At 70.8% G+C, this 56958-nt stretch carries 51 protein-coding genes (1 of these 51 only partly in view); 25 read left to right on the forward strand and 26 right to left on the reverse strand.

From position 1 onward, the window contains the following. Positions 1-99: 99 nt before the first annotated feature. The 8 genes from ACFQ9V_RS16430 to map form a co-directional block, all read right to left on the reverse strand. Positions 100-804, reverse strand: a complete 705-nt coding sequence (locus tag ACFQ9V_RS16430; protein ID WP_382460191.1) for a response regulator — start codon at positions 802-804, stop codon at positions 100-102. Next, positions 801-3353, reverse strand: coding sequence for a DUF4118 domain-containing protein (locus ACFQ9V_RS16435; protein ID WP_382460192.1), 2553 nt, complete (start codon positions 3351-3353; stop codon positions 801-803). The genes ACFQ9V_RS16430 and ACFQ9V_RS16435 overlap by 4 nt, the downstream gene beginning before the upstream one ends. 32 nt (positions 3354-3385) lie before the next feature. Next, positions 3386-4006: a potassium-transporting ATPase subunit KdpC gene (kdpC, locus tag ACFQ9V_RS16440; RefSeq protein WP_382460193.1), complete on the reverse strand. Its 621-nt coding sequence runs from the start codon at positions 4004-4006 to the stop codon at positions 3386-3388. Between the two features lie 26 nt (positions 4007-4032). Further along, entirely contained in the window at positions 4033-6162 is a 2130-nt protein-coding gene (gene kdpB / locus ACFQ9V_RS16445; RefSeq protein ID WP_382460194.1) for a potassium-transporting ATPase subunit KdpB, read from the reverse strand. Positions 6163-6164: 2 nt separating this feature from the next. Continuing rightward, positions 6165-7829, reverse strand: a complete 1665-nt coding sequence (gene kdpA, locus ACFQ9V_RS16450) for a potassium-transporting ATPase subunit KdpA (RefSeq protein WP_382460195.1) — start codon at positions 7827-7829, stop codon at positions 6165-6167. A gap of 1 nt (position 7830) precedes the next feature. Then, on the reverse strand, positions 7831-7920 hold the full coding sequence (locus ACFQ9V_RS16455; protein ID WP_370053922.1) for a potassium-transporting ATPase subunit F: 90 nt from the start codon (positions 7918-7920) through the stop codon (positions 7831-7833). 231 nt (positions 7921-8151) lie between these two features. Beyond that, entirely contained in the window at positions 8152-8967 is an 816-nt protein-coding gene (gene ppgK / locus ACFQ9V_RS16460) for a polyphosphate--glucose phosphotransferase (RefSeq protein ID WP_382460196.1), read from the reverse strand. Between the two features lie 59 nt (positions 8968-9026). Beyond that, positions 9027-9893, reverse strand: a complete 867-nt coding sequence (map, locus tag ACFQ9V_RS16465; RefSeq protein WP_382460197.1) for a type I methionyl aminopeptidase — start codon at positions 9891-9893, stop codon at positions 9027-9029. A gap of 12 nt (positions 9894-9905) precedes the next feature. Between map and ACFQ9V_RS16470 the strand changes: the two genes are divergently transcribed. Both ACFQ9V_RS16470 and ACFQ9V_RS16475 read left to right on the forward strand, forming a co-directional pair. After that, positions 9906-10118, forward strand: coding sequence for an SPOR domain-containing protein (locus ACFQ9V_RS16470; RefSeq protein ID WP_382460198.1), 213 nt, complete (start codon positions 9906-9908; stop codon positions 10116-10118). A 10-nt stretch (positions 10119-10128) separates the two neighbouring features. Then, positions 10129-10587 (forward strand): DUF6194 family protein, encoded by a 459-nt coding sequence (locus ACFQ9V_RS16475; RefSeq protein WP_382460199.1) that lies wholly within the window; start codon positions 10129-10131, stop codon positions 10585-10587. Here ACFQ9V_RS16475 and panB read toward each other — a convergent pair. After that, the gene (gene panB, locus ACFQ9V_RS16480; protein ID WP_382460200.1) at positions 10584-11435 is read right to left on the reverse strand and encodes a 3-methyl-2-oxobutanoate hydroxymethyltransferase; all 852 of its coding nucleotides are present in this window, start codon (positions 11433-11435) and stop codon (positions 10584-10586) included. The two genes, ACFQ9V_RS16475 and panB, sit on opposite strands and share 4 nt — an antisense overlap. A 92-nt stretch (positions 11436-11527) precedes the next feature. Here panB and glnA (ACFQ9V_RS16485) point away from each other — a divergent pair, with 92 nt between their 5' ends. Genes glnA (ACFQ9V_RS16485) through ACFQ9V_RS16500 form a run of 4 tightly spaced genes read left to right on the forward strand, consistent with a single transcriptional unit; the run spans position 11528 to position 16560 of the window. Continuing rightward, a complete protein-coding gene (gene glnA / locus ACFQ9V_RS16485; protein ID WP_382460201.1) occupies positions 11528-12865 on the forward strand; it encodes a type I glutamate--ammonia ligase in 1338 nt (445 codons plus the stop codon). 7 nt (positions 12866-12872) lie between these two features. Continuing rightward, entirely contained in the window at positions 12873-15896 is a 3024-nt protein-coding gene (locus tag ACFQ9V_RS16490; RefSeq protein ID WP_382460202.1) for a bifunctional [glutamine synthetase] adenylyltransferase/[glutamine synthetase]-adenylyl-L-tyrosine phosphorylase, read from the forward strand. A gap of 60 nt (positions 15897-15956) precedes the next feature. Next, entirely contained in the window at positions 15957-16238 is a 282-nt protein-coding gene (locus tag ACFQ9V_RS16495; protein WP_382460203.1) for a type II toxin-antitoxin system RelE/ParE family toxin, read from the forward strand. 25 nt (positions 16239-16263) lie between these two features. Next, entirely contained in the window at positions 16264-16560 is a 297-nt protein-coding gene (locus ACFQ9V_RS16500) for a HigA family addiction module antitoxin (protein ID WP_382460204.1), read from the forward strand. Positions 16561-16617: 57 nt separating this feature from the next. Here ACFQ9V_RS16500 and ACFQ9V_RS16505 read toward each other — a convergent pair whose 3' ends face one another. Then, positions 16618-16929: a hypothetical protein gene (locus ACFQ9V_RS16505; protein ID WP_382460205.1), complete on the reverse strand. Its 312-nt coding sequence runs from the start codon at positions 16927-16929 to the stop codon at positions 16618-16620. Positions 16930-17229: 300 nt separating this feature from the next. Between ACFQ9V_RS16505 and ACFQ9V_RS16510 the strand changes: the two genes are divergently transcribed. Continuing rightward, positions 17230-18564, forward strand: a complete 1335-nt coding sequence (locus ACFQ9V_RS16510) for an LCP family protein (protein ID WP_382460206.1) — start codon at positions 17230-17232, stop codon at positions 18562-18564. Positions 18565-18568: 4 nt separating this feature from the next. Here the strand turns inward: ACFQ9V_RS16510 and ACFQ9V_RS16515 are convergent, their stop codons facing one another. Beyond that, complete coding sequence (locus ACFQ9V_RS16515) at positions 18569-19078, reverse strand: hypothetical protein (RefSeq protein ID WP_382460207.1); 510 nt, start codon at positions 19076-19078, stop codon at positions 18569-18571. A gap of 388 nt (positions 19079-19466) precedes the next feature. Between ACFQ9V_RS16515 and ACFQ9V_RS16520 the strand changes: the two genes are divergently transcribed. Both ACFQ9V_RS16520 and ACFQ9V_RS16525 read left to right on the forward strand, forming a co-directional pair. Then, positions 19467-19706: a hypothetical protein gene (locus tag ACFQ9V_RS16520; protein WP_382460208.1), complete on the forward strand. Its 240-nt coding sequence runs from the start codon at positions 19467-19469 to the stop codon at positions 19704-19706. A 49-nt stretch (positions 19707-19755) separates the two neighbouring features. Continuing rightward, positions 19756-20391 carry a hypothetical protein gene (locus tag ACFQ9V_RS16525; RefSeq protein WP_382460209.1) on the forward strand — a complete coding sequence of 212 codons (636 nt, stop codon included), beginning with the start codon at positions 19756-19758 and terminating at the stop codon, positions 20389-20391. An 83-nt stretch (positions 20392-20474) separates the two neighbouring features. Here the strand turns inward: ACFQ9V_RS16525 and ACFQ9V_RS16530 are convergent, their stop codons facing one another. Together ACFQ9V_RS16530 and glnA (ACFQ9V_RS16535) are read right to left on the reverse strand one after the other, a co-directional pair. Further along, a complete protein-coding gene (locus ACFQ9V_RS16530; protein WP_382460210.1) occupies positions 20475-20870 on the reverse strand; it encodes a hypothetical protein in 396 nt (131 codons plus the stop codon). 152 nt (positions 20871-21022) lie between these two features. Further along, positions 21023-22447, reverse strand: a complete 1425-nt coding sequence (gene glnA / locus ACFQ9V_RS16535) for a type I glutamate--ammonia ligase (protein ID WP_370053898.1) — start codon at positions 22445-22447, stop codon at positions 21023-21025. 172 nt (positions 22448-22619) lie between these two features. Here glnA (ACFQ9V_RS16535) and ACFQ9V_RS16540 point away from each other — a divergent pair, with 172 nt between their 5' ends. Both ACFQ9V_RS16540 and ACFQ9V_RS16545 read left to right on the forward strand, forming a co-directional pair. Further along, complete coding sequence (locus ACFQ9V_RS16540) at positions 22620-23081, forward strand: RDD family protein (protein ID WP_382460211.1); 462 nt, start codon at positions 22620-22622, stop codon at positions 23079-23081. 39 nt (positions 23082-23120) lie between these two features. Then, on the forward strand, positions 23121-24305 hold the full coding sequence (locus tag ACFQ9V_RS16545) for a low temperature requirement protein A (RefSeq protein ID WP_382460212.1): 1185 nt from the start codon (positions 23121-23123) through the stop codon (positions 24303-24305). Between the two features lie 67 nt (positions 24306-24372). On the opposite strand, the gene ACFQ9V_RS16550 is transcribed toward ACFQ9V_RS16545, so the two are convergent. The 3 genes from ACFQ9V_RS16550 to lipB form a co-directional block, all read right to left on the reverse strand. Continuing rightward, a complete protein-coding gene (locus ACFQ9V_RS16550; RefSeq protein WP_382460213.1) occupies positions 24373-25071 on the reverse strand; it encodes a DUF4191 domain-containing protein in 699 nt (232 codons plus the stop codon). A gap of 120 nt (positions 25072-25191) precedes the next feature. Continuing rightward, positions 25192-26181 carry a lipoyl synthase gene (lipA, locus tag ACFQ9V_RS16555; protein WP_382460214.1) on the reverse strand — a complete coding sequence of 330 codons (990 nt, stop codon included), beginning with the start codon at positions 26179-26181 and terminating at the stop codon, positions 25192-25194. Beyond that, positions 26178-26891, reverse strand: a complete 714-nt coding sequence (gene lipB / locus ACFQ9V_RS16560) for a lipoyl(octanoyl) transferase LipB (RefSeq protein WP_382460215.1) — start codon at positions 26889-26891, stop codon at positions 26178-26180. Before lipB ends, lipA begins: the two co-directional genes overlap by 4 nt. A gap of 169 nt (positions 26892-27060) precedes the next feature. Here lipB and ACFQ9V_RS16565 point away from each other — a divergent pair, with 169 nt between their 5' ends. Beyond that, the gene (locus ACFQ9V_RS16565) at positions 27061-28002 is read left to right on the forward strand and encodes a hypothetical protein (protein WP_382460216.1); all 942 of its coding nucleotides are present in this window, start codon (positions 27061-27063) and stop codon (positions 28000-28002) included. An 86-nt stretch (positions 28003-28088) separates the two neighbouring features. Here ACFQ9V_RS16565 and sucB read toward each other — a convergent pair whose 3' ends face one another. The 3 genes from sucB to ACFQ9V_RS16580 all read right to left on the reverse strand — a co-directional run bounded on the left by sucB (position 28089) and on the right by ACFQ9V_RS16580 (position 32591). After that, positions 28089-29567, reverse strand: a complete 1479-nt coding sequence (gene sucB, locus ACFQ9V_RS16570; RefSeq protein WP_382460217.1) for a 2-oxoglutarate dehydrogenase, E2 component, dihydrolipoamide succinyltransferase — start codon at positions 29565-29567, stop codon at positions 28089-28091. Positions 29568-29632: 65 nt separating this feature from the next. Then, positions 29633-31006 (reverse strand): dihydrolipoyl dehydrogenase, encoded by a 1374-nt coding sequence (gene lpdA, locus ACFQ9V_RS16575; RefSeq protein ID WP_382460218.1) that lies wholly within the window; start codon positions 31004-31006, stop codon positions 29633-29635. Between the two features lie 103 nt (positions 31007-31109). Continuing rightward, positions 31110-32591, reverse strand: a complete 1482-nt coding sequence (locus ACFQ9V_RS16580; protein WP_382460219.1) for a leucyl aminopeptidase — start codon at positions 32589-32591, stop codon at positions 31110-31112. 118 nt (positions 32592-32709) lie between these two features. Here ACFQ9V_RS16580 and ACFQ9V_RS16585 point away from each other — a divergent pair, with 118 nt between their 5' ends. From ACFQ9V_RS16585 to ACFQ9V_RS16605, 5 genes are all read left to right on the forward strand, one after another. Next, complete coding sequence (locus ACFQ9V_RS16585; RefSeq protein WP_382460220.1) at positions 32710-33654, forward strand: proteasome assembly chaperone family protein; 945 nt, start codon at positions 32710-32712, stop codon at positions 33652-33654. 49 nt (positions 33655-33703) lie between these two features. Next, on the forward strand, positions 33704-35044 hold the full coding sequence (locus tag ACFQ9V_RS16590; protein ID WP_382460221.1) for a nitrate/nitrite transporter: 1341 nt from the start codon (positions 33704-33706) through the stop codon (positions 35042-35044). Positions 35045-35245: 201 nt separating this feature from the next. Further along, the gene (locus ACFQ9V_RS16595) at positions 35246-36571 is read left to right on the forward strand and encodes an RNA polymerase sigma factor (protein WP_382460222.1); all 1326 of its coding nucleotides are present in this window, start codon (positions 35246-35248) and stop codon (positions 36569-36571) included. Between the two features lie 3 nt (positions 36572-36574). Beyond that, positions 36575-37849: a MurT ligase domain-containing protein gene (locus tag ACFQ9V_RS16600; protein WP_382460223.1), complete on the forward strand. Its 1275-nt coding sequence runs from the start codon at positions 36575-36577 to the stop codon at positions 37847-37849. After that, complete coding sequence (locus tag ACFQ9V_RS16605) at positions 37846-38574, forward strand: type 1 glutamine amidotransferase (protein ID WP_382460224.1); 729 nt, start codon at positions 37846-37848, stop codon at positions 38572-38574. Before ACFQ9V_RS16600 ends, ACFQ9V_RS16605 begins: the two co-directional genes overlap by 4 nt. A gap of 19 nt (positions 38575-38593) precedes the next feature. On the opposite strand, the gene ACFQ9V_RS16610 is transcribed toward ACFQ9V_RS16605, so the two are convergent. The 3 genes from ACFQ9V_RS16610 to ACFQ9V_RS16620 are packed head-to-tail and all read right to left on the reverse strand — an operon-like array spanning position 38594 to position 40703. Further along, positions 38594-39670, reverse strand: coding sequence for an alanine racemase (locus ACFQ9V_RS16610; RefSeq protein WP_382460225.1), 1077 nt, complete (start codon positions 39668-39670; stop codon positions 38594-38596). Further along, entirely contained in the window at positions 39667-40416 is a 750-nt protein-coding gene (locus ACFQ9V_RS16615; RefSeq protein ID WP_382460226.1) for an alanine racemase C-terminal domain-containing protein, read from the reverse strand. The genes ACFQ9V_RS16610 and ACFQ9V_RS16615 overlap by 4 nt, the downstream gene beginning before the upstream one ends. A gap of 50 nt (positions 40417-40466) precedes the next feature. Beyond that, positions 40467-40703: a hypothetical protein gene (locus tag ACFQ9V_RS16620; protein ID WP_055915732.1), complete on the reverse strand. Its 237-nt coding sequence runs from the start codon at positions 40701-40703 to the stop codon at positions 40467-40469. Between the two features lie 222 nt (positions 40704-40925). On the opposite strand from ACFQ9V_RS16620, the gene ACFQ9V_RS16625 reads away from it, so the two are divergent. Continuing rightward, positions 40926-43010 carry a type IIA DNA topoisomerase subunit B gene (locus tag ACFQ9V_RS16625; protein WP_382460227.1) on the forward strand — a complete coding sequence of 695 codons (2085 nt, stop codon included), beginning with the start codon at positions 40926-40928 and terminating at the stop codon, positions 43008-43010. Positions 43011-43229: 219 nt separating this feature from the next. Here the strand turns inward: ACFQ9V_RS16625 and ACFQ9V_RS16630 are convergent, their stop codons facing one another. Further along, the gene (locus ACFQ9V_RS16630) at positions 43230-45704 is read right to left on the reverse strand and encodes a DNA topoisomerase (ATP-hydrolyzing) subunit A (protein ID WP_382460228.1); all 2475 of its coding nucleotides are present in this window, start codon (positions 45702-45704) and stop codon (positions 43230-43232) included. Positions 45705-45792: 88 nt separating this feature from the next. Here ACFQ9V_RS16630 and ACFQ9V_RS16635 point away from each other — a divergent pair, with 88 nt between their 5' ends. Beyond that, entirely contained in the window at positions 45793-46920 is a 1128-nt protein-coding gene (locus tag ACFQ9V_RS16635; protein ID WP_382460237.1) for an alkaline phosphatase family protein, read from the forward strand. A gap of 15 nt (positions 46921-46935) precedes the next feature. On the opposite strand, the gene ACFQ9V_RS16640 is transcribed toward ACFQ9V_RS16635, so the two are convergent. Together ACFQ9V_RS16640 and sepH are read right to left on the reverse strand one after the other, a co-directional pair. Further along, positions 46936-49164 (reverse strand): cell wall-binding repeat-containing protein, encoded by a 2229-nt coding sequence (locus tag ACFQ9V_RS16640; RefSeq protein ID WP_382460229.1) that lies wholly within the window; start codon positions 49162-49164, stop codon positions 46936-46938. A gap of 81 nt (positions 49165-49245) precedes the next feature. After that, complete coding sequence (gene sepH / locus ACFQ9V_RS16645; RefSeq protein WP_382460230.1) at positions 49246-50409, reverse strand: septation protein SepH; 1164 nt, start codon at positions 50407-50409, stop codon at positions 49246-49248. 205 nt (positions 50410-50614) lie between these two features. Between sepH and ACFQ9V_RS16650 the strand changes: the two genes are divergently transcribed. Then, a complete protein-coding gene (locus ACFQ9V_RS16650; RefSeq protein ID WP_179605681.1) occupies positions 50615-50908 on the forward strand; it encodes a DUF4193 domain-containing protein in 294 nt (97 codons plus the stop codon). A gap of 44 nt (positions 50909-50952) precedes the next feature. Here the strand turns inward: ACFQ9V_RS16650 and ACFQ9V_RS16655 are convergent, their stop codons facing one another. Further along, a complete protein-coding gene (locus tag ACFQ9V_RS16655) occupies positions 50953-51399 on the reverse strand; it encodes a DUF3093 domain-containing protein (protein ID WP_382460231.1) in 447 nt (148 codons plus the stop codon). 39 nt (positions 51400-51438) lie between these two features. Between ACFQ9V_RS16655 and dut the strand changes: the two genes are divergently transcribed. The 5 genes from dut to acnA form a co-directional block, all read left to right on the forward strand. Then, a complete protein-coding gene (dut, locus tag ACFQ9V_RS16660) occupies positions 51439-51897 on the forward strand; it encodes a dUTP diphosphatase (protein ID WP_382460232.1) in 459 nt (152 codons plus the stop codon). Then, positions 51894-52532 carry a DUF3710 domain-containing protein gene (locus ACFQ9V_RS16665; RefSeq protein WP_370053859.1) on the forward strand — a complete coding sequence of 213 codons (639 nt, stop codon included), beginning with the start codon at positions 51894-51896 and terminating at the stop codon, positions 52530-52532. The genes dut and ACFQ9V_RS16665 overlap by 4 nt, the downstream gene beginning before the upstream one ends. Continuing rightward, entirely contained in the window at positions 52529-53353 is an 825-nt protein-coding gene (locus ACFQ9V_RS16670; protein ID WP_382460233.1) for a DUF3159 domain-containing protein, read from the forward strand. Before ACFQ9V_RS16665 ends, ACFQ9V_RS16670 begins: the two co-directional genes overlap by 4 nt. A gap of 26 nt (positions 53354-53379) precedes the next feature. Beyond that, a complete protein-coding gene (locus tag ACFQ9V_RS16675) occupies positions 53380-55752 on the forward strand; it encodes an HAD-IC family P-type ATPase (protein WP_382460234.1) in 2373 nt (790 codons plus the stop codon). A 140-nt stretch (positions 55753-55892) separates the two neighbouring features. Continuing rightward, a protein-coding gene (gene acnA / locus ACFQ9V_RS16680; protein ID WP_382460235.1) for an aconitate hydratase AcnA crosses the window boundary here: on the forward strand, positions 55893-56958 show its 5' end (the start). It continues 1745 nt past the right edge of the window; the window shows 1066 of its 2811 coding nt (coding positions 1-1066); the start codon lies at positions 55893-55895; its stop codon lies beyond the right edge, outside the window.

Here is a 56958-nt window from a genome sequence, read left to right on the forward strand (position 1 = left end):
CGTATCGGCCGACCGGTTCCCTTCACGCCGAACCTCCGCCGAGGGGCACGTAAACGCCCCTAAAACGCGGTTTTAGGGGCGTTTACGTGCCCCTCGACGTCAGTCGGGGACGGGGTCGGGGTCGGGGGTGAAGCGGTAGCCCATGCCGGCCTCGGTCAGGAGGTAGCGGGGGGTGGAGGGGACAGGCTCCAGCTTCTTGCGGAGCTGGGCGAGGTACAGGCGCAGGTAGCCGGTGTCGTTGGTGTACTGCGGACCCCAGACCTGCGTGAGCAGCGCCTGCCGCGTGACCAGCCGGCGCGGGTTGCGCACCAGCACCTCCAGGATCGCCCACTCGGTCGGTGTGAGCCGCACCGGCGACTCCCCGTCGGCCGTGCGCTTCAGCACCTGATGGGCGGCCAGATCCACCGTGATGTCACCGAACCGCACCGCCGGCTCGTCGGCCGGGCCGGACTGGCGCCGCGTCAGCGCCCGGATGCGCGCGAGCAGCTCGTCGGCCGCGAACGGCTTTGTCACGTAGTCGTCGGCGCCCGCGTCGAGCGCGTCCACCTTGTCGGCCGAGCCGGTGCGGCCGGAGACGACCAGGATGGGGACGGTCGACCAGCCGCGCAGCCCCTCGATCACCTCGATGCCGTTCAGCTCGGGCATTCCGAGGTCGAGCATGACCAGCTCGGGATGGTGCTCCACCGCCTGCGTCAGGGCCTCCGCGCCGGTGCGGGCGGTGAGCACCTCGTAGCCGTGGGCGGTGAGGAGGATGCGGAGGGCGCGCAGGATCTGCTGGTCGTCGTCGGCGATCAGGATCCTCATGACGTCTCCTCGGTGCTCGGGGTGGCCGTTGTCGTGGCGGCGGGGTGCGGGGTGGTGGCAGGCGTGGTCGCGGCCGGCAGGGACACCACCATCGTGAGCCCGCCTCCCGGTGTGTCCTCGGCCTCCAGCGTGCCGCCCATCCCCTCGGCGAACCCCTTGGAGAGGGCGAGGCCCAGCCCGATCCCGGTGTCGTTGTCGGTGTCGCCCAGCCGCTGGAACGGCAGGAAGACGGCCTCGCGGCGCTCGCCGGGGATGCCGGGCCCGTGGTCGACGACGCGCAGTTGCACCGTCCCGCCGAACTCGCTGGCGCCGATGATGGGCGGCCGGCCGTCCGGCGAGAACCGCAGGGCGTTGCCGAGCAGGTTCACGAGGACGCGCTGCAGCAGCACCGCGTCGGCGAGGACCGGAGGCACGGACTCCGCCAGGTCCAGCTCCACCTTCGCGGGCCCCAGCCCCAGCTCTTCGAGTGCGGCCGGGATGACATCCTCCAGCTCGGTCGGCGCGAGCGAGACGCCGAGCACGCCCGCCTGCACGCGGCTCACGTCGAGGAGGTTGGTGACCAGCGTGGCCAAGCCGTCCAGACTGTCCTCCGCGGTCTCCAGCAGCGCCTCGCGGTCGCCGTCGCTGAGGGCGAGGTCGCGCTGGCGCAGCGTCGTGACGGCAGCCGTCGCCGCGGCGAGCGGGCGGCGGAGGTCGTGGCCCACGGCCGCCAGCAGCGCGCTGCGCACCCGGTCGGCCTCGGCGAGCGGGCCGAGCTCGCTCGCGGTCGCGGCGAGCTCGCGGTGCTCCAGCGCCGCGTCCAGCTGCGCGACGATCGCCGCGAGCAGGCGCCGGTCGGCGGCCTCCAGGTCGCGGCCGGACAGCTCCAGCGTGCCGCGGTCGCCCACCGCGATGCGCTGCGTGTGCTCGGAGTCCGACTCGCCGTCGGTGGAGACCACCTCGCCGCCGTCCAGGAGGCGCACCCCCGTGAGCGAGAACGCCTCGCGGGTGCGGGTCACCAGCGCCTGGAGCGCGTCCTCGCCGCGGATGACGCCGCCGGCCACTGTGGCCAGCAGCTCGGCCTCCGCGGCGGCGCGCTGGGCGGCACGAGTGCGCCGCGCCGCCTGGTCCACGACCAGGCTGACCAGTGCGGCGATGACCATGTAGAGGATCAGCGCCAGCAGGTGCAGCGGCTCGGCGATCGTGATCGTGTAGAGCGGGGCGACGAAGAAGTAGTCGAGCGTCAGCCCGGAGAGCAGCGCCGCGAACAGCGCAGGCCAGATCCCGCCGACCAGCGCGACCACCACCACCAGGAGCTGGTAGCTGAGCACATCGGCCGTCATCGACTCGCCAGAACGCATGCTCACCAGCACCAGCGTCAGCAGCGGGCCGCCGATCAGCGCCAGGAGGAAGCCGTAGACCTGCCGTCGTGCCGTGAGGCCGCCGCGCGGCCGCGGCAGTGAGAACCGGCCGCCCGCCCGGGAGTGCGTCACGATGTGCACGTCGATGTCGCCGGACTCCCTGACCACCGTCGCGCCGATCCCCGGCCCGGTCAGCAGCGCCGCGAGCCGGCTGCGCCGGGAGACCCCGATGACGAGCTGCGTCGCGTTCTCTCCGCGTGCGAACTCCACCAGCGCCTGCGGGATGTCGCTGCCGACCACCTGGTGGTAGCTGCCGCCGAGCTGCTCCACCAGCGCGCGCTGCGACGCGAGCGCGCCGGGGTTCGCCTCCCGGAGGCCGTCCTGGCTGGTCACATGCACCGCGAGCAGCTCGCCGCCGGCCGAGCGGGCGGCGATCCGGGCGCCGCGCCGCAGCAGCGTCTCGCCCTCCGGGCCGCCGGTGAGCGCGACGACGACGCGCTCGCGGGCCTCCCACTTGCCGGCGATGCCGTGCTCCGCGCGGTACTGCTGGAGGGCGCTGTCCACCTCGTCGGCCAGCCAGAGCAGCGCGAGCTCGCGCAGCGCGGTCAGGTTGCCGAGCCGGAAGTAGTTGGAGAGCGCGGCGTCCACTCGTGCCGCCGGGTACACGACGCCTTCGGCGAGCCGGTCGCGCAGCGCCTGCGGGGCGAGGTCGACCACCTCGATCTGGTCCGCGCGGCGCAGCACGGCGTCCGGGATGGTCTCCTGCTGCTGCACCCCGGTGATCTGCTCGACCACGTCGTTCAGCGACTCGATGTGCTGGATGTTGACCGTCGACATCACGTCGATGCCGGCCGCGAGCATCGCGTCCACGTCCTCCCAGCGCTTCGCGTTGCTGTGCGATCCGTCGTCGGGGCCGGGCGCGTTGGTGTGGGCGAGCTCGTCCACGAGCGCGAGCTGCGGCGCGCGGGCGAGCACGGCGTCGAGGTCGAGCTCGGTGAGCTCCACCCCGCGGTGCTCGACCGAGCGGCGCGGGACGACCTCCAGGCCCTCCAGCATCGAGGCGGTGGCGGCACGGCCGTGGGTCTCCACGACCGCGACCACGACGTCCTTGCCGAGCGCCTTCAGCCGCTTGCCCTCCTCGAGCATCGCGTACGTCTTGCCGACGCCGGGCGCCGCGCCGAGCATGACCCGGAGGTGGCCACGCGCCATTCGCTCTCGATCCCTCTCTCGATGTCGGCCGGTCAGCGGCCGAGCTGGGCGAGCGCCAGGTTGAGCTGGAGCACGTTCACGGTCGGGTCCCCGAGGTAGCCGAGGTCCCGTGCTTGAATCCTAGACTCGACCAGCTTCTTCACCGTTGCTTCCGGAAGCCCGCGGGCCTCAGCGACGCGCTTCACCTGCAGCAGGGCGTAGGCGGGGGAGATGTGCGGGTCGAGCCCCGAGCCGGAGGCGGTCACCGCGTCGGAGGGGATCGCCGACGCCGGCACGCCGTCCAGCTTCTCGATCGCGGCGGCGCGGTCCTGCACGGCCTTCACCTGCACCGGGTTGCCGGTGGCGAGGTTGCTGCCGGAGGACGCCGCCGCGTCGTAGCCGGCGGGGCCGTTCGACGTGGCCGCGGACGGGCGCGACTGGAACCACTGCGGCAGCGGGTTCCCCTTCTTGTCGGTGAAGGCCTGGCCGATGAGGGCCGAGCCGACGGTCTTCCCGTCCTGCGTGATCATCGACCCGTTCGCCTGTGCAGGGAAGGCGAGCTGCCCGATGCCGGTCACGACGAAGGTGTAGGCGACGCCGAGCGCGATCGTGAGCACGATCATGGCGCGGATGGCGACCCAGTACTGGCGCCAGGCGCCGCGGAGGCGGTTCATGTTCTGCGATTCCTTACTGTGGGTGGTCAGAATCCGGGGATGAGGGCGACGACGAGGTCGATCAGCTTGATGCCGATGAACGGCGCGATGATCCCGCCGAGCCCGTAGATGAGGAGGTTGCGGCCGAGCAGCGAGGACGCCGCCGACGGCCGGTAGCGCACGCCGCGCAGGGCGAGCGGGATGAGCAGCACGATCACGATCGCGTTGAAGATCACCGCCGAGAGGATGGCGGAGGCGGGCGAGTGCAGCCCCATCACGTTGAGCACCGCGAGGCCGGGGAAGGCCCCGACGAACATCGCGGGGATGATCGCGAAGTACTTCGCCACGTCGTTCGCGATCGAGAACGTGGTGAGTGCGCCGCGGGTGATCAGGAGCTGCTTGCCGATCCGGACGATGTCGATGAGCTTGGTCGGGTCGGAGTCGAGGTCGACCATGTTGCCGGCCTCCTTCGCCGCCGACGTGCCGGTGTTCATCGCGACCCCGACGTCGGCCTGCGCGAGCGCCGGCGCGTCGTTGGTGCCGTCGCCGGTCATAGCGACCAGGGCGCCGCCCTCCTGCTCGCGGCGGATGAGCGCGAGCTTGTCCTCGGGCTTGGCCTCGGCGAGGAAGTCGTCCACGCCGGCCTCCGCCGCGATCGCCTTGGCGGTGAGCGGGTTGTCGCCGGTGACCATGACGGTGCGGATGCCCATCTTCCGGAGGTCGGCGAAGCGCTCGGCCAGGCCCTCCTTCACGATGTCCTTGAGGTAGACGACGCCGAGGAGGCGGGCGGAGCCATCCGCGTCGCGCGTCGCCACCGCGAGCGGGGTGCCGCCGACCTGGGAGATGCGCTCGACCTCGCGGTCCAGCTCGGCCAGGGCCGAAGCCGGGGGAGGCGTGGTCTCGCGCACCCAGGTGACGACGGCGCTCGCCGCACCCTTGCGCACCTGCGAGCCGTCCGGGAGGTCGAGCCCGCTCATCCGGGTCTGCGCCGTGAACGGCACGATCTCGCCCTCGATGTGCTCCGGCCGCACGTAGCCGAGCGTCTCGGCCAGCTCGACCACCGAGACTCCCTCCGGCGTCGGGTCGCTCAGCGAGGACTCCGCCGCCGCCCGCACGAGCTCGTCGCCGCCCGTGCCGCCGACGGCCGTGAACTCGCTGGCCCGGCGGTTGCCGTAGGTGATGGTCCCGGTCTTGTCGAGCAGCAGGGTGGTCACGTCGCCCGCGGCCTCCACCGCGCGGCCCGACATGGCGAGCACGTTGTGCTGCACCAGGCGGTCCATGCCGGCGATGCCGATGGCCGAGATGAGCGCCCCGATCGTCGTGGGGATGAGGCAGACCAGCAGCGCGACCAGCACAGGGACGGTCGGCGACACGTTCGAGTAGCCGGCGACCGGCTGGAGGACGAGGACCACGATCACGAAGATGATCGACAGGCTGGCCAGCAGGATGTTGAGCGCGATCTCGTTGGGGGTCTTCTGCCGGGAGGCGCCCTCCACGAGCGCGATCATCCGGTCGACGAAGGTCTCGCCCGGCTTGCTGGTGATCCGCACCACGATGCGGTCGGAGAGCACCCGGGTGCCGCCGGTCACCGCGCTGCGGTCGCCGCCGGACTCGCGCACCACCGGGGCGGACTCGCCCGTGATGGCCGACTCGTCCACCGTGGCGATGCCGCGGATGACGTCGCCGTCGCCCGGGATGAGCTCGCCCGTCGTGACCACGACCACGTCGCCGAGCCGCAGGTCGCTGGAGGTGATCTGCTCGGTCGCGGCGGTCAGCGCCTCCGCGTCTCCGGCCTCGTCGTAGTGCGCCACGCGTGTCGCCACCGTGGTGGAGCGCGTCTTGCGGAGGGTGGCCGCCTGCGCCTTGCCGCGCCCCTCGGCGACCGACTCCGCCAGGTTGGCGAACAGCACGGTCAGCCAGAGCCACGCCGCGATGCTCCAGGTGAAGGCGAGCGTCGCCGGTCCAGCGCCGCCCGCGCCGAGGAACGGCTGGGCGATCGCGATCACGGTCGTGAGCGCGGCGCCGACCTCCACGATGAACATCACCGGGTTGCGCCACATGAAGCGCGGGTCGAGCTTGCGCAGCGCCCCGGGGAGGGCCGCGACGAGCTGCCGGGCCGAGAACGCCCCGGCCGGGGTGGCGACCGTGCGGTTCGCCGTCGAGTGGATGGTGGTCATGGTCAGTGCAGCCCTTCCGCCAGGGGACCCAGCGCGAGAACGGGGAAGTAGGTGAGTGCGGAGACCAGCAGGATGGTGCCGGCCATCAGCCCGACGAAGAGCGGGCGGTGCGTGGGGAGCGTGCCGGCGGTCGCGGGGATCCTGTTCTGGGCCGCGAGCGAGCCGGCCAGCGCGAGCACGAAGACGATCGGCACGAACCGGCCGAGGAACATCGCGACGCCGAGCGCCGTGTTGAACCAGGGCGTGGCCGCCGTGAGGCCCGCGAAGGCCGAGCCGTTGTTGTTCGCCGCCGAGGTGAACGCGTAGAGCACCTCGCTGAAGCCGTGCAGCCCGGGGTTGAGGATGGAGGTCTTCTCCACGTCCGCGCGGATCGCGGGGACCGCGAAGCTCAGCCCGGTGCCCAGCAGCACGATCGCCGGGGTGGTCAGGATGTAGAGGCTCGCGAGCTTGATCTCGCGCGGGCCGAGCTTCTTGCCGAGGTACTCGGGCGTGCGGCCGACCATCAGCCCGGCGAGGAACACCGCGATGACCGCGATGACGAGGATGCCGTACAGTCCCGATCCGACGCCGCCGGGCACGGTCTCGCCGAGCATCATGTTGATCATCGCCATCATCCCGCCGAGCGGGGTGTAGCTGTCGAGCATCGAGTTCACCGCGCCGGTCGAGGTGGTCGTGGCCGCGGTGTTGAACAGCGTCGAGCCGAGCGTCCCGAACACCGTCTCCTTGCCCTCCATCGACCCGCCCAGCTCGAACAGCGTCATGGCGACGAGCGAGACCAGGAACAGCGAGCCCATCGTCGCCAGGATCGCGTAGCCCTGGCGCTTGTCGCCGACCATCGTGCCGAACGTGCGGGGCAGCGAGAACGGGATGACGAGCATGAGGAAGATCTCGACGAGGTTCGTCCAGGCCGTCGGGTTCTCGAACGGATGCGCCGAGTTGACGTTGAAGAAGCCGCCGCCGTTCGTGCCGAGCAGCTTGATCGCCTCCTGGGAGGCCACCGGCCCGCCCGGGATGGACTGCGTCGCTCCCGCGATCGTGTGCACCGTGTCGAAGCCGCCGACGTTCTGGATGACGCCGCCGGCGATCAGCACGACGGCCGAGACCAGGGCCAGCGGCAGGAGGACGCGGCCGGTGCCGCGGATCAGGTCCACCCAGAAGTTGCCGATCCCGGCCTGGGTGAAGGCGCCACGGCTGCGGCGGGCCGCGAAGCCGCGGACCAGGGCGACCGCGACGGCGATGCCGACCGCGGCGGACACGAAGTTCTGCACCGCGAGCGCAGCGAACTGCACCGTGTAGCCGAGGGTCACGTCGGGGGAGTACGACTGCCAGTTCGTGTTGGTCACGAACGAGATGGCGGTGTTGAACGCCGTGCCCTCCGGGACGGCGGGGAAGCCGAGGCTGTACGGCAGGAACTGCTGCAGCCGCTGGAGCCCGTAGACGATCAGGATGCCGACCACGGAGAACGCGAGCACGCCGCGCAGGTAGGCGGGCCAGGACTGCTCCGACCGTGGGTCGATGCCGATCAGCCGGTAGACGCCCCGCTCGACGGCGAGGTCCTTGTCGGTCGTGAAGACCCGGGCGAGGTAGTCGCCGAGCGGGCGGTAGGCGAGGGCGAGCAGGAGGACGAGGGTCGCGAGCTGAGCGACGAACAACCAGAACGTCCCCATCTCAGAACCGCTCCGGCTTGACCAGGGCGACGACGAGGTAGCCGATCGCCGCGACGCCGAGCAGCGCGGCGATCAGGGTGATGACGATCACAGTTTCTCGACCCCCCGGCCGACGAGCGCGACGACGAACGCCAGCGCTGCGACGGCGAGAAGGTAGACGAGGTCAAGCACGACTCTCTCCATCCATCGGGATGCCCCGGCCGGGCGGCCGGGGACGAGAGAGAGTCCACACCCGGGTGAGGGCGCGGGTGACGGTCCTGACGCTTTTCTAACGGGCCTGCGCCCGATCCATGCGGATCGCTGACGGGCGCCGCGCTCGCGCCTAGTTGTCGGGCGTGATCCCGACCTCCGCCGACCGGCCGCGGGCTCCCGCGTCGCGCCGCTCGTTACGCACGGCGAGGGCGGCGGCGCCGAGGATGCCCGCGTTGTTGCGGTGAGTGGCAGGGACGATCATCGTGTTGAGCTCCAGCAGCGGGAGGAAGTCCGTGTAGTTCTTGGACACGCCTCCGCCCACGATGAACAGGTCGGGGGTGAACAGGAACTCGAGCGTCGAGTAGTACTTCTGCAGCCGCTTGGCCCACTTCTCCCAGGAGAGGTCTTCGCGCTCCTTCGCCGAGTAGGCCGCCCGCGACTCGGCGTCGTGGCCTTCGATCTCCAGGTGGCCGAGCTCCGCATTCGGGATCAGCACGCCGTCGTAGATGAGCGCCGATCCGATGCCGGTGCCGAGCGTCGTCATGATGACGAGGCCGTCCGTGCCCTTCGCCGCGCCGAAGCGCGTCTCGGCGTAGCCCGCCGCGTCCGCGTCGTTGACGAAGTGGATGGGCCGGCCCAGTGCCTTCTCGAACAGCTCCTCGGCGTGCAGCCCGATCCACTTCTTGGACACGTTGGCCGCCGAGAGGGTGACGCCATGGCTGACGATCGCCGGGAAGCAGACGCCGACCGGAGCGTCCGGCTCCTCGGCGGCCAGCTTCTCGACGATCTCCTTGGTGGTCTCGACGATGTCGTCCGGCTTGCCGCCCTCCGGGGTGGGGAGCTTGATCCTGTCGCTGATCAGCTCACCGGTCTCGAGGTCGACCAGCGCCCCCTTGATGCCCGTTCCGCCGACGTCGATGCCGATTGCGTGGTTCTGCGCGCTCATGCGTCGAATCTACCCCGCGGTCCGGCGCGGCGGCAGCAGGCCCGGCGGCGGTCAGGCCGTCACGGCAGCGTCAGGATCTCCGCGCCCCGCTCCGTGACCACGAGCGTGTGCTCGAACTGGGCCGTGATGCTGCGGTCGCGGGTGACGACCGTCCAGTCGTCTGCCCACAGGTCCCACTCGTGCGAGCCCAGCGTCAGCATCGGCTCGATGGTGAACACCATCCCGACCTCCATCACGTCGTCGAACGCGGGTGCGGCGTCGTAGTGCGGGATGATCAGTCCGGAGTGGAAGGTCGCGCCGACGCCGTGCCCGGTGAAGTCGCGCACCACCCCGTAACCGAAGCGCTTGGCGTACGACTCGATGGCGCGGCCCATCACGTTGACCTGGCGGCCGGGCGCGACCGCCTTGATGCCGCGGCTCAGCGCCTCCCTGGTCCGCTCCACGAGGAGGGTGACCTCCTGCGACGCCGTGCCGACGATGAAGGTCTGGTTGCTGTCGCCGTGGAAGGCGTTCTTGTAGGCGGTGATGTCGATGTTGACGATGTCGCCGTGCTCGAGCACGGTGTCGTCCGGGATGCCGTGGCAGACGACCTCGTTGACCGAGCTGCAGATCGACTTGGGATAGCCGCGGTAGCCGAGCGTCGAGGGGTAGGCGTCGTGCTCGATGAGGAACTCGTGGCCGATCGCGTCCAGCTCCTCAGTGGTGATGCCGGGGCGCACCGCCTCGCCGACCCGCTCGATGGCGCGCGCGGCGATCCGGCCGGACTCCCGGATCAGCTCGATCTCCGCCGGGGAGTAGACGTCGCCGCGGTCCGACGGGGTCGGTCCCTGCTTGCCGACGTACTCCGGCCGCGGGATGCGGGACGGGACGGAGCGCATCGCGGTGACGCGTCCCGGAACCAGGTGACCGGCGGAATCCTTGGGCATAGGATCAAGCTTATGACCGGCGAGAACGACTACGGCATCGAGCAGGATGCCGAGCACAAGTACTGGTACAACATGAAGACCGGCCAGGTCGAGCAGGGTTTCCTCTCGCCCGCCCCGGACCGCGTCGGCCCGTTCGACACCCGCGTGGAGGCCGAGCACGCGCTCGAGAAGCTCCGCGAGAACAGCGCGAAGTGGGCCGAGGAGGACGCCGAGGACAACCGTTAGCGAGTCCATCATGACGATGGAGCGGATCCTCGCGGAGGTCAGGGGCTTCGACGGAGTGCTGGAGCTCGCGCCGCAGCCCGGCAGCGAGTACCCGGAGATCTCCTGGGGCGACCACTTCTTCTATTACGCGCCGGACGGCGTCGTGCCGACCAACCGGCAGCCGTACGCGACGATCGTCACGAAGGACTACCCGGACGACGTGGCCTCCCGGCTCGACGATCCCGCGCGCTGGCGGCTCAACGTCCACGTGGGAGCGCAGGCGACGGCCGAGCTGACGGGTGGGGCCACCACGGGCTACGACGCCGAGGACGTCTTCCTCCCGCACCCGCTCTACGGCGACTACGGCTGGGTGTGCGTCGTGAACCCCGGTCCTGCCACGGTCGATCGCGCGCTGGCGGCCTTGCGCGACGCGCACGCCGACGACCGGCGCCGGGTCGAGCGCCGCCGGGCAGCGTCAGACGACGCCTAGAAGCTGTGCTCCGGGCCGGGGAACACCCCGCCCTGCACGTCCGACTTGTACGTGCGCGCGGCCTCCGACAGTGCGCCCTTCAGGTCCGCGTACTGCTTGACGAACCGGGGGATGCGCCCGGTCGTGAACCCGGCCCAGTCCGTCCACACCAGCAGCTGGCCGTCCACGTGCGGCCCGGCGCCGACGCCGATCGTCGGGATGCGCAGCTCCTGTGTGACCCGCTGGGCCACGTCCGCCGGCACCATCTCCATCACCACCGCGAACGCCCCGGCGTCCTCGACCGCGTGCGCGTCGGCGAGGATCTGCTCCGCGCCCTCGCCGCGGCCCTGCACGAGGTGGCCGCCGAGCCCGTGCTCGCTCTGCGGGGTGAAGCCGATGTGCGCCATCACCGGGATGCCGGCGCCCACGATGCGCCGGATCTGCTTGGCGCTGCGCTGGCCGCCCTCCAGCTTGACCGCGTGCGCCCCGGTCTCCTTCATGAATCGCACGGCGGTGTGCAGCGCCTCCAGCGGCCCGGTCTCGTAGGAGCCGAACGGCATGTCGGCGACGACGAACGCGCGCTTCACGGCCTTCGCGACGGCGCGGGTCAGCGGGATCAGGTCGTCCACCGTCACCGGGAGCGTCGTGTCGTAACCCAGGACGTTGTTGCCGGCCGAGTCGCCGACCAGCAGGAAGTCGATGCCCGCCTCGTCGAAGATCTGGGCGGTCAGCATGTCGTAGCTGGTCAGCCCGGTGAACGGCTCGCCCGCCTCCTTGGCCGCCTGGAAGTGACGGGTCCGCACCCGCTTCAGCGACTCCATCGACGAGGTGGTGGGGTGGACGGAGGGCACAGGTGACTGCTCGCTCATGCGCCTCAGTCTAGTGACGCGGCACCGGCGGTCATCGGGCGGGTTTGCGCGCGCGGAGCCACTAGTCTGGAGGGGCCGACGAAAGGGGCAGGATGGACAAGCAGCGCGACTTCGTTCTTCGCACCATCGAGGAGCGCGGCGTCAAGTTCGTGAGGCTGTGGTTCACCGACGTCGTCGGCACGCTCAAATCCGTCGCGATCGCGCCGGCCGAGGTCGAGGGCGCGTTCACCGAGGGCCTCGGCTTCGACGGCTCGGCCATCGAGGGCCTGACCCGCGCGTTCGAGTCCGACCTGCTGGCGCATCCCGACCCCACCACGTTCCAGATCCTGCCGTGGCGTGGGGAGGTCGACCCGACCGCCCGCATGTTCTGCGACATCACGACGCCCGACGGCCAGCCGTCCGTCTCCGACCCGCGCAACGTGCTCAAGCGCACGCTCGAGAAGGCGGCCGACCGCGGCTTCACCTTCTACACGCACCCGGAGATCGAGTTCTACCTGCTCAAGTCCTCCACCTTCGGCGACGAGGGCCCGGAGCCCGTGGACTCCGCCGGCTACTTCGACAACGTCCCCGGCGGCACGGCGCACGACTTCCGCCGCCGCTCGGTGCGGATGCTGGAAGACCTCGGCATCTCGGTGGAGTTCAGCCACCACGAGGCCGGTCCCGGCCAGAACGAGATCGACCTCCGTTACGCCGACGCGCTGACCACGGCCGACAACATCATGACGTTCCGCACGGTCATCAAGGAGGTGGCCATCGAGCAGGGCGTATACGCGACCTTCATGCCGAAGCCGCTCTCCGGCCACCCGGGCTCGGGCATGCACACCCACATGTCGCTGTTCGAGGGCGACACCAACGCGTTCTTCGAGGCCGGCGCGCAGTACCAGCTCTCGCAGACCGGACGGCAGTTCATCGCCGGCCTGCTCAAGCATGCGCCGGAGATCACCGCGGTCACGAACCAGTTCGTCAACTCCTACAAGCGGCTCTGGGGCGGCGACGAGGCCCCGAGCTTCGTCTGCTGGGGCCACAACAACCGCTCCGCGCTGGTGCGCGTGCCGCTCTACAAGCCCAACAAGGGCCAGAGCTCGCGCGTCGAGTACCGCGCGATCGACTCCGCCGCGAACCCGTACCTGTCGTTCTCGCTGATGCTGGCCGCGGGTCTCAAGGGCATCGAGGGCGGCTATGAGCTGCCGCCGGAGGCCGAGGACAACGTCTGGGCGCTGTCCGACGCCGAGCGCCGCGCGCTCGGCTATAACCAGCTCCCGGCCAGCCTCGACCACGCCATCTCGCTGATGGAGGACTCCGAGCTGGTCGCCGAGACCCTCGGCGAGTCGGTCTTCAACTACGTGCTGCTGAACAAGCGGCGCGAGTGGGCGGAGTACCGGGCGCAGGTCACGCCGTTCGAGCTGCGGTCGAACCTCGAGATCCTCTGACCGGCACGTGACCCGCGAGCAGCTCTCCCTCACGACGCTGGCTCGCGCCGGTTTCGTGGGGCTGAGCTCGGTCCGCGGCGAGCTGGACGAGCTGGTCGAGCTGACCGGCTTCGGCGTGGACGACCTCCTGCCCGCGCTGTCGGCGGCCGCGGATCCGGACACCGCGCTCGCGCTGGCCCTGCGGCTGCTGCGGCACGCGCCGGTGCAGACCGCGCGCTACGTGCCGTCGCGGAACGACGCGCGCCGTGTGTTCCGGGTGATCGGCGCGTCCGAGGGCGCCGCCGAGTTCTTCCTGCGCCAGCCGGCCGAGCTGGGCGCGCTCGACTACCCGGTCACCGCGCTGCCGACCGCTGACGAGCTGCGCGCCGATCTGCTCGACTCCGTCGGCGCCGTGGACGGGGTCGCCGCGATCGAGGACGACGCCGCGCGCACCGCCCTCCGCGTGCGCTACCGCCGCCGGCTCGTGCAGCTCGCCAGCTTCGACCTCGATCAGGAGGACCCGGTCGCCGGGTTCGACGGCGTCGCCGCTGCGCTGTCCGACCTCGCCGCCGCCGCACTGGAGGCCTCCCTCGCTGTCGCCCGCCGGCAGACCATCGGAACCGGTCCCGGCCGGTTCCCGGAGGCCGAGGTGCGAGCCACCCGGTTCGCGATCATCGGCATGGGCAAGGCCGGCGCGCGCGAGCTCAACTACGTCAGCGACGTCGACGTCATCTACGTCACAGAGGGCGATGAGGAGGCCGGCCTCAGCTCCGGCCGCGCCGTGGACATCGCCACGCGGCTGGCGATGCTGACGCAGCGTGGCATCCACGAGCCGGCGATCGAGCCCGGCCTCTGGGAGGTCGACCCCAACCTGCGGCCGGAGGGCAAGGACGGCGCGCTCGTTCGCACCCTGGAGTCGCACATCGCGTACTACGACCGCTGGGCGAAGGGCTGGGAGTTTCAGGCGCTCCTGAAGGCCAGGCCCCTTGCGGGCGACCTCGAGCTGGGCGAGCGCTACGTCGCCGCGCTCGCGCCGAAGGTGTGGAGCAGCGCATCGCGCGAGAACTTCGTGGAGTCGGTGCAGCGGATGCGCGAGCGCGTCACCGACAACATCCCCGACGACGAGACCCACTACCAGATCAAGCTCGGCCCGGGCGGCCTGCGCGATGTCGAGTTCACCGTGCAGCTCCTCCAGCTCGTCCACGGCCAGACCGACGAGCGGGTGCGGCAGCGGGACACGCTGTCCGCCCTCGCCGCTCTGGCCGCGCAGGGCTACATCGGCCGGGAGGAGGCCGCCGCCTTCTCGCAGGACTACCGCACGCTGCGCCTGATGGAGCACCGTCTCCAGCTGCGCCACCTCAGCCGCACGCACCTGATGCCGCGCGACGAGGGCGACGTGCGCATCCTGGCCCGCGCGACCGGGCTGGCGCCGAGCGCCGAGCAGCTCCTGGTGCGCTGGAACGCGATCAAGCACCGGGTCCGCGGGCTCCACGAGCGCCTGTTCTACCGCCCGCTGCTCAGCGCGGTCGCCGCCATGCCCACCGACGACACCGGGCTGACCGGGGGAGCAGGGCTGACCAGCGAGCAGGCCGAGGCCCGGCTCGCCGCGATCGGCTTCCGCGACCCGCGCGGCGCGCTCGCGCACATCGCCGCGCTCACCGCCGGCGTCTCGCGGCGGGCGACCATCCAGCGCCACCTGCTGCCCGTGCTGCTGCAGTGGTTCGCCGCTGGAGCGGACCCCGACTACGGCCTCCTGACCTTCCGCCGGCTCAGCGAGGACCTGGGCACGACGCACTGGTACCTGAAGATGCTGCGCGACTCCACCGGCGCGGCCGAGCGGCTCACCCGGGTGCTGTCCGGGTCGCGGTACGCCGGCGAGCTGCTCGGCCGCATCCCGGAGTCCGTCGCCTGGCTGGAGTCGGAGGAGGAGCTGCGCCCGCGCACGGCCGAGGTGCTGCGCGAGGAGACCGCCGCGATCCTCGGCCGGCACCAGTCCGCGGCGACCGCAGCCGCGTCGCTGCGTGCCGTCCGCCGCCGCGAGGTGCTGCGCCTGGCGTTCTCGGCGATCCTCGGCTTCGCCACGATCGAGGAGCTGGCCCGCGGGCTGACCGCCGTCAACGAGAACGTGATCCAGGGAGTGCTGTCCGCGATCCGCGCCGAACGCGGCGACGCGGCCGACCTGGAGTTCGCCATCATCGGCATGGGCCGCTTCGGCGGCACCGAGCTCGGCTTCGGCTCCGACCTCGACGTGATGTACGTCTTCCGCCCGCTCGCCGCCGAGCAGGACGCCGCGCACAAGGCCGCCTTGGCGATCGTCGCGGACCTCAACCGTCTGACGGACGACAACCGCCTCCCGCTCGACCTCGACATCGGCCTGCGCCCCGAGGGCAAGAACGGCCCGCCGGTCCGCTCGCTGGAGGCCTACCGCGCGTACTACAAGCGCTGGTCGCTGACCTGGGAGGCCCAGGCCTTGCTGCGCGCCCGCGGCGTCGCCGGGGACGAGGCATTGCTCGCCGACTTCCACACGGTGGCCGACGAGGTCCGCTACCCGGCCGCGATCGGCGAGCAGGAGGTCCGCGAGGTCAAGCGCATCAAGGCCAGAGTGGAGAACGAACGCCTCCCGCAGGGCGCCGACCCGGCCCGCCACCTCAAGCTCGGCCGCGGCTCGCTGAGCGACGTCGAGTGGTTCGTCCAGCTCATCCAGCTCCAGCACGCTGCCGCGATCCCGGCCCTGCGCACGACGTCGACCCTGGACGCGCTGGCGGTCGCCGTCGACAACGACCTGGTGGCGGAGGACGACGCGGCCAAGCTCCGCGAGGCCTGGCTGCTGGCCTCCCGCGCCCGCTCGGCGATGACGCTCTGGACCAACAAGACAGCGGATGTCCTCCCGGCCGACCGCGTCGCCCTGGAGGGCGTCGCCCGCCTCCTGGAGTACCCGCCGGGCTCGGCGAGCCGCCTGGAGGAGGACTACCTCGCGGTCACCCGCCGCGCGCGGGCGGTGTTCGAGCGCGCCTTCTACGGCCTCCCGCAGCGGCCGACACCCACTGGGTGAATAGCAACGCCGCGTGTCAATAACGCCTTGCATTAATAACACAACGCGTTACTATGGACCATGCTCCAATCATTCGTCGACCGCGACGCCGAGGCAGTCTGGCTCGGTCTGCCGTCCCGGCGAATCCATCCCGATATCCACCGGATCGCCCGAAGGAAGTTGGCAATGCTCAACGCGGCAGCGGTGCTCGAAGACTGCAGGGTGCCGCCGGGCAACCGGCTCGAAAAGCTCCGCGGAGACCGGAACGGCCGATACAGCATCCGCATCAACGGCCAGTTCCGAATCTGCTTCACCTGGACGGACGGAGGTCCGGCGGATGTCGAGATCGTCGATTATCACTGACCACGAGACTCAAGGAGGTAGCGCGATGACCGATCCGATCACTGACCCGATCACCCCCGGGGAGATCCTCTCCGAGGAGTTCATGGCCCCGCTCGGGCTCACGAAGTACGCGCTCGCGAAGGCCGTCCACGTCCCGGCGCAACGCATCGGCGACATCGTGAACGGAAAGCGGGCCATCACCCCTGACACCGCGCTCCGGTTCGCGCGGGCGTTCGGGACGACGGCCGAGTTCTGGCTGAACCTGCAGGCCCACCACGACATCGAGGTCGCCCTCGCCACGCACCGGGCCGAGTTCGACGACATCGTTCCGCTGGCCGGCTGACCCCCGCACCGTCCGGGCCCGCGCACCGCACACGGCACACCGACCCGGACGGACGACTCACATCCCAGGAACGGGCGTCAACTCGTAGACGTCGATGGTGCCACCCATCGCGCGATGCGGGTGGCCGGTGAGGAGGCCCTCGACGGCGTCCGCGCCGTCGGCCTCGATGAGGGTGTAGCCGCCGACGCTGCGGTCGGCTCCGTCGGAGACGGCGGCCGTCGGCGCGCCGAAGTCGATCAGGCCGGCCCCGACCTGCTGGGCCCAGGCGTTCCAGGCGGCGTTCATCTGCTCGGCCTGCTCGGGGGTGGGTTCCGGCATCGAGGCCATCGCCTCGGGGTCGGCGCGGTAGAGGAGGAGGTAACGGGCCATGTTGGGGTCCTTCCGTTTCGCGCGCGGGCCGGGGTTGGCCCGGGCGTCACCGAATCTAGTGCTGCACCGGCGGGGAGGGAACAGCCGGAGGGCAACCTGCGACAGTTTTCACCTGTCCGCACCTGCGCGCTCACCCGCGGTTTCTGGGAGTTCATCGGGCGTCCGCTGACCACGGCGGTTTTCGGTGGGACGATCGGGAGGCCCGAAGCGCGCTCGACCCCCGTATCCGACCCGTGGCGCCCCCGAAGCGCCTCCACCGCGAGTCCGAGCAGCCCCCGAATCACCCGAGGAGACCCGACCATGACCTCGCCCCGCCAGCCCGACCCGGCCTTCCCGGCCGGCGACCGCGGCGCCGCCGAGCCCCTCCGCCGGAACGTCGCCCACGCCCAGCGCCACCGCACCTCCCTGACCAAGCGCATCCTGCTCTCGGTAGCCGGCGCGGTCGCCGCCGTCGCGGTCGCCGTCGGGGCGTTCGCCGCCTACTCCTACGTGGACCTGTCGAACGGCCTGCACCGCTCGAACATCACCCTCCCCGGCGCGGGAAAGAAGAAGGACGTCGCCGAGAGCAACATCCTCGTCATGGGCCTCGACAGCCGGCTGGACGAGAACGGGAACGCCCTCCCGGCCGACGTGTACAACGCGCTGCACGCCGGGAACCAGGGCGACGGCGGCTACAACGCCAACGTGCTGATGCTCATCCACATCCCGGCCGGCGGCAAGAAGGCCGTGGGCATCTCGATCCCGCGCGACGACTACGCGCCGCTGTCCGGCAGCCCGGACGGCGTGTCCGCGTCCAAGATCAAGGAGGCGTACGGCCTCGCCCTCGACCAGAAGCTCACCGAGTTGATGAAGGCGGGGGTCGCCCAGAGCGACGCCTACCAGCAGGCGCGCACGTTCGCCCGCCAGACCGAGCTCCAGACCGTGTCGGACTTCCTCGGCGGCGTGCGGATCGACCACTTCATCGAGGTCACGATGGCCGCGTTCTACCAGGTTGCCCAGGCGGTCCAGCCGATCACCGTGTGCGTCGCGGAGGACACGCAGGACCCGTACTCCGGCGCCGACTTCAAGGCCGGTGTCCAGCAGCTCACGGCGTCCCAGGCGGTGAGCTTCGTCCGGCAGCGCCGCGACGAGAACAACCCGTCGCTGAACTTCACCGACCTCGACCGAGAGCGCCGTCAGCAGGCGTTCATCGTCTCGCTGGCGACGAAGCTGAAGAAGGCGGACACCTTCGCGAACCCGGCGACCCTGGAGGCCCTGATCTCCGCCGCCAAGCAGAACATCGCCCTCGACTCGGGCTTCGACCTCCTCAGCTTCGCGTCGGAGGCGCAGCACCTGGCGGGCGGCAACATCACCTTCACGACGCTGCCGATCACCGGTTACGGGGTGAAGGACGGCAAGGACGTCAACCTCGTCGACCCCAACCAGATCCACGCTGTGGTGCAGCAGCTCCTGAACCCCGCGACGGCGACCCCGACGCCGGCCGCCACCCCGGGAGCGACGACCCCGGCCAGCGCACCTCCGACCGCGCCGGCCGCCTCCCCGTCGCCGACCGCGTCGACGCCGGCCGGCCCGAACGGGACGTACACCGACCCGAACGCGCCCCTGCCGTCCGGGGGAGTGCCCTGCGTGAAGTAGGGGTCTATTCGCCCAGGGCGTCGATGAGCGCGGCGTAGAGCGCGCTGAACCGCGCCCGGTGGTCGTCCGTCTCGATCGGGCTCAACGGGAAGGTCACCTTCGCGCCGTACGACCACTCCGCGGAGACCCTGAAGTCGCCGGGCCACGGGTCGAACAGGTCGCGCCGGAACGCCGAGTTCGCGTCCGAGATCGTGAGCTGGGCGAGCCCGGCGCGCGGCCGCGCGACGACGACCGTGGCCACGTCGTACGGATCGGCGCTGCGCCCGGTGGCGTCGGCGAACACGATTGTCTTGTCGGTGAACACCACGACCTTCGCCGAGAACACGCCCGCGTCGTCGACACGCACCCCGGAGTCCAGATGCTCGATCGGCCGGAGCCCGACCGCGAGGGCGATGCCGCTGACGAAGTGCCCGAACCACTCGGCGCGGTCGTCGCTGCGCAACTGCATCCACGCGGCCCCCGAGAGCGACTGGCCGACCTCGTCGAGCACCTCGCTCAGGTCTCTTTCCGCCATGCGATCCTCCTCGGCATCCTGCTGGGGATGCGGACGCCCGCGACTACCGTAACGGTGCGGAGGTGCGAGCGCACACCCGGGGGCATGCGGCCGGTCGTCACCCCACGACGTCGAGGCAGGTCTCCCGGCGATGACCGCTCGACGTCATTTCGCGACCCTAGCAGGCGCGGAGCGGGCCGCCCCCGCTCTGGGGTCTTGGCATCCCCACGACTCCATGAAAAATTATGTGTACAACCGCAATCGATATTCGGAGATCGATCGCGGTTTCGTGAACGCGCGGCCTTTCGGGTAGGCCGAAGCGTTACAGGGCCCGGACGCGGCGAGTCGCGTGCGCCGGGCCCTCTCAGTCTTGCCCGACGTGAAGGACCGACCGACGAAGGGGGGCGCTGTGGCAGTCATGCACGGCCCGGAGTGCGCGGAGTGCGGGGGGCCCACCCGCGTCTCCCCGAACCCGTACTTTCGCACGGGCCTCTCGGTGCACTCGGAGGTCGCAGAGTGCCGCAGCTGCGGCACGACCGCCTTCGTCCCGGTGGCAGCAGCGCCTCGCGTGGCAGCCGAGGTGCGGCGAACGCTCCCGGAGGTCGTCCGCGGCCTGCTCGCCAAGCGATCGAACGGAGCGGCGAAATGACGGCGGTGCGGCGGCGGCTGACGGCGCCGAATCCCCTTAGGATCAGGCCATGAGGCACAGGGGGATCGTCGCGGCCGCAGCAGCCGCGTTCGTCGTGGTCATCGCGCTCGCCGGATGTTCGGCGGCCGCCGTCACGGCGGCGAGTTCGCCGGCGCCGAGCGCCCAACAGAACGTGTCGACGCCGACAGCCACGCCGACGGCAACGCCGACCCCGACAGTGACCTGGCAGGATCCGGATCAGCTGATCATCCTGCCGAGCGCCACGAACCCGGATGCACCGCATGGCCCCTCGTGGGTCTCGCAGGACGGCGCGATGATGTGCGGCATCTACGACGACGTGGACAGGTACAGCCAGTCGAAGGGCGACCTGGGCAAGGGACTCTACTACGGCTGCCGTCTCAAGATCGGGGCGAACCGCTTCACCTACCCGCCGGCCTGGGGCACGGGAGAGATCGGCGGGTGCCCCAGCGGTTTCGCGGCGAACGGTGGCGAGGCTGCGGCGGTCCTGTGCAACAGCGGGCAGGTGTTCGCGAGCGAGACGGGCGGAGCGACCGCGCTGATGCCCGGTAACGGCGTCCGGTTCGACGGCGTCGAATGCGTGGCGACGGCCGCCGGAATGGGCTGCACCGAGACGGCGACCGGGCACGGCTTCCAGGTGACGCTCGACGCCTTCACATTGAGCTGACCTCCCGTCACGAACAGCCCGCGCGCGCGGCGGTCGCTATGGCCTCTTCGGCACGGCCGTCAGCGGCAGCCGTCTCAGGTTCCTCAACCGCCGAAGACGCAGGTTTCACGGCGATTCCCGTCCGTCACGACGACGAAGCCCGCCGAAGCTTCTGACCCGATCGGCGGCCGGGCGTAGATCAGGCCGCCGCCGATGGTGTGCCCCTGCACGGTCAGGCCCCGCATGTCCGGGGAGCCCAGGTCCATGCAGTGGTAGGGCTCACCGAGGTAGTCCACATACGGAGGGATGGCTTCCGGCCAGAACGCACCTGACTGTGAATAGAGGAGTAAGGAGCCGATCCCGACTGCGATCGCAGCGACAGTCAGCGCGACGAGGGCCAGCGTGATCGCGACCGCCGCCGATCCGTTCAGCCACGTGTGCGATCGGGCCGTATCGGGGACGTCAGTGATCGCCACTTCATCGAGGGGTCCTGGCGTCATGGCACGAACCTAGCAGCGCTGATCCCGAAAAAGAGTCCGCACGAGCTGCGGTGCCGGTCGCTTTCGCGGACCGTCCTGCAACTCGTGCGGACTCTGTGCGGACCAACGCGTCCGCGACGTCTTGAAATCCGCTGAATTACGCGGGTTTCTGCTTACACCCCGTAGTACAGCTCGTACTCGAACGGGTGCGGGCGCTGCGCGAGGGGCTTGATCTCCTTCTCGCGCTTGTACTCGATCCAGGTCTCGATGAGCTCCGGGCTGAACACGCCGCCCGCGGTGAGGAAGTCGTGGTCGGCCTCGAGCGCGTCGAGCGCCTCGCCGAGCGACCCGGGGACCTGCGGGATGTTGCGGGCCTCCTCGGGCGGGAGCTCGTAGAGGTCCTTGTCGACCGGCTCGTGCGGCTCGATGCGGTTCTTGATGCCGTCGAGGCCCGCCATCAGCTGGGCGGCGAACGCGAGGTACGGGTTGCCCGAGGCGTCCGGCGCGCGGAACTCGATGCGCTTGGCCTTCGGGTTGGTGCCCGTGATCGGGATGCGGATGGACGCCGAGCGGTTGCCGGCCGAGTAGACCAGGTTGACCGGTGCCTCGAAGCCGGGGACCAGGCGGTGGAACGAGTTCACCGTCGGGTTCGTGAAGGCCAGCACAGCCGGTGCGTGCTTGAGCAGGCCGCCGATGTACCAGCGGGCGATGTCGGACAGGCCGCCGTAGCCGGCCTCGTCGTAGAACAGCGGCTTGCCGTCGTTCCACAGCGACTGGTGGGTGTGCATGCCCGAGCCGTTGTCGCCGAAGAGCGGCTTCGGCATGAACGTGGCGGTCTTGCCCCACTGCTCGGCTGTGTTCTTGACGATGTACTTGAACTTCAGGATGTCGTCCGCCGCGTGGACCATCGTGTCGAAGCGGTAGTTGATCTCCGCCTGGCCGCCGGTGCCCACCTCGTGGTGCGCGCGCTCCAGGATGAGGCCCGCGTCGATCAGCTTCAGCGAGATGTCGTCGCGCAGGTCGGCCTGCTTGTCGACCGGGCTCACCGGGAAGTAGCCGCCCTTGTACGGGGTCTTGTTGCCGAGGTTGCCGCCCTCTTCGACGCGGCCGGAGTTCCAGGCGCCCTCCTCGGAGTCCACCGCGTAGAAGCTGGAGTTCTGCTTCACCTCGTAGCGGACGTCGTCGAAGATGTAGAACTCGGCCTCCGGCGCGAAGAACGCGGTGTCCGCGATGCCCGTGGAGGCGAGGTACTTCTCCGCCTTCTTGGCGACCTGACGCGGGTCCTTCGCGTAGATCTCGCCGTTGCGGGGGTTGTAGATGTCGAAGACCATGATCAGCGTGCGCTCGACGCGGAACGGGTCGATGTACGCGGTCGAGACATCCGGGATGAGCTGCATGTCCGACTCGTGGATCGACGCGAAGCCGCGGATCGAGGAACCGTCGAACAGCTGGCCGACCGAGAAGAACTCCTCGTCGACGGTCGCTGCGGGGATGTTGAAGTGCTGCTGAACACCGGGCAGATCGGTGAAGCGGATATCAAGGAACTTGACGTCGGTGTCCTTGATGTACTTGAGCACCTCGGAAGAATCACGGAACATACGGAGGACTCCCAATGGCTTGCGGTGACGGACTGCGCGTGCAGCCCAAGCTACACGCTAAGGGGAGGCCGTTTCCCTCCGGTGACGCAAATGTTTCCGGCATGTTACGCGGTGCGCTGCCTGCGCGCGCTACGGCCAGGGGACGGTCGGGCCGGCCCGGTAAACTGGAGGGGTGCCTCAGAACACCCCGCCCTCCCGCTCCGGCGACTTCGCTCGCTCCGGCGACTTCGCCCGCTCCGGCGACCTCGCTCCCAGCCGTTACCCGGGGGAGCGGCTCGGCCTGCCGGAGGCGGGCCCTCGGTCGGTCGGGAGGTTCGGCCGCCGCCTCGGCGCCATCGTCGTCGACTGGGCGCTCGCGTCGCTCATCTCGTTCGCGTTCTTTCACTACGACTCGTGGGCGAACATCGGCATCTTCGCGCTGATGCAGGTCGTCTTCATCCCGACCATCGGCGGCAGCATCGGCCACCGGATCTTCGGGATGCGCGTGGTCGCGGTCGCCGGCGGCTGGGTCGGAGTGTGGCGGCCGGTGGTGCGCACCGTGCTGCTCTGCATCGTCATCCCTGCGCTGGTGTGGGATTCGGATCAGCGCGGCTTCCACGACAAGATCGCCGGGACGGTGCTGATCCGCGCGTAGCCGGTCCGGCCGCGTCCCGCGCGCCGCTACACTCCTGGCATGCGCGCCTTCGGCTTCGCCCGCGACCTGCTCCGGTCGGACTCCGCCGGCGCCCACCGCGTGACGTACACCGAGCTGTTCTTCGACCTCGTGTTCGTGTTCGCGGTCACCCAGGTGTCGCACGTGCTTCTGCACGAGCAGTCCGCCCTCACGCTGCTGCACGCGGTCATGCTGGCGATGGTGGTCTGGTGGGTGTGGATGTTCACCACCTGGGCGTCGAGCTGGCTCGACCCGGAGCGCGGGGCGGTCCGCGGCCTCTTCGTCGTGCTGATGCTGCTCGGCCTGCTGCTGGCCTCCGCGATCCCGGAGGCGTTCGGCGACCGCGCCGTGCTGTTCGCCGTGTGCCTGGTGCTCATGCAGCTCAGTCGCAGCGTCTTCACCCTGCTCGCGTTCGGCCGGGCGCATCCCGAGCACGCGGTGAACTTCGTGCGCATCATCGTCTGGCATGCCGTGGCCGGGACGCTGTGGCTGGTCGGCGCGTTCCTCCCCGACGAGGGCCGGCTGGTGGTCTGGCTGATCGCCCTGGCCGTCGACTACATCGGGCCGCGCACGCGGTTCTGGACGCCGGGCCTCGGCAGCTCGGCGCTGGCGAGCTGGAACATCTCGGGCGCGCACATGGCCGAGCGGGTGAGCCTGTTCCTGATCATCGCGCTCGGCGAGTCGATCGTGGTCACCGGCGCCGCCTTCTCGACCGCGCCGCTGGACGTGGTCCATCTCGGGGCGTTCCTCGCCGCGTTCGCGGGGACGGTGCTGCTCTGGCTGCTCTACTTCTCGCACAGCCAGCAGAGCGGGAGCGCGTACATCGAGCGCGCGACGGAGCGCGGGATGATCGCGCAGACCGCGTACACGTACATCCCGCTGCTGCTGGTGCTGGGCATCGTGCTCTCCGCCGTCGGCGACGGTCTCGTCCTGCGGCGGCCGGTCGGCACTCCGACGTGGTGGACGGCGGGGCTGCTGTGCGGCTCCGCGATCGTCTACCTCGTCGGGCTGCTGCTGTTCCGCCGGGCGACCGGGATGCGCTGGTCGCTCACCCTGGTGGCCGGCGTGGCGGTGGTCGCTGTGCTGTGGCCGGTCGCCGGCCTCCTGCCGACGGCGGTCGTCGCGTGGGGCGTGAATGCGGTGCTGGCGCTCGTCCTGCTAACGGAATCCCGCGCCTCCCGCCGCACCCCCACCCCAACTATCTAACGAACGAGGGGCACGTCGTTGTCACTTTTCCACTCGGGAAGTGACAACGACGTGCCCCTCGGCACGCTTAGCGGGCGCGCTGGGCCCGGACCTTCATGGGGTCGACGCCCTTGGGGATCGGCATCGCGTTCTCGAGCGACGCCAGCCGGTTGCTGATCGCGATGACCTCGGCCTTGGTGAGGGTCGGCTTGATCTTGGCCAGGGTGCGCGGGACCTTGTGCAGCGCGACGGAGTCGGAGTCCGGACCCACCGAGATGACGGTGACGGGCACGTTCGGCAGCACGCGGTTGATCTTGCGGCGCTCCTCGTCGACCATCCGCTGCGTGCGGGTCTTGGGGCCCTCGCTGATGAGCACGACGCCGCCGCGGCCGGTGGCACGGTAGACCGCGTCCTGCGTCTTGCCGTTGACGGCGATCGGCATCTCCGAGCCGCGCCAGCTGCGCTTGAGCGAGCTGCGCAGCACAGCGCCCACGGCGCCGGCCTGGCCCTCGATCTGCGAGTAGGCGGCGCGCTCGGCACGGCGGCCGAGGATGATGAGGCCCAGCAGCACGCCGGCGAGGACGCCCGCGACGATCCAGAGGACCATCGTGAAGACGTTGCCGCCCGACAGGAAGACCGCCATCGCGACGCCCGCGAGGATCGGCAGCACGATTCCGCCCACGATGTAGAGCAGCGCGCGGTCGTCGTAGCGGCGGGTCATCTGCAAGACCTGCCACATCTGCTTCAGCCGACCGGGCTCCTTGGTGGACTTGTCCTTACGTGCCATAGCTATAAGGATACCGGCTCGCCCGGCTTCCGGCGGACCTGTTCACGGCAGGCGTAGCGCCGATCGGGAGGCCGCGCTCAGACGCTCGCGCGGCCTCCCGGATCGGCGCCGGGATCATCCTCAGGAGACGGCCTGCGCGAAGCCCGCCGACGCGTCGGCGAGGTGCTGCAGCTCGGCGGGGACCTCGCGTCCCTTGGCCGCCATCGACTGCGCCCACAGCCGTCCCGCGCGGTACGACGAGCGCACCAGCGGGCCGGACAGCACGCCGAGGAAGCCGATCTCCTCCGCCTCCTGCTTGAGCTCGACGAACTCGTCCGGGTGCACCCAGCGGGCGACCGGGAGGTGGCGCGGGCTCGGCCGCAGGTACTGCGTGATCGTGATGATGTCGGTGCCCGCGTCGTGGAGGTCGCGGAGGGCCTGGCTGATCTCCTCGCGCTCCTCGCCCATCCCGAGGATGAGGTTGGACTTGGTGATCAGCCCGGCGTGGCGGCCCTGCGTGATGACGTCGAGCGAGCGCTCGTAGCGGAACGCCGGCCGGATACGCTTGAAGATCCGCGGCACGGTCTCGACGTTGTGCGCGAACACCTCCGGCTCGGCCGAGAACACCTCGCCCAGGTACTCCGGGTTGCCGGAGAAGTCCGGGACCAGGATCTCCACGCCGGTGCCGGGGCTCTGGCGGTGGATCTCGCGGATCGTCTCCGCGTACAGCCAGGAGCCCTCGTCCGGGAGGTCGTCGCGGGCCACGCCGGTCACGGTCGAGTAGCGCAGGCCCATCTTCGCGACGGACTCGCCGACGCGGCGGGGCTCGTCCCGGTCGAAGTCGGCCGGCTTGCCGGTGTCGATCTGGCAGAAGTCGCAGCGCCGGGTGCACTGCGAGCCGCCGATCAGGAAGGTGGCCTCGCGGTCCTCCCAGCACTCGTAGATGTTCGGGCAGCCGGCCTCCTGGCAGACCGTGTGCAGCTCCTCGGACTTGACCAGGTTCTGGAGCTGCCGGTACTCGGGGCCCATCTTGGCCTTGGTCTTGATCCAGGCGGGCTTGCGCTCGATCGGCGTCTCGGCGTTGCGCACCTCGAGCCGGAGCAGCTTGCGACCCTCCACCGGGGCGCTCATGCGGCGACCTCCGTCGCGGTCGTGGCGGTCCGGCCTGCGGCCGCGACCGGGCTGGAGGACGCGTCGGCCAGCGCGCGGTCGAGAGCGGCCTGGACGAGGGGAGCGACGTCCTGCGGCGTGACGGTGCGGCCGAGGACGCGGGAGATCGTGGTCACGCCCGCGTCGCGGATGCCGCACGCGACGATCCTCTCGTAGGGATCGAGGCTGTTGGAGCAGTTGAGCGCGAAGCCGTGCATCGTGACGCCCTCGGCGACGCGGATGCCGATGGCGGCGATCTTCTCGTCCGCCGGCCTCCCGTCGTCCGTGGTGCCGTGCCCCGGCAGCCACACGCCGGAGCGGCCCTCCACGCGCTCGCCAGGGACGCCGAGCCCGACGAGAACCTCGATGAGGACGCCCTCCAGCCAGCGGACGTAGCCCACGACGTCGATCGGCTCGGCCAGCCGGAGGATCGGATAGCCGACGAGCTGGCCCGGCCCGTGCCAGGTGATCTTGCCGCCGCGATCGACGTCGATCACGGGGGTGCCGTCGGTCGGGCGTTCGTCGGGGGAGGTGCGCTTGCCCGCGGTGAAGACCGGGGCATGCTCGAGCAGGAGGACGGTGTCGGGCGCACGCCCCGCGGCCACGTCGGCGTGGGTCGTGCGCTGCTGGCGGAGGCCGTCGTCGTACGGGACGTGCGGCCCGCCGAGTCCGGAGACATCGAAGATCGTCATAGAGGCATCCTAAATGGACTGAGTACAGAAAATGTCCACCGGGGTCCGCTGCGGCTGAAGTCCTGCACAGATTCGGGGTGGGAGTGGGTTGTCCACGGATGTGCGGGCGGCGGGCTCGTGGGTGGTGCCGGTGGCGTGTACTGGGGGCATGGTGACGAGACGGAGACCGGTGGACATGGGCAGATGCGCGGCGGCGATCGCGGACGCGGAAGGGTGGACGGTGCTCGGGCGGCGGCCGGGGGACGCGAGCGGCGAGGTGTCGCTCATCGTCGCGGGAGGCGAGCTTCGAGGTCAGGCGGTGCTGACGGTGGCCGCCGTCGTCGGGCTGACCTGGGACGGTGTCGCGTCGTCGCACCTGCCGCGGTCGCTGCCGCCGCCGCGGGATCGGCGGGCGAGCCGAGGCAGAGTGGTCGTCCGGCTGCGGGAGCACCCTGGGGGCGGGACTCTGGCGGACGTGCTCCCCGCCGACCGCGGACTGACGGCGGGTGAGGCTGTCACGGTGCTCGTCGCGGCGGCGCGCGGCCTCTCCGGCCTGCACGGGGCCGGGCGCGGCGGGGTCCGGCTCAGGCCGGCGGACATCGGCCTCCGCGACGACGGCTGCCCCGTGCTGACGGCGATCGACCGGCTGCGGGAGCTCGACCAGCAGACGATGGTGGAGGACGTCGCCGCCTTCGCGGAGCTGGCCGGTGTGCTGTGCGGCGCCGTCACTGGGGAGCAGGGCGACGCCGTGCTCGCGGCGGCGATCGACTGGCGGCACCGGAGCTGGGATGACGTTGTTGCGGGAGCCTTGGGAGCTGCCGACGCGACGGCTGTGCGTGAAGTGGGGAGCGGCGCTCCGGGTGTGTTGCAGTCACGGGCGCGGGGCGATCCGACCGCAGACGGGGGCGTAGCGGCCGACGGCCGCGAACGTCCGGGTGTGAGAGGCGGTCGCGACATCCTCGGCATCCTGGAGCGGGCGCTCGACGTACTGGGCGACCGCCCCGTCGCGCGAGGGCTGGCGGTGGCGCGTGACTGGATCGCCGAACGGCCGAAGCTGGTCGCAGTCGCGTGCTCGCCGCTGGTGGGCGTGGCGGTGCTGCTGATGATCCCCGGACACGACCGCCCGGGCTGAGGCTCGTCCGCTCGCTTCGCTCGCGGGTGTTCCGGAAACGCGGAACGGCCCGGCTCCGCAGGGAGCCGGGCCGTCCGTCAGGCGGTTCAGATGCCGAGGCTGCCCTCGAACGCGCCGCCCTCGAGGCGGTTCTTCACCGCGACGAGGAAGCGCGCGGCGTCGGCGCCGTCGACGATCCGGTGGTCGTACGACAGGGCGAGGTACACCGTGGAGCGGATCGCGATGGAGTCCGTGCCGTCGGCCGTGATCACGACCGGCTTCTTGGTGACGATGCCGGTGCCGAGGATAGCGACCTGCGGGAGGAACACCAGCGGAGTGTCGAACAGCGCGCCGCGCGAACCGGTGTTGGTCAGCGTGAACGTGCCGCCGGCGAGCTCGTCCGGCTTGAGGTGGTTGTCGCGCGTGCGCTGGGCGAGGTCCGCGATCTCACCGGCGAGGCCGGCGATGTCGAGGTCGGACGCGTTGCGGATGACCGGCGTGAGCAGGCCGCGCTCGGTGTCCACCGCGATCGAGATGTTCTCGTGGTCCGGGTAGACGATGCTGTCGCCGTCGACCGTGGCGTTGATGACCGGGTAGGCCTTCAGCGCCTCGGCGGCCGCGAGGGCGAAGAACGGCAGGAAGGAGAGCTTCGTTCCGGTCTTGGCGAGGAAGTCGCCCTTCACCTTGTCGCGCAGGGCGGCGACCTTGGTCACGTCGACCTCGACCACGGTGGTGAGCTGAGCGGTCGACTGCATCGAGATGACGGCGCGTTCGGCGACGACCTTGCGGAGGCGCGACATCTGCTGCGTGGTGCCGCGGAGCGGGGAGACCTCGACCACGGGAGCGGCGGCGGCCGGAGCCGCGGCGGCAGCGGCCGGAGCGGCTGCCGCGAGGATGTCCTCCTTGCGGATGCGTCCGCCGACGCCGGTTCCGGTCACGTTCGCCAGGTCGACGCCGTGCTCGTTGGCGAGCTTGCGGACGATCGGGGTCACGTAGCCCGAGGTGCCGGCGTGCGCGCCGCCCGACGTGGCCGGAGCCTCGGCCGCGGGGGCCGGGGCAGCGGCGGGAGCCGGAGCAGCAGCGGGGGCGGGAGCAGCGGCGGGAGCCGGAGCAGCGGCAGGCGCCTCCTGCACGGGAGCGGCCGGGGCCGGCTCCGCAGCGGGAGCGGCGGCAGGAGCCTCCTGAACGGGAGCGGCAGGAGCGGCCTCGGCAGCGGGGGCCGGAGCCTCCTGAGCCGGAGCGGCCGGCGCAGCCTCGGCAGCCGGAGCCGCCTCGGCCTCGGCCGGCGCAGCCTCCGCCGGCGCAGCTTCGGCCTCCGGCGCGGCGGCCGGAGCCTCGCCCGCACCGGAGCCGTCGCCGATCGTCACGAGCGCAGTGCCCACCTCGACCGTCTCGTCCTCCTGCACCAGGATCGCCTCGATGACGCCCGCGACGGGCGAGGGGATCTCGGTGTCGACCTTGTCGGTCGAGACTTCGAGCAAGGGCTCGTCCACCTCGACACGGTCGCCAACGTTCTTCAGCCAGCGGGTGACCGTGCCTTCCGTGACACTCTCGCCGAGTGCCGGGAGGCTGACGGATTCGCTCATGAGCTTCTCTCCTTCAAAACCTGATCGTTCAGTAGCTTATTGCAGCCGCTCGCGCGGCGGACGCGTTAGAGGGTGTGCAGCGGCTTGCCGGCGAGGTACAGGAAGGCCTCGCCGAGCGACTCGTTCTGCGTCGGGTGCGCGTGGACGAACGGGGCGATGTCCTCCGGGTGCGCCTCCCAGTTCACCACGAGCTGCGCCTCGCCGATGAGCTCGCCGACGCGCGCGCCGATCATGTGCACGCCGACGACAGGGCCGTCGTTGACGCGGACGACCTTGACGGTGCCGCTCGTGCCGATGATCTCGCTCTTGCCGTTGCCGGCCAGGCTGTAGTCGTAGCTCGTGATCGCGTCGGCGCCGTACTGCTCAACCGCCTTGGCCTCGCTGAGGCCGATCGAGGCGACCTCGGGGTCGCAGTAGGTGACCTTCGGGATGTTGACGTCCGGGACGACGATCGGGTTGAGGCCCGCGATCTCCTCGGCCACGAAGATGCCCTGCTGGAAGCCGCGGTGCGCGAGCTGCAGGCCGGGGACGATGTCGCCCACGGCGTAGACGCCGGGGATGTTGGTCTGCAGGCGCTCGTCGGTGATGACGAAGCCGCGGTCGAGCGTGACGCCGACCTCGTCGTAGCCCATGCCGGCCGTGAGCGGACCGCGGCCGACCGCGACGAGCAGCAGCTCGGCGTCGACCGTGCTGCCGTCCTCGAGCGAGACGACGACGCCGTCCTCGTTCTGGGTGACGCCGGAGAACCGGACGCCGAGGCGGTAGTCGATGCCGCGGCGGCGGAACGCGCGCTCCAGCGACTTGCTGATGGTCTCGTCCTCGTTGGGCACCAGGTGCGGGAGGGCCTCGATGATCGTGACCTCTGCGCCGAAGGACTTCCAGACGCTGGCGAACTCGACGCCGATGACGCCGCCGCCGAGGACCGCGACCTTCTTGGGGACGAAGTCGAGCTCGAGGGCCTGCTCGCTCGTGATGACGCGGCCGCCGATCTCGAGGCCGGGGAGGCTGCGCGAGTAGGAGCCGGTGGCGAGGATCACGTTCTTGCCCGTGATGGTGTCGTCGCCGACCTGCACGGTCGTCGGGGAGGTCAGCTTGCCCTCGCCCTCGATGACCGTGATGCCGCGGGCCTTCACCAGGCCCTGGAGGCCCTTGTACTTCTTGGCGATGATGCTCTGGCGGTACTCGGTGACACCGTTGATGTCGATGCCCTTGAGCTCCGTGACGATGCCGTACTTGGCCGACTCCCGCGAGTAGTCCGCGACCTCGGCCGCGTGCAGCAGCGCCTTGGTCGGGATACAGCCGCGGTGCAGGCAGGTGCCGCCGACCTTGTCCTTCTCGATCATGCCGACGGTGAAACCGAGCTCGGCCGCACGCAGCGCTGCTGCGTAGCCTCCACTCCCACCGCCGAGCACCACAATGTCAAAGTTCTGCTCAGACACCCAGCTACTCCTCGCGCATCAGGATTCGTGACACGATCCTGCCCCGAGGGATGACTCGAGGCAGGCGTTGCATTGGCAGGATTTTCCTGCCCATACGACCCTACTACCTCTGGGAAAAGTCCTCGGCCAAACGGATGAGCGCACGTACGCTGACGGCGGACGGGCCCTTGCCGGTGAAGCCGTACGGGGCGGACGGGCCCTTGGCCGGCCCGGCGATGTCGAGGTGCGCCCAGGGGATGCGCGGCGCGTCGTCCTCGTCGCCGGTCCGTCCGATGAACTCCTGCAGGAACACGCCGGCGAGCAGCATCCCGCCCGCGGTCACGCCGGGGTTGGCGTTCGCGATGTCGGCGACGTCGGAGTTGATCGTGGCGCGCAGCTCGCTCGCGAGCGGCATCGGCCAGAGCAGCTCGCCGGAGGCCTTGGCGGCGGCGAGGACGTCGCCGACCAGGTCGTCGGAGCCCATGACCGCGGCGTAGCGGGTGCCGAGCGCGACCATCGCGGCGCCGGTCAGGGTGGCGACGTCCACGATCGCGTCCGGGTGCTCCTCGCCGGCGACGACCAGGCCGTCCGCGAGCACGAGCCGGCCCTCGGCGTCGGTGTTGAGCACCTCGACGGTGCGGCCGCCGCGCATGCGCAGCACGTCGTTCGGGCGGATGGCGGAGCCGGACGGCATGTTCTCGGCCAGGCACAGCCAGGCCGTCACGCGAACCGGCAGCGAGAGCCGGGCCGCGGCGATCGCGACGGCGAGCACCGTGGCCGCGCCGGTCATGTCGTACTTCATGCCCACCATCCCCGACGGCGGCTTGAGCGAGAGGCCGCCGGAGTCGAAGGTGATGCCTTTGCCGACCAGCGCGAGGTGCTTCTCCGCAGCGGCCGGCGCGTAGTCGACCTTCACCAGCCGGGGCGGGCGCACCGAGCCCTGGCCGACGCCGAGGATGCCGCCGAAGCCCTCGGCCTCCAGGCGGCGCTCGTCCCAGACCTCGACGGTGACGGGGAGGCCCTCGACGGCCTCCTCGACGCGAGAGGTGAACGAAGCGGGGTAGAGGTCGATCGGGGGAGTGTTGACCAGGTCCTTGACCAGCGCCGCGGCGCCGGACACGGCGAGGGCGCGCGCGACGAGGGCGTCGCCGGCCTCCGACGCGCCGACGACCTCGATGGTCTCGACGGGCGTCTTGACGCCTGCGCGGCTCACGGACCGGTACTCGGTGAACGCGTACGCGCCGAGCGCCGCGCCTTCCAGGACGGCGCCGAGCTGCACGTCGTCGTCGGTCGGGAGGTCGAGCGCGACGTGCCCGACACCGGCGAGCTGGCGGATCGCGGTGCCCGCCGCGTAGCGCAGCGCGTCCTCGTCCGCCGGCTCCGGGAGGCCGACGACCGCGAGGGCGGTGCCGCCGTCCACGCCGGGAAGCCGGACCAGCTCGTCCTTGCCGCCGCCGAAGCCGACCGCCGCGAGCGACGCGCCCAGCCCGTCCGGGGCCGCCGCCGACAGCACGGTGACGCCGTCGGCGCCGGAGCGCGCGGCGAGCACGAGGATGTCTGCGGAGGAGGCGGGAGCGGGCGAGAGGCTGAGGGCGGGAGGCGTCATGTCTCGACCCTAACCGCTGAGCGACGCGCGACGGCGGAGGCCGTATGTTCGCTGTGGGCGTGCTGCGAGCGGGGCCGTGCGCCGCGACCGCGTCCGGCGGGCGGCCTAGAGTTGATGTATGCGAGACCCGGGTGAACTGTACGAGTTGAATCCGGCACTGGTGGTGCCGGAGGGCCTGCCCCTGATCGCGGGCCTCACCGGCTTCGCCGACGCCGGCTCCGGCGTCAGCCAGCTCGGCACCTACCTTCTCGGCACGCTCGACAGCGAGGTCGTGGCGACCTTCGACGCCGACATCCTGCTCGACTACCGAGCCCGCCGGCCGATCATCTACTTCGACCAGGACCACCTGGCCGACTACCAGCCGTCCACGCTGAAGCTGCACCTGGTCTACGACGAGCTGCGCCAGCCGTTCCTCCTGCTGTCCGGGTTCGAGCCCGACTTCCGCTGGGAGGCGTTCACGGAGGCCGTGCTCGGCCTGATCGAGCGCTACTCGGTCAAGAGCGTCACCTGGGTGCACTCCATCCCGATGCCGGTGCCGCACACCCGGCCGATCGGCGTGACGGTGAGCGGCAACCGTCGCGACCTGATCGAGGCGATGTCGATCTGGAAGCCGCAGACGCAGGTGCCGGGCAACGCCCTCCACCTGCTCGAGTACCGACTGCAGCAGCTCTCGTACCCGATCGCCGGGTTCGTCCTGCTCATCCCGCACTACCTCGCCGACACCGAGTATCCGGCTGCGGCCATCGCCGGGCTGGAGAGCATCAGCGCGGCGACCGGCCTCATCTTCCCGACCGACCGCCTGCGCGAGGAGGACCGCGAGTTCGTCGCGAACATCGACGAGCAGGTCGCCGGCAACGCCGAGCTCGGCAAGCTGGTCGGCACCCTGGAGGAGCGGCACGACACGTACATGGAGGACACCCAGCTCCGTTCGCCGCTGACCGACCGCGACGGCGAGCTGCCCAGCGCCGACGAGATCGCGGCCGAGCTGGAGAACTTCCTGGCGTTCCGCCGGCACGGCGACGACCGCCGCGGCGACGACGAGAACCCGCGCCCCGAGCGCTGACCCGGCCCTCGCGGCGGTCCCGTCCGCTCGCCGGGCATAGGATCGTGGGGTGAATTCGCGTCGGTCCTGGGTCATCTTCGGGATCGGAGTCTTCGCTTACCTCGTCGCCGTCATGCAGCGCACGAGCATCGGCGTCGCGGGCGTCGCCGCGACCGACCGCTTCCACGTCTCCGCCGCCGTCCTGTCGTCGATGGCCGTCGTCCAGCTCATCGTCTACGCGGCGATGCAGGTGCCGGTCGGCGTGCTGATCGACCGAGTCGGCTCGCGGGCGCTGATGATCGCGGGGACCGCCCTGATGGTCGTCGGGCAGGTGACGGTGGCGTTCGCGCCGACCATCGCGCTGGCGATCGTCGGCCGCATCCTGGTCGGTGCGGGGGACGCCACCGTGTTCACCTCGCTGATGCGGCTGGTGAACTCGTGGTTCCGCGGCCGCCTCGTCCCGCAGCTCTCCCAGTGGATCGGCAACATCGGCCAGCTCGGCCAGGTGCTCTCCGCCATCCCGTTCGCCCTGCTCCTGCACGAGTCCGGCTGGACGACCGCCTTCCTCAGCGCGGCGTCGGTGTCGGTGGTCGCGCTGGTCGGGATCGTCGCCGCCATCCGCGACCGTCCGGTCGGGTCGAGCGAGGGCCCGCGCCCGGCGACCTGGCGCGAGTCGATCCGGCAGCTCCGGATCAGCCTCACCCGGCCGGGGACGCAGCTCGGGTTCTGGTCGCACTTCACCACCCAGTCCTCCGGCACCGTGTTCAGCCTGATGTGGGGTCTTCCGTTCATGGTGTTCGCGCTCGGCATCGACCCGGCGGAGGCGAGCGGACTCCTGATCGTGTCGGTCGTGGCGGGTCTGATCGCAGGCCCGATCCTCGGCCTGCTGACGGCGCGCTTCCCGCTGCGGCGCAGCAACCTCGTGCTCGCGATCGTCGGGATGATGGGGATCGTCTGGGCGCTCCTGCTGCTGTGGCCGGGGACGCCGCCGCTCTGGCTCCTGATCCTCGTGCTGGTGGCGATCGGGATCGGCGGACCCGGCTCGCTGATCGGGTTCGACTTCGCGCGCACCTCCAATCCGCTGCACAGCCTGGGCTCCGCCAACGGCATCGTGAACGTCGGCGGGTTCCTGGCGAGCTTCGTGATGATGTTCCTCATCGGCGTCGCCCTGGACGCCCAGAACACCGCCCACACGGTCGCCGGTCTCTACGCGCTGGACTCCTTTCGCTGGGCGTTCGCCATCCAGTACGTCATCATCGGCCTCGGCGTCGTCTTCCTCGTCCGCGCCCGCCGACGCACCCGCCGCCGCCTCGCGGAGGAGGAGGGAATAGAAGTGGGCCCCTTGTGGGTTGCACTGGTTGACGCTTGGCGAAGGCGAAATGGTCGGGAGCCTGGCGAGAACGTGCAATAATCGATACCTGGACCCGTTCATGTTCTTGGGGTCGGAGCACTTGATGGTGCCCGGCGCGACAGCCCAAGGCTTGACATGGGTCTTAGTAATGTCCGCACGCGACCTCAGCCCGGGCGCACGGTCGGCTCACCACGGCCCTCCGCCCGGTATGGATGCCCTTCGCTTGGATGAATGGCCTTCGCTTGTATGAAAGGTAGGCAGATGGCAACCCGTGCAGCAACCAAGGCCCGCGAGGCCGAGGCGGTCGAGGAGACCGAAGAGACCACTGCGGCCGCCAAGCCGGCAGCGAAGAAGACCACGGCCAAGACGCCGGCGAAGAAGGCCGCGCCCAAGAAGGGCGCCACCAAGGCCAAGGGCGACGACGACGAGGAGCTCGACGAGGACGCCGTCGTCGAGATCGACGCGGACGACACGGCCGAGGTGGCCGATGAGGCCGCCGACGCCGATGAGACCGAGGGCGACGACGCGGACGCGGACGACGCCGAGGGGTCCGGCCCCAAGGGCGAGAGCGCGGCCGTGCAGGCCGCGGCCGACGCCCCGCTTCCCACCGACGCGCTCGTGCTGCGCGCCGTGGACGAGGACGACGACGTCCCCGTGTACTCCACGACGATCACCGGCGCGACCGCCGACCCGGTCAAGGACTACCTCAAGCAGATCGGCAAGGTCCCGCTGCTGAACGCCGCGGAGGAGGTCGAGCTCGCGATGCGCATCGAGGCCGGCCTGTTCGCGGAGGACAAGCTCGCGAACACCCCGAACATGCCCAAGGAGCTCGAGCGCGAGCTGCGCTGGGTCGCCCGCGACGGCCAGCGCGCCAAGAGCCACCTGCTCGGGGCCAACCTGCGCCTCGTGGTCAGCCTCGCGAAGCGCTACACCGGCCGCGGCATGCAGTTCCTCGACCTCATCCAGGAGGGCAACCTGGGCCTGATCCGTGCCGTCGAGAAGTTCGACTACACCAAGGGCTTCAAGTTCTCCACCTACGCCACCTGGTGGATCCGTCAGGCGATCACCCGCGCGATGGCCGACCAGGCCCGCACCATCCGCATCCCGGTGCACATGGTGGAGGTCATCAACAAGCTGGCCCGCGTCCAGCGGCAGATGCTGCAGGACCTCGGCCGCGAGCCCACCCCGGAAGAGCTCTCGAAGGAGCTCGACATGACCCCCGAGAAGGTCATCGAGGTGCAGAAGTACGGTCGCGAGCCCATCTCGCTCCACACCCCGCTGGGTGAGGACGGCGACAGTGAGTTCGGCGACCTGATCGAGGACACCGAGGCGGTCGTGCCGGCCGACGCGGTCGGCTTCACGATGCTGCAGAAGCAGCTCGAGAGCCTCCTCGACTCCCTCTCCGAGCGCGAGGCGGGCGTCATCCGCATGCGCTTCGGCCTGGGCGACGGCATGCCGAAGACGCTCGACCAGATCGGCGACACCTTCGGCGTGACGCGTGAGCGCATCCGGCAGATCGAGTCGAAGACGATGGCGAAGCTGCGCCACCCGTCCCGCTCGCAGTCGCTGCGCGACTACCTCGAGTAAACGGTGCGCTATCGACTGGCGGTCATCGCCGGCCGCCTCGCCCGCTGGCTTCTGCGCCTGCGGGGAGGCGGCTCCGCGGTGCCGGGGCGGGTCGCGCTCGCGATCGCGCCGAAGTTCCTCGAACGTGCTGTCAGCCGCCTCCCGCTCGGCGTCGTCTTCGTCTCCGGTTCCAACGGCAAGTCGACGACCACGAACATGCTCACCGCGATCCTGCGCGAGCACGGGCTGAACGTCTTCACCAATCCGTCCGGCGGCAACCTGCCGCAGGGGATCGCCTCCGCGCTGCTGGCGGACGTGCCGCTCGACGGCTTCGTCCGCGGTGATGTCGGGGTGATCGAGGTGGACGAGGCGTACGGCGTGGACCTCGCGACCGTCCTGAAGCCGCGCGGCTCGCTGCTCCTCAACGTGCAGATCGACCAGCTCAACCGCTTCTTCGAGCCCACCCGCGTGATCGGGATGCTCCGCACGATCGCGGAGCGCTCGGGGGAGTTCGTCGTGGTGAACGCCGACGACGACAGCCTCGCCCGCGTCGGCGCCGAGCTCGCAGCCGAGGGCCGCGACGTGACGACCTTCGCGGTGGCCCCGGCCATCATCGAGTCGTCGCCGAACGGCCTCGCGAACGTGGCGGACCTCTCCGGCGTGGCCGCCGGCGCCCTCCCGGTGCCCGCCGTGTTCGTCAGCAAGCTGGAGACGCAGAGCGCGCAGCTCACGATGGGCGGCGAGTCGATCCGGATCGGGCTGCCCGCGCGCGGTCTCCACTACGCGGTGGACGCCGCCGGCGCGACGGCGATGGCCCGGCGGGTGCTGGGCGACCGCTTCCAGGCGGAGGCCGTCGTCGCGGCGATGAGCTCGCTGCGCACGGTCTACGGCCGCGGCGAGACGCTGAAGGTCGGCGACGAGGACATCGAGATCATCATGATGAAGAACCCGCCGAGCCTCCAGCTCAACCTCGACTACCTCAGCCACAGCCCGGAGCAGGTCTTCGTCGCGGTGGACGAGGGCACGCCCGACCCGTCCTGGGTCTACGACATCGACCTCTCCAAGCTGGAGCACGTGGACATCGTCTCCGGCACCAAGGCCTGGCAGTTCGCGACCCGGTTCGCCTACGCGGGCATCGAGGTCGACCAGGTGATGCCGGAGCTGCGGCCCGCGCTGCAGGCGTTCCTCGCCCTCCCGAAGCCGTCGCGCGGCACCAAGACGATGATCGTCAACTACGAGCAGATGATGGCGATCCGCAAGCAGCTCGGCTTCCTCGACTTGGAAGGCGGCGACAAGTGACCGTCCTCCGCATCCTGCACCTCTACCCGCGCGAGCTCGGGATCAACGGCGACGCCGGCAACGTGCTCGCCCTGGCCGAGCGCGCGCGCTGGCGCGGCGTGGACGTCGACATCGTGTCGCATGCTCCCGGCGCCGAGTTGCCCGCCAGCGCCGACATCGTGCACATCGGCTCCGGTCCGCTGTCGTCGCAGCGCGCCGTGGCCGGCGATGTGGCGCTGATCGCCCCGCGGCTGCGGCAGTGGCGCGACGCCGGAGTGCCGATCCTCGCGATCGCGGGCGGCTGGCAGCTCCTCGGGGAGGAGATCGTGACGCCGGACGGCGAGACGCTCGCCGGCGCCGGGGTGTTCCCGACCCGTGCCGTGCTCGGGACGCGGCGGCACGTCGCGGAGGTCGTCGTGCGGATGCCCGACGGCGGCACGCTCGCGGGCTTCGAGAACCACTCGGCCACCACGACGTTCACTGCGGACGCCGCGGGTGCGGCGCCGCTCGGCGACGTGGTGAGCGGTTTCGGCAACGGTGACAAGACGGAGGGCGTCGTGCTTGGAGGTGCGATCGGCACGCACCTCCACGGCCCGGTCCTCCCGATGAACCCGGTGCTGGCCGACCGCATGCTGCAGACCGCGTTGCGCGGCGAGCTGCCTCCGGTCGCGCAGACCGAGCGCGTGGACCGCTACGCCGCGAACGCACGGCGTGCGATCGCGGCGCGCCTCAGCGTCGCGATCTGACGCTCAGTTCTCCCGGTCGTCAGTTTTCGTAGACGCGCGGTACGCGCACGGCGACGCCGGTGACCATCTCGTCGGCGATGGTCTCCGCCCAGTCCGCGTACTTCTCCGCGGTGACCGTGCCGTCCCGGCCCGAGCCGAAGAGGACGGCGGTGTCGCCGACCGCGACGCGCGCCGAGCCGGCGTCCACGAGCATGGTGTCGACATCCACCCCGATCACGCGGCAACGCTGACCGGCGAGGAGGACCGAGGTCTTGGCGATGCCCAGGACGGGCACGCCGTCGCCGAACCCGATCCCGATCCGGGCGTGCGTGGTGCCGCCGACGTGCACCTCGACGACCGGCGCCTCCAGCCGCATGACGGGCTCCAGCCCGAGCTCGGCGCCGGTGGTGTCGTCGAACGGGGAGAAGCCGTAGGCGGCGATCCCGAAGCGCACGAGAGCGAAGCGGGCCTCGGGCATCCGGATGCCCGCCGAACTCGCTGCGAGGTGCAGGATCTCGAACCGGGCGCCGCGTTCCTCGGCCTCGGCCACCGCGCTGCGGAACTCCGCCAGGGAGGTCTCGTCGTCGGCGATGGAGGCGTCGGCCAGGTGCGACCACGCCGCGCGGATGCGGACGACGCCCTCCCGCTGGAGCTCCAGCGCGGCGTCGATAAGGTGCGGCCACTGCTCGCGGGTGGCGCCGTTGCGGCTGAGGCCGGTGTCGACCTTGAGGTGCACGACGGCCGGCCGGTCGGCGCCGGCGGCCGCGATGGCGTCGAGCTGCCAGACGGCCGAGATGCCGAGCTCGATGTCGGCCTCGATGGCCGTGCGCCAGTCGGTGTCGGCACCGTGCAGCCAGGCCAGCAGCGGGACGGTGATGCCCGCGGCGCGCAGGACGAGTCCCGCGGGGACCTCCAGCACGGCGAGCGACGTCGCGCCCGCCTCCAGCCCGGCCTCGGCGATGGGCAGGAGACCGTGCCCGTAGGCGTCGGCCTTGACCGCGAGCATCGTCTCGGCGGGAGCGATCAACGCGGTGAGGTGCGCGACGTTCCGCCGCAGCGCAGCCAGGTCGATGACCGCGCGGGGGAGCGGCTCCGCGATCGCGTCCACGATGGTCACTGCGCCGCCTTCCTGGTCTGCTGAGCCGACTTGGTCCAGTGGCCGTACATCCGCTCGATGCGGCGGCCCAGCCGGGTCGTGATGACCGGAGCGGCGACGCCGAGCGCGGCCTCCCAGTCGAGCGCCGAGGGCTCGCCGCGGGACGGGTCGCCGAACAGCACCACCGGGTCGCCCGGCTGTGCGTCGGCGTCGCCGATGTCGACGACGAACTGGTCCATCGCGATGCGGCCGGTGATCCGGCCGGTGGTCTCGCCGACCAGCACGGGCGCCTTGTTGGAAGCGACGCGCAGGATGCCGTCGGCGTAGCCGAGCGCGATCAGCACGAGCGTGCTGGGGCGGTCGGTGCGGTAGGTGTAGCCGTACGAGACGCCGCGATCGGCGCCCACGCGCTTCACGGCGATGATCTCGCCGGTGAGGCGCAAGGCGGGGGCGACGCCGGGAGCGTCTGTGAGCCCGAGCAGCTCGGGGCCGAGCAGGTGGGCCGGGCCGCTGGCGTGCCGGCCGGCCGGGAAGCCGACCGTCACCGGCAGGGGGATCCCCGCGTCCGCGACGGCGGCCGCGTCCTCCACCCGGGAGACGAGAAGACCGCCGACCTCCGCGTCGGTCAGCGCCCGGGCGACGGGGATGAGCCCGTGCCCGTACGCGTCCGCGCGGAGATCGGCGGTGCAGTCGGGGAGCGACGCGGTGGCCGCCGTGGTGGCGTTCGAGCGGATGACATCGAGGTCGACGAATGCGCGCCTGCGCACGCCGGTGGCTCCTGCCATCGCTCGTTCAGCCCGTTCGCGTCGGTCGGGACCTAGGCGCGCTGCTCTTCGAAGAGACGAGCCGTCTCGTCGTGCCAGCTGTGCGCGATCTGCGAGAGCTTCTCCTGGTGCTTCTTGCCGTGGTGGGCGCAGAAGAGGAGTTCGCCGTTGTTGACCACGACGCGGATGTACGCCTGAGCGCCACAGCTGTCGCAGCGGTCTGCGGCCGTCAATTGCGGCCCAGACTCGAGCTCGTCAACCGCACCGTTCTCCGAGGTGATAGTAGACATGTGATGCTCCTTTCCGTCGCAACCGGTGAACTCGGTACGTCTATAGAACCACGTAAACCCGGAGACGAGGCGCGTATCGGCTGCTATTTCGCTCAACGCGTAGCCTTCGGGCCCGTGGGTGTCGGGGTCGGGATCGCCTGACGCAGCACGTACGCTGAAAGATGCACGGCGCGCGCGAGCGCGTCGCAACCCGGAACACTGCACGGAACACAAGGAGCGCTCGTGGCGAGCTCGGACTATTCGGCGAGGCACCTCTCGGTGCTGGAGGGCCTGGAGGCCGTCCGCAAGCGCCCAGGCATGTACATCGGCTCCACCGACTCCCGCGGCCTCATGCACTGCCTGTGGGAGATCATCGACAACTCCGTCGACGAGGCCCTCGCCGGTCACGGCTCCGCGATCGAGGTCATCCTGCACCCCGACGACAGCGCGGAGGTCCGCGACACCGCGCGCGGCATCCCGGTCGACGTCGAGCCCAAGACCGGGCTGACCGGCGTGGAGGTCGTCTTCACCAAGCTGCACGCCGGCGGCAAGTTCGGCAGCGGGTCCTATGCGGCCTCCGGTGGTCTGCACGGCGTCGGCGCCTCGGTCGTCAATGCGCTCTCCGAGCGGCTCGACGTGGAGGTCGACCGCGACGGCAAGACCTGGGCGATGTCGTTCCACCGCGGCGAGCCCGGCGTCTTCGACGACGGCAAGGCCGCGCCGAGCCCCGACGCGACGTTCTCGCCGTTCGTCAGCGGCAGCGAGTTGCGGATCGCGGGCAAGGTCGCCAAGGGCGTCACCGGCACCCGCATCCGCTACTGGGCGGACCGCCAGGTGTTCACCGCCGGCGCCGACTTCTCGGTGGACGACCTCGTGGGGCGCGCCCGGCAGACGGCGTTCCTCATCCCGGGCCTCGCGATCTCCATCGACGACCAGCGCTCGGCCGAGGGGGTGCGGACCACGTTCAGCTATGGCGGCGGCATCTCCGAGTTCGTGGACTTCCTGTCGCCGGACAGCCCGATCACCGAGACCTGGCGGCTCACCGGCGAGGGCCACTTCACCGAGACGGTGCCGGTGCTCTCCGACGGCGGCGCGATGGTGCCGACCGAGCTGAAGCGCGAGTGCCAGGTCGACATCGCGCTGCGCTGGGGGACCGGCTACGACACCGTGATGCGCTCGTTCGTCAACATCATCGCCACGCCGAAGGGCGGCAGCCACCAGACCGGCTTCGACCAGGGGCTGCTCAAGTTCCTGCGCCAGCAGGTGGAGCTGAACGCCCGCCGGCTGAAGGCGGGCACCGACAAGCTGGAGAAGGACGACGTGATGGCCGGGCTCACGGCCGTGCTCACCGTGCGCCTCCCCGAGCCGCAGTTCGAGGGCCAGACCAAGGAGGTCCTCGGCACGCCGGCGGTGCGCGCGATCGTGGCCAACGTCATCCAGAAGACCCTCGCCGAGCGCTTCGCGTCGACCAAGCGCGACGACAAGACCCAGTCGGCGCTGGTGCTCGACAAGGTCGTCGCGGAGATGAAGTCCCGCATCTCGGCCCGCGCCCACAAGGAGACCCAGCGCCGCAAGAACGCGCTGGAGACGTCCTCCCTGCCGGCCAAGCTGGTGGACTGCCGGTCGAGCGACGTGGCGAACAGCGAGCTTTTCATCGTCGAGGGCGACTCGGCGCTCGGCACCGCGCGGCGCGCCCGCGACAGCGAGTACCAGGCGCTGCTGCCGATCCGCGGCAAGATCCTCAACGTGCAGAAGGCGTCGGTCTCCGACATGCTCTCCAACGCGGAGTGCGCGGCCATCATCCAGGTGATCGGCGCGGGCTCCGGACGGTCGTTCGAGCTGGGCTCCGCGCGCTACGGCAAGGTCATCATCATGTCGGACGCGGACGTCGACGGCGCCCACATCCGGACGCTGCTGCTGACGCTGTTCTTCCGCTACATGCGGCCGATGATCGAGGAGGGCCGGGTGTTCGCCGCGGTGCCTCCGCTGCACCGGGTGGTCGCGGTCAACCCCGGCTCCAAGCCGAACGAGACGATCTACACGTACTCGGAGGCGGAGCTGCAGGCCGTGCTCGCCGACCTCAAGAAGCGCGGCCGTAAGTACCAGGAGCCGATCCAGCGCTACAAGGGCCTCGGCGAGATGGACGCCGACCAGCTCGCGACCACGACGATGGACCGCTCCCACCGCACGCTGCGGCGGGTGCGCGTCTCCGACGGCGAGGCGGCCAACCGCGTCTTCGAGCTGCTGATGGGGAACGACGTGGCCCCGCGCAAGGAGTTCATCATCGCGGGCGCCGACGACCTGTCCCGCGCCCGCATCGACGCCTGACGGTAACGGAGGAGATCCGGCGCGCAGCACCGCCGGATGTCGGCTTACGGAGGAGTTCGCGGCTGGTTTCGGCCGGATCTCCTCCGTTGGCCGCGTCGTCCTGCCGCCCTCCTGCCGGGGGTGGTGTCGGTAACGGAGGAGACGCGGGGCTGTCTGGAGCCGGAGTCCTCCGTTAGCTGACGGCGCGCCGTCACCGCGGGTGGATGTCCTCCGGTGACGTCAGGCGAGGCGACGGCCGAGGGAGCCGACGACCATGTCGAGGGGGGTCCCGGAGCCGTCGCGGCGGGCGCCGCCCTCGGGGAGCGTGCGCGCGGCGCCGTCGGCGCCGACCGCCAGCGCGGGGGCCGCGCCGACCCAGGCGAGCGCCAGCTCGGTCTCGCCCTTGAGGAAGCGCTGCGAGCGGACGCCGCCGGTCGCGCGGCCCTTGGCCGGGAACTCGGCGAAGTCGCTGACCTTGCCGCTGCCGGGGTCGGCGCCGGGGAGGGTCTGGTCGCTGACGGCGATGGTCACGACCACCGCGTCGGAACGCTCCGCGGTCTCCACCGCGCCGAAGAACACCGCGCGGGCGTCGCCGGCCAGGTTGATCCCGGCCATGCCGCCGGCCGCGCGGCCCTGCGGGCGCACCGAGCCGGCGGAGAAGCGCAGGAGCTGGGAGTCGCTGGAGACGAAGACCAGCTCGGCGTCGTCCGCCGACTGGACGGCACCGACGACCGCGTCGCCGGCCTTCAGCGCGATGACCTCGAACTCCGGCTTGTTCGCCCAGTCGCCCGGGGTCACCCGCTTGACGATTCCCTGCCGGGTGCCGAGCGCGATCGCGCGCGGGGAGTCCAGCGAGACGATCGCGAGCACGCGCTCCTTGCGGTCGGCCAGCGCGAGGTAGTCGCCCACCTTCACGCCGGCGCCGAGCTGCACCGAGTTGAGCGGGGCGGCCGGGAGGTCGACGGGGGAGAAGCGGATGAGGCGGCCGCGGTCGGTGACGGCGCCGATCTCGCTGCGGCTGGTGGTGTCGAGCCGCGACAGGATGGCGTCGTGCTTGCTGCGGCGGGCCGGCGGCTGGATGCGGTCCAGACCCTCGCCCTCCCCGGCGCCCGCGTCGACGCGCAGGACGCGGCCGGTGGTCGACAGGTAGACGCGGCACGGGGTGTCTGCGACCTCGAGCTGCATCGTCATCGCCTTGCTGCGCGAGCCCGCGCCCGCGATGGACGGCTTGGCTTCGGTGAGCAGGGTGCGGCGCGGAGTGCCGAACTTCAGTGCGACCTGCTCCAGCTCGTCGGACACCAGCGCGTCGATGCGCGCGCGGCTGCCCAGGAGCTCCTCCAGCTCGGCGATCTCCGCCCGGAGCTGGTCGCGCTCGGTCTCGAGCTCGATGCGGGAGAACTTCGTCAGCCGGCGCAGCCGCAGTTCGAGGATGTAGTCGGCCTGCAGCGTGCTGAGGTCGAACACCTGCTGCAGCCGCGTGCGCGCCTGGTCGGTGTCGTCGGAGGTGCGGATGACCTGGATGACCTCGTCGATGTCGAGGATCGCGACGAGGAGGCCCTCGACCAGGTGCAGGCGTTCCTTGCGGCGGGCGAGCCGGAACTCCGAGCGGCGGGTGACGACGCTGATCCGGTGGTCGATGTAGACCCGCAGCAGCTCGCGCAGCCCGAGGGTCTGCGGGCCGCCCGCGACGAGGGCGACGTTGTTGATCGAGAAGCCCTCCTCCAGCGGCGTGTGCCGGTAGAGCTGCTCGAGCACGGCGTCCGGGCTGAACCCGGTCTTGATCCCGATGACGAGCCGGAGGCCGTGCTGGCGGTCGGAGAGGTCTGTCACGTCGGAGATGCCGTTCAGCTTCTTCGCGTTGACGCCGTCCTTGATCTTCTCGATCACGCGCTCCGGGCCGACCCCGTAGGGCAGCTCGGTGACGACGAGGCCGCTCTTGCGCGCGGTGATCGCCTCGACGCCCACCTTGGCGCGCATCTTGAAGCTGCCGCGGCCGGTCGCGTACGCGTCGCGCACGCCGGACAGCCCGGCGATGGTGCCGCCGCTCGGGAGGTCGGGCCCCGGAACGTAGTCCATCAGCTCGTCGAGCGTGGCCTCCGGGTTGGCGAGGAGGTGGCGGGCGGCGCCGACGACCTCCACCAGGTTGTGCGGGGCCATGTTGGTGGCCATGCCGACTGCGATGCCGCTGGCGCCGTTGACCAGGAGGTTCGGGAACGCCGCGGGCAGCACGTCGGGCTGCAGGAGCTGGTTGTCGTAGTTGGGGACGAAGTCCACGACGTCCTCGTCGAGGTCCTCGGTGAGCGCGAGCGCGGCGGCGGCCAGACGCGCCTCCGTGTAGCGGGCCGCGGCGGGGCCGTCGTCCAGCGAGCCGAAGTTGCCGTGGCCGTCGACCAGCGGCACGCGGAGGGTGAAGTCCTGCGCCATGCGCACGAGCGCGTCGTAGATGGCACTGTCGCCGTGCGGGTGCAGCTTTCCCATCACCTCGCCGGTGACGCGCGCCGACTTGACGTGGCCGCGGTCCGGGCGCAGGCCCATCTCGGTCATCATGTAGAGGATGCGCCGCTGCACGGGCTTCAGGCCGTCGCGCGCGTCGGGGAGCGCCCGCGAGTAGATGACGGAGTACGCGTACTCCAGGAACGAGCCCTGCATCTCGGTCGTGACGTCGACGTCTTCGATGCGTTCGGTGGTCGCGGCTTGGTCGTCTGCTGGTGTCATTCGTGCATTCGGTGATGGGGCGGCAGGAGGCGCGGGGTTCGACGGCTCCCGTCCGTCCAGCTGTGACAGACTGGGCCGGATGCCCCCCATGCTACCGGCCGCGTTCACCACCCGAGCGAGCCTCGCCACGGTAATGCCGAGTTCTCTGGGGGCGCTGCGCGGGGAGGGCAACGACCTCGGGCTGCCCTCGCTGCAGCATGTGGTCGTCGTCGTGGTCGACGGGCTCGGCGCTGCGGCGCTGCGGGCACGCGAGGGGCACGCCAGGACCCTGGCCTCCCGGCTCGGCAAGACGACGACGATCGACGCCGGCTTCCCGACCACGACGGCCGCCGCGCTCGCGACGCTGACGACCGGGACCACGCCGGGGGAGCACGGCCTGGTCGGCTACCGCGTCCGCGACGACGCGGGCCGGCTGACCAACCAGCTCAACGGCTGGGACGACCGGATGGATCCGGCCACCTGGCAGCGGGCCGAGACGGTGTTCGAGCGTGCGGCTGCCGACGGCATCGCCTCGTATGCGCTCGGCGTCCCCGCGTACGCGGACTCCGGCTTCACCCACGCTGTGCTCCGGGGCGCCCAGTTCATCGGCGGCCGCACGATGGCCGACCGCTTCGACGCGGCGCGGGAGGTGCTCCGGACGCCCGGGCCCGCGCTCACCTATCTCTACGTCGCCGAGCTCGACCAGGCCGCCCACGCGCGCGGCTGGGAGTCGCCGCGCTGGACGGCCGAGCTGGAGACCCTGGACGGGCTGGTCGCCGGGCTCGCGCCCTCCCTCGGCCCCGGCCAGGGTGTGCTGGTCACCGCCGACCACGGCATCGTCGACATCCCCGAGAGCGGGCACGTGCTCTACGACACCGCCCCCGAGCTGCTGGAGGGCGTCGCCGAGATCGCCGGCGAGCCGCGGCTGCTGCACCTCTATACAGAGGAGGGTGCGGGCGCAGACGATGTGGCCGCGCGCTGGCGGGAGGTGGAGGGCGGCCGCTCGTGGGTCGCGACCCGCGCCGAGGCGATCGAGGCGGGCTGGTTCGGCCCGGATGTCGCGCCCGAGGTCGCGCCGCGGATCGGCGACGTGCTCGTGGCCGCCAGGAAGCGCATCGCCTACTACGACTCGCGCGACCCGCAGCGCACTGGGCGCAGCATGATCGGCCAGCACGGCTCGCTCACCGTCGAGGAGACGCGGGTGCCGCTGCTGCGGTTCGGGGCGGCTGCGAACTGAGTCGGTCCCTCCGCCTCAGCAGCGGGTGAGCGACTCCAGAGCGGGATCCAGCGCCGCCGTGCCGCCCAGCAGGTGAATCGTGCTGGTGCCGGCGTTCATCAGGGACGTCGCGGTGGAGGCGGGCACGCAGTTCTGGCCGACGGTGAGGAGCGGGGCGTGCTCGCGGGCGGCCCAGACCGAGCCCGCGAGGGCGTCGGGGAAGGTGAGACCGTTGGCGAAGAACGCGGTCTTGGCGTCGGGGAAGACCGCGGCGGCGACGGCGGCGGCGACCGCGAACCGGTCGGCGCCGCCGATACGCGTCGCGGGCGCGATGGTGCCGAGGTCCGCCAGCAGTGCGTCCGAGACCGCGGCGGGTCCGCCGACGACGACGATGTGGTTCGGGTGCAGCCGCGTCAGCAGGGCCCGGCCGGCGGGATCGACGGTGTTGTCGCGGCCGTCCACCAGGAGGACGGGGTCGTGGCCCGACCCTGCTGCGGCGGAGGCGCTGAGCGCGTCGGGGAAGCCCGTGCCCGTGGCGACGTAGACGGTGTCCGCCGACGGGAACGCGGCGCTGTCGATCGCTGCGGCCGTCGCATAGCGGTCGGGTCCGGCCTCGCGTTCGATGGTGGCCGACGGCAGGAGCCGGGCGACCTGCTGCGCGACCGCAGGGCCGAGTGCGGCGGCGCCCCCGGCCAGGACGACGCGGGAGGGGTGCAGCCGGGTGAGCTCGGCGCTGGTCGCGTCGCCGAGCTGGTCCGCGGAGGCGAGCAGGAGCGGCCCGCCGGCCGCTGCGGCCGCCGGTCCCGCGGCGAGGGCGTCCGCGAACCCCAGGCCGTTCGCGAGGAACACCACGCGCGACCCGGACGGGAACGCGGCGTCCGCGACAGCGGCGGCCGAGGCGAACCGGTCGGCGCCGGAAGTGCGCGAGGTGTCCGCGTAGGAGAGGTGGCCGAGCCCGGCGGCCCCCTGGCTCGCGTCGGGGGCGTAGGAGGGCATCCACGCCGTGCCGTCGTCGGTGGCCACGAGCGGTCCACTGGTGTTCGGTCCGAAGCTGTCGTAGGTGACCTTCGAGCCGTCCGGCGACACGCGCAGGTAGACGGAGAAGGAGATGTTCGCACCGAAACTCGCCCAGAGGGTGCCGTCCCGCGCCTCGGAGCAGTAGACGAGATCGTAGGGACTGTAGGAGCGCAGACGCGCCGTCACCGTGCCGTCGGGGGCGATGCTGAAGAGGGTCCCTTGGCTGGCGACCGGATCGTAGCCGGCGAACCAGATCGTGCCGGTCGAGCTCTGGACGCAGGCGCCGTACGAGCTCGTGTCGGGGAGCGGGATCGTGGCGCTCCAGGACGGGTTGTTCAGACTCCTGAGCTGCGTGGGCTGACCCGCCGGTGTGGTCGAGTAGAGCACATCGCTGCCGACCTCGAAGTGCACCCGCGGAGTCACGACGAGCGGAGTGATCGTGCCGTCCACCTCCAGGCGACCGATCGAGGACGACGTCTGCGGCCCGTAGGTGACGAGCCCGCGGCCGATGTCCCAGACGGCTGTGCCGCTCGCGGTGCCCGGCGGCAACGTGACCGGGACCGCGGTCCCGTCCGGACGAAGGAGCGTCCGCTGGCCGTCGCTCTCGCGAGTGCCCCAGACCGTACCGGCCGGGCCGGGTGCGAGCGTAGAGGTGAACACCGACTCGTCCGGGTATGCGTGCGGGTAGGAGGTCACCGTGCCGTCGAACGCGACCCAGGAGATGGTCCATCCGGCATGCGAGCTGGATTCGACGACGATGCGGGAGTCGTCGGTGAACGACCACGTCGAGATGGTGCCGGGGACGGTCGCGACGATGTGCTCCTGACCGTCTGCGCCCACACGGATCACGGCGTCGCCGTAGACGAACCACAGATCGCCGTCGGCCGACGCCTTCAGCGTCTCGATGTTCGTGGAGGACCCGCCGACGCCTGCGACGATGGGATGCGCGACGACCGTACCGTCGGAGGCGACGGAGTACAGCGTGCTGCCGTCCTCCGTGAACCAGAGGTGGCCGTCCGGGCCCCGGACCAGGCGATCGTCGTACGGGAACGGGATCGACGCGCTCGCACCCGGGAGGGTGGTGAACAATGCGCCGCCCGGCGCGGTCTGAAAACCGGGAAGGTCGTCGGCGGCGTTCGCGCGCGGCGACGATCCTGCCAGGCCGCCCGCGACGACCGCGAGCGCGCTCAGAGCCGCGATCAGCGCGACGGTGACAGGGTGACGTGGCGCGCGGCGCGGTCGGCGCATCGAGGTCCTTCCGGCTCGCGGGGCGATGGCGCGACTCTAGCGAGCGGCCGCACCGGTCTGCTCGCCCCCGAACGGGGGTCCTCAGGCCAGGTCGTCGTCCGTGCGCGCGCCGAAGACGATCTCGTCCCAGCTCGGCATCGCGGCGCGTCCCTTGCGGCGGCCCGACGCGACGGGCGTCTGCTCCTGCGTGGAGGACAGCGGCGCGGGCGGGGGAGGAGTCGGCGTGCCGGAGGCCGGCGACGCGGGCGGCGGGCCGAACTCCTCGATCACGGTGAGCGACTCCTCGATGACCCGGAACGGCGCGATCGGGTCGAGGAGCGTCGGCTGCTCGACCTGCTCGTGTCGGCCGGTCCGGTCGCCGCGGTCGCTCTGCGGGGCCTGCTCGTCGTAGCCTGCGGCCTCGCGCTCGCCACGGCGGCGGCGCAGCGCCTCCAGGAGGTCGGCGGTCTGGTGCAGGTCGCGCGGCGTCTCGTCCGCGCGCTTGATCGCGGAGATCGCGATGGAGTTGCTGGCGCGGCCGGGAGCGTGCGGCTCCAGCGGCTCGAGCGGCTGGGTGACCTCCGGGCCGAGCAGGTCGGCGCCGGGGGCGGGGAAGGTGAACGCGCCGCTGTCGAAGCGGGAGCTGTCGGGCTCGCCCTCGTTCGGGAGGACGGCGCGCAGGCGCGGGATGAGGGCGCCGCCGCGCAGCTCGCCGGCCTGGGAGAGCGTGGTGGCCTCCGAGTTGAGCGGGGCGAGCGCGTGCTTGCGGAGGTCGTAGCTCCAGCGGGCGTCGTGGTCGATCTCGTCCGCGGTGAACTCCAGCTTCACGATCCAGCCCGCCTCGACGTCCTTCCAGCTCGCCCAGCGCTCGCCGGCCACGCCGAGCGAGGCGAGGCGGTCGCGGATGACGGAGCCGAACGTGTCGGGGTCGCCCAGCGGGTCGACCTCGGCGGCGGTGCGGACCGGGACGCTGAGGGCGGACGCGACGACGTGCTCGCGCTCGGCCACGATGGGTCCCTCGAAGCGCTGGACGTAGTCCAGGGGCGCGCCAGTCACCGCGGCGACGTCGTCGGCGGACATGCCGGAGCGGATGTGCGCCTGGATCTCGCGCGGGGACAGTTTGGGGACTTCGGCGGAGACCTGCTGCCGCACCTGCCGGATCTTCGACTGAAGCGTGTCGTCGACGGCGATGCGGAAGCGTTCACCGTCGTCGCCGACGGCGACGATCGCACCGTTCTCGACCCCGATGACCTTCAAATCCTGCATTGTGATGCCTTCCGAGCTCGCGTTCGTTCCGGCCCAGAATGCCACGGGAATGGGGGACTTCCGGGGAATACCGCGGGCGTGCCGGAAGTTGAACACCGAGCAAACGCTGAGAGGCTCCTGCGCGGTTTTGCTATTCGCAGGCGATTGATGCAAACTATGGCCGCCGATTGCGAGAATCGGCCGTTACGACGAGAAGTGGATGGGCATGGCAACGGATTACGACGCACCGCGGAAGACCGAGGACGACTCCGAGTCGATCGAGGCCCTCAAGGAGCGAGTTCCGGACAAGATGTCTGGTGTCGTCGACGTCGAAGACGCCGACAACCCGGGCGGCTACGAGCTCCCCGGCGCCGACCTCTCGGACCTCGACCTCGACGTCGTGGTGCTGCCTCCCCAGGCGGACGAGTTCACCTGTGTGAGCTGCTTCCTGGTGAAGCACCGCTCGCAGATCGACCACGAGACGAAGCTCGGACCGATCTGCATGGAGTGCGCCGCGTAAGCAGCGCACCGCATCGCCACGACGCCGGGTAGCCCCCCAGGGGACTACAGGGGACGTCGGGCCTCATCGAGAACCCGGACCAGCTGGTCCGGGTTTCTTGTCGAGATCAGCCAGTAGGGCGCCGGGTCGTCCACGTCGAGCAGCGGTACCTTCACGACCGGCTTGATCCAGCCGCGGATGAGCAGCCAGGCGCGGGCGTCCAGCCGCTGACCGCGCTCCATCGTCGCCTCCTCGCCGGTGAACGCCTTCGGCTCGCCGATGAACTCCAGCGGGATCTTCGCGTTCCCCGCCGTGAACTCGGCCGAGGTAACCCTGATCACGGGGGCGGAGGCGAGCAGCGCGATCACGATCGCGGCGTAGAAGACGATCGCCAGCACGACGCCGACGGCGAAGTTGATCGGGGCGAAGACGAGCATCACGGCGGGCACGACGAGGATGGTGGAGACGAAGAGCCAGGGGGTCGCCCAGAGCCGTTCTCGGTAGAGGTCCATAGGACTATTCGATCATCCTTCGTGCACTACCCTCGACACGTGACAGAAACCGTGGACGTCCCGATCGTCGCCGACCGCCTCCCCGTGTACGCCCACCCCGGTGACGCGGGCGCCGACCTGTGCGCTGCGGAGCCCGTGACGCTGGGTCCGGGGGAGCGGCACACCGTCCCGACCGGCGTCTCGATCGCGCTGCCGGAGGGCTACCTCGGCTTCGTGGTGCCGCGCAGTGGCCTGGCCATGCGCCACGGCATCACCATCGTCAACGCGCCAGGCACCGTCGACGCGGGCTACCGCGGCGAGATCAAGGTGACCGTCCTGAACACGGACAGGTCGATGCCGTACGATATCGGCGTCGGCGACAGGATCGCGCAGTTGATCGTCATGCCGGTCGCGCAGGCCCGGTTCATCCCCGTCGACGCACTCCCGGACAGCCACCGCGGCACCGCGGGCTTCGGCTCGTCCGGCTACACCGTCACGCAGGCAGGAGAACACGCTTGACCGACAGCATCGACACCCCCGGCGAGGCCGAGCCACAGGACGTGGACAAGTCCGCACCGGAGGATCGGGAGACGGAGGGTCCCCTCGACGAGAGCGAGGCGAACCCGGTCCGTCCCTACGTCGACCTCGGCGGCGTGAAGATCCTGCCGCGCGAGGGCCTCCACCTCCGCCTGGAGGTCGAGGAGGAGTCGCAGCGCGTCGTCGCGGTCGGGCTGGACTACGCGAACTCGACGCTGCAGGTGCAGCCGTTCGCCGCTCCCCGCTCCACCGGCCTCTGGAACGAGATCCGCGGCCAGATCGCCGAGCAGGTGCAGCGCCAGGGCGGCCGCGTGAGCGAACGCGACGGCGTCTTCGGCCCGGAGCTGGTGGCTGAGATCCCGGTCGCCCCGCCGCAGGGCGCACCGGGTGAGACCCGGGTCGCGCGTTTCGTCGGCGTCGACGGCCCGCGCTGGTTCCTGCGCGGCGTGATCGCCGGCGATGCGGCCGTGAAGCCGGAGGCCGCTGCCCTGGTCGAGGACCTCTTCCGCAGCATCGTCGTCGTGCGCGGCAACACCCCGATGCCCCCGCGCGACCTCATCCCGCTGCGCATGCCGTCGGCCCCGAGCACCGGCGACAGCGGATACAGCTCGCTGTGAGCGGTGGCCGTGACGTGATCGACCAGCACCACGAGCCCGAGCGGGCCGAGCCGGCGCAGCCCGACGATCAGGAGCGCGACCAGGTCGCCTCCACGCTCGGCGAGAGCCTGGCGAAGGCCGCGCGCAACTCGGGTATGGGACAGCTCGTCGACGGCGAGACGCCGACCGGCACCGCCCTGATGGCGGCCCTCGGCGGCGTTCGCGGACTGCTGGAGACCATCCTCCCCGGCCTCGTCTTCCTCATCCTCTTCACGTTCACCCAGAACGTCCCGCTGTCGATCGGCATCTCGGTCGCGGTCGCCGTCGTCTTCACCGTGGTGCGCATCGTCGGCAAGACGCCCGTCACGCAGGCGCTCGCCGGGCTGATCGTCGTCGGGATCTCGGCGATCTTGGCGCTCATCACGGGGCGCGGCGAGGACAACTTCATCCTCGGGATCTGGCTGAACGCCGCCTATGCCGCCGCGCTCCTGGCCTCGATCCTGGTGCGCTGGCCGCTCATAGGCCTCGCGGCCGGTTACCTGATGGGCGACGGGCTGGCCTGGCGCTCGGTGAAGTCGAAGTTCCGGGTAATGCAGGCGCTGACGTTTCTCTGGTTCCTGCTCTTCGCCGTGCGGCTGCTCGTGCAGGTTCCGCTCTACTTCGCGCACACCGACGCGGCCACCAGCGCGCTCGCCCTCACCAAGCTCCTGTTGGGCGTGCCGCTCTATGCTCCGCTGCTGCTGATCACCTGGTTCGTGGTGAAGAAGCAGTTCCCGCAGAAGCCGCAGTCGCCGGCGCAGAAGCCTCAGGGCCCGAAGCCTCAGGGCAACAGCGCCGGTTAGGCGCACGACCGTCCAGGAGGGGAAGGATGCTCGACGCGCAGACCAGGGAAGGCCTGAGCGCCGCGCAAGTGGCGGAGCGCCATGCGGACGGCCGGGCGAACCTCCAGCGGCAGCCGGGGTCGCGGTCCATCTCCGACATCCTGCGCGAGAACATCTTCACGCTGTTCAACGGCATCCTCACCGGCTGCTTCATCGCCGTGCTGCTGCTCGGCGACCTCCGCGACGGCTTCTTCTACGGGGTCGTCGTCGTCAACGCCCTCATCGGCATCGTGCAGGAGGTGCGTGCTAAGCGCGTGCTCGACCGCGCGGCGCTGCTCGCGGCGCCGGAGAGCCGGGTCCGCCGCGAGGGCGAGGTCGTCGCGATCGCCCTGGAGGACGTCGTGCTCGACGACCTCCTGGTGCTGCGACCCGGCGACCAGATCCCCGCCGACGCGGTGGTGGCCGAGAGCACGGGGCTCTCGCTGGACGAGTCGCTGCTGACGGGGGAGTCCGACCCGGTATTCAAGGACGAGGGCGCGCAGCTCCTCTCCGGCTCGCACGTCGCCACCGGCACCGGCTACGCGATCGTGACGGCGGTGGGCGCCGACTCCTATGCGAGCAAGCTGACCAGCGAGATCCGCCGGCACTCGCTCGTGCACTCCGAGCTGCGCGACGCGACCAACCGCATCCTCGTCTACCTGTCCTGGATCCTCGGCCCGGTCATCCTGGTGACGATCGTCGGCCGGGTGCTCGCGTACGGCGGCTTCAACGAGCTCTTCACCGACTCGCGCTGGCGGCGGGCGCTGCTCGACGCGGTGGCGGCGGTGGTCGGGATGATCCCCGAGGGACTCGTGCTGCTGACCAGCCTCGCGTTCGGCGTCGCGGCCATCCAGCTCGCCGCGCGCAAGGTGCTCGTGCAGGAGCTCGCGGCGGTGGAGGTGCTCGCGCGCGTCGACGTGCTCTGCCTCGACAAGACCGGGACGCTGACCAGCGGCGAACTGGTGCTGGAGGGCACAGAGCCGATCGGAGAAGTCCCCACCGAGCTCGCGGAGATCGCGCTCGCCGCGTTCGGGGCCGACGAGACGGGGAACGCGACCTCCGGCATCCTCTCGACCGGGTTCCAGAGCGACCGGTTCCGCGTCGAGCGGCGCATCCCGTTCAGCTCGGCCACCAAGTACAGCGGGCTCGTGATGCGAGTGGCGGACGAGGAGACGGCGTGGGTGCTCGGTGCCCCCGAGCGCGTGCTCGCCGGGCATGAGGAGGCGCTGCGGCGCGCAACGGCCATCGCGTCGACCGGGCGCAGGACGCTGGCCTTGGCGCAGGCGATCGACCCGCTTCCGCACGGCACGCACGTGCCGCTCGGCGACCTGCGGGTGCAGCCGGCGCTGCTGGTCGTGCTGGGCGAGACGCTGCGGCCGGAGGCGCCGGAGACGCTCGGCTATTTCGGCGAGCAGGCGGTCCGCGTCGTCGTGATGTCCGGCGACAACCCGGTGACGGTGGAGGCCATCGCCCGGGCGCTGAACATGGAGGGCGAGGCCGTCGACGCCTCCACCCTGGAGACCGACGACGACCTGGAGGCCGCGCTGGGGCGCTCCAGCATCTTCGGCCGGGTCAGCCCGGAGCAGAAGCGCACGGCGGTCGGCCTGCTGCAGCGCCAGGGCCGCACGGTGGCGATGACCGGCGACGGCGTCAACGACGCGATGGCGATCAAGGACGCCAACCTCGGCATCGCGATGGGGACGGCGACCGCGGCGACCAAGGCCGTCTCCCGCCTGGTGCTGCTCGACAACCGCTTCGACCGGCTGCCCGACGTGCTCGCCTCGGGCCGCCGGGTGATCGCGAACGTGGAGCGGGTCTCCAACATCTTCCTCGCGAAGACCGTCTACGGCATCCTGCTGGCGCTGTTCAGCGCGGTGGTGCTCTGGCCGTTCCCGTTCCTGCCGCGGCAGCTCACGCTGGTCTCGACGCTCGCGATCGGCATCCCGTCCTTCTTCCTCGCGCTGGCGCCCAACAAGCGCATCTATACGCCGGGCGTGCTGTCGCGCATCCTCCGGTACTCCATCCCGACCGGTGTCATCGCCGGGCTGACCGCGGTGGTGGCGTACGCGCCGCTGCACAGCTCGATCCCGCTGCGGGAGGCGCGCAGCGTGACCACGCTCGCGCTGTTCTGCGTGTCGCTGTGGATCCTGTGCGTGCTCACCCGGCCGCTCACGACCTGGCGGTGGTTCCTGCTCGGCGGGGTGGCGGCGGCGTTCGTGCTGGTGTGCGTCATCCCGGGCGTCGCGAACTTCTTCGAGATGCACCTGTCGCTCGACACGGCACTGCTCTGGGGGATCGCGGTCGGCGCCGTGGGGTCGGTCGGCATCGAGCTGTTCTACCGGTTCGCCAGGCGGCGCGGCCTGGTGTTCGACCGGGAGTGAACGTGCTAGATTTTATCTTGACGTCAAGATACTTTCCTGAGCCGACCGCTTAGGCTTACCTTGCTGGAAACAGGCTTCGACGCACGACCAAGATGGATGAGGCTCGCGGGACATCGCTCGCCGACGAAGGAGAAGGCACAGTGTCAGCTGTAAATAGTTTCGGTGCGAAGAGCACCCTGACGGTGGGGTCGAAGGACTACACGATCTTCAAGATCGACACGGTCGATGGTTACAAGAAGCTCCCGTTCAGCCTCAAGGTGCTGCTGGAGAACCTGCTCCGCACCGAGGACGGCGCGAACATCACCGCCGACCACATCAACGCGCTCGGCGGCTGGGACCCGCAGGCCGAGCCGGACACCGAGATCCAGTTCACGCCGGCCCGCGTCATCATGCAGGACTTCACCGGCGTGCCCTGCATCGTCGACCTCGCCACCATGCGCGAGGCCGTGTCCTCGCTCGGCGGCGACCCGGACAAGATCAACCCGCTCGCGCCCGCCGAGATGGTCATCGACCACTCGGTCATCGCCGACCTCTTCGGCACCGAGAACGCGCTGGAGCGCAACACCGACATCGAGTTCGAGCGCAACGGCGAGCGCTACCAGTTCCTGCGCTGGGGCCAGACCGCGTTCGACGACTTCAAGGTCGTCCCGCCGGGAACCGGCATCGTCCACCAGGTCAACATCGAGTACCTGGCCCGCGTCACCATGACCCGCGAGGTCGGCGGCGAGCTCCAGGCGTACCCCGACACCTGCGTCGGCACCGACTCGCACACCACGATGGTCAACGGCCTCGGCGTGCTCGGCTGGGGCGTCGGCGGCATCGAGGCGGAGGCGGCCATGCTCGGCCAGCCGGTCTCCATGCTCATCCCCAAGGTCGTCGGCTTCAAGCTGTCCGGCGCCATCCCGACCGGCGTGACCGCGACGGACGTCGTCCTCACCATCACGCAGATGCTGCGCAAGCACGGCGTGGTCGGCAAGTTCGTGGAGTTCTACGGCGCCGGCGTCGCGGAGGTCCCGCTGGCCAACCGCGCCACCATCGGCAACATGAGCCCGGAGTTCGGCTCCACGGCCGCGATGTTCCCGATCGACGACGTGACCCTCGACTACCTGCGCCTCACTGGCCGCAGCGACGAGCAGGTCGCCCTGGTCGAGGAGTACTCCAAGGCGCAGAGCCTGTGGCACGACCCGGCCAACGAGCCGGTGTTCT

The sequence above is a fragment of the Leifsonia sp. NPDC056665 genome (assembly GCF_042791795.1).
Lineage (GTDB): Bacteria > Actinomycetota > Actinomycetes > Actinomycetales > Microbacteriaceae > Leifsonia.

Coding starts and splice junctions, on each gene's coding strand:
- ACFQ9V_RS16430 (WP_382460191.1), bottom strand. CDS start 804: ATGAGGATCCTGATCGCCGACGACGACCAGCAGATCCTGCGCGCCCTC.
- ACFQ9V_RS16435 (WP_382460192.1), bottom strand. CDS start 3,353: ATGGCGCGTGGCCACCTCCGGGTCATGCTCGGCGCGGCGCCCGGCGTC.
- kdpC (WP_382460193.1), bottom strand. CDS start 4,006: ATGAACCGCCTCCGCGGCGCCTGGCGCCAGTACTGGGTCGCCATCCGC.
- kdpB (WP_382460194.1), bottom strand. CDS start 6,162: ATGACCACCATCCACTCGACGGCGAACCGCACGGTCGCCACCCCGGCC.
- kdpA (WP_382460195.1), bottom strand. CDS start 7,829: ATGGGGACGTTCTGGTTGTTCGTCGCTCAGCTCGCGACCCTCGTCCTC.
- ppgK (WP_382460196.1), bottom strand. CDS start 8,967: ATGAGCGCGCAGAACCACGCAATCGGCATCGACGTCGGCGGAACGGGC.
- map (WP_382460197.1), bottom strand. CDS start 9,893: ATGCCCAAGGATTCCGCCGGTCACCTGGTTCCGGGACGCGTCACCGCG.
- ACFQ9V_RS16470 (WP_382460198.1), top strand. CDS start 9,906: ATGACCGGCGAGAACGACTACGGCATCGAGCAGGATGCCGAGCACAAG.
- ACFQ9V_RS16475 (WP_382460199.1), top strand. CDS start 10,129: ATGACGATGGAGCGGATCCTCGCGGAGGTCAGGGGCTTCGACGGAGTG.
- panB (WP_382460200.1), bottom strand. CDS start 11,435: ATGAGCGAGCAGTCACCTGTGCCCTCCGTCCACCCCACCACCTCGTCG.
- glnA (WP_382460201.1), top strand. CDS start 11,528: ATGGACAAGCAGCGCGACTTCGTTCTTCGCACCATCGAGGAGCGCGGC.
- ACFQ9V_RS16495 (WP_382460203.1), top strand. CDS start 15,957: ATGCTCCAATCATTCGTCGACCGCGACGCCGAGGCAGTCTGGCTCGGT.
- ACFQ9V_RS16500 (WP_382460204.1), top strand. CDS start 16,264: ATGACCGATCCGATCACTGACCCGATCACCCCCGGGGAGATCCTCTCC.
- ACFQ9V_RS16505 (WP_382460205.1), bottom strand. CDS start 16,929: ATGGCCCGTTACCTCCTCCTCTACCGCGCCGACCCCGAGGCGATGGCC.
- ACFQ9V_RS16510 (WP_382460206.1), top strand. CDS start 17,230: ATGACCTCGCCCCGCCAGCCCGACCCGGCCTTCCCGGCCGGCGACCGC.
- ACFQ9V_RS16515 (WP_382460207.1), bottom strand. CDS start 19,078: ATGGCGGAAAGAGACCTGAGCGAGGTGCTCGACGAGGTCGGCCAGTCG.
- ACFQ9V_RS16525 (WP_382460209.1), top strand. CDS start 19,756: ATGAGGCACAGGGGGATCGTCGCGGCCGCAGCAGCCGCGTTCGTCGTG.
- ACFQ9V_RS16530 (WP_382460210.1), bottom strand. CDS start 20,870: ATGACGCCAGGACCCCTCGATGAAGTGGCGATCACTGACGTCCCCGAT.
- glnA (WP_370053898.1), bottom strand. CDS start 22,447: ATGTTCCGTGATTCTTCCGAGGTGCTCAAGTACATCAAGGACACCGAC.
- ACFQ9V_RS16545 (WP_382460212.1), top strand. CDS start 23,121: ATGCGCGCCTTCGGCTTCGCCCGCGACCTGCTCCGGTCGGACTCCGCC.
- ACFQ9V_RS16550 (WP_382460213.1), bottom strand. CDS start 25,071: ATGGCACGTAAGGACAAGTCCACCAAGGAGCCCGGTCGGCTGAAGCAG.
- lipA (WP_382460214.1), bottom strand. CDS start 26,181: ATGAGCGCCCCGGTGGAGGGTCGCAAGCTGCTCCGGCTCGAGGTGCGC.
- lipB (WP_382460215.1), bottom strand. CDS start 26,891: ATGACGATCTTCGATGTCTCCGGACTCGGCGGGCCGCACGTCCCGTAC.
- sucB (WP_382460217.1), bottom strand. CDS start 29,567: ATGAGCGAATCCGTCAGCCTCCCGGCACTCGGCGAGAGTGTCACGGAA.
- ACFQ9V_RS16580 (WP_382460219.1), bottom strand. CDS start 32,591: ATGACGCCTCCCGCCCTCAGCCTCTCGCCCGCTCCCGCCTCCTCCGCA.
- ACFQ9V_RS16585 (WP_382460220.1), top strand. CDS start 32,710: ATGCGAGACCCGGGTGAACTGTACGAGTTGAATCCGGCACTGGTGGTG.
- ACFQ9V_RS16595 (WP_382460222.1), top strand. CDS start 35,246: ATGGCAACCCGTGCAGCAACCAAGGCCCGCGAGGCCGAGGCGGTCGAG.
- ACFQ9V_RS16620 (WP_055915732.1), bottom strand. CDS start 40,703: ATGTCTACTATCACCTCGGAGAACGGTGCGGTTGACGAGCTCGAGTCT.
- ACFQ9V_RS16630 (WP_382460228.1), bottom strand. CDS start 45,704: ATGACACCAGCAGACGACCAAGCCGCGACCACCGAACGCATCGAAGAC.
- ACFQ9V_RS16635 (WP_382460237.1), top strand. CDS start 45,793: ATGCTACCGGCCGCGTTCACCACCCGAGCGAGCCTCGCCACGGTAATG.
- ACFQ9V_RS16640 (WP_382460229.1), bottom strand. CDS start 49,164: ATGCGCCGACCGCGCCGCGCGCCACGTCACCCTGTCACCGTCGCGCTG.
- sepH (WP_382460230.1), bottom strand. CDS start 50,409: ATGCAGGATTTGAAGGTCATCGGGGTCGAGAACGGTGCGATCGTCGCC.
- ACFQ9V_RS16650 (WP_179605681.1), top strand. CDS start 50,615: ATGGCAACGGATTACGACGCACCGCGGAAGACCGAGGACGACTCCGAG.
- ACFQ9V_RS16655 (WP_382460231.1), bottom strand. CDS start 51,399: ATGGACCTCTACCGAGAACGGCTCTGGGCGACCCCCTGGCTCTTCGTC.
- ACFQ9V_RS16675 (WP_382460234.1), top strand. CDS start 53,380: ATGCTCGACGCGCAGACCAGGGAAGGCCTGAGCGCCGCGCAAGTGGCG.